This is a genomic window from uncultured Bacteroides sp. (genome assembly GCF_902472605.1).
Taxonomy (GTDB): domain Bacteria; phylum Bacteroidota; class Bacteroidia; order Bacteroidales; family Bacteroidaceae; genus Phocaeicola.
Genome location: NZ_CABROP010000005.1, coordinates 57,672 through 105,249, shown reverse-complemented (window position 1 = coordinate 105,249; position 47,578 = coordinate 57,672). Strand labels below are relative to the sequence as shown.

Genomic DNA, 47,578 nt, shown 5'->3' with positions numbered 1-47,578 from the left:
CAGTATTGACTATCAATAAGATAAGAAGGCGTGTGTCGAGTCCCGTACGCACCGCGAAATATGAAGCTCTGATTCTGAAAGGAATCAGGGCTTTTTTATTTTGAGTATTTTTCTGATGGTCGGAAAGGAGAATGGGTATGTGGAAATATTATGCGCTATTGTCGGCTTTCTTTGCGGCATTGACAGCCATTTTTGCAAAAGTAGGAGTGAAGAATATCAACTCAGACTTGGCTACGGCGATTCGGACCAGTATCATTCTATTGATTACGTGGGGAATTGTCTTTTCTGAACGGCAGGTTGTGAATATAAAGCAGGTAGATACACATACCTGGCTCTTTTTAATCTTGTCGGGAGTGGCCACAGGATTGTCCTGGTTGTTTTATTTTAAAGCTTTACAGACAGGCGATGTGTCAAGAGTGGCTCCTATCGATAAACTGAGTGTGGTGATTACCATTTGTCTGTCTTTCTTATTCTTAAAAGAGCCGGTCAGTTTGAGAGTCATAATAGGAGCGGTGTTGATTACGTGTGGCAGCATCGTCATGCTACTAAAATAAAAAGAACGAAGGATGCCTTGGTGACAGATTTTGTCACGGGGCATCCTTCTTTTCAACTCAAATCATAATTAGTGCTTATTCCTGTACTTCGCCTTTTTCGTTGTAAATCAACGTAGCGGTGTTTTCTTCCAAGTCGGCCAATACCACCTTATAAGTTTTCACACCGTCGGTTTCTTCTACATATGCTGCCTTGATGGTCCATTCTGCATAATCTTTTGTGATGGCATCCTGAACAGCTTGAGGAAGATCTTTTACCTCAATGGGTTTGAATTCGTTGACTACGGTTACAGTGTCTGTACTTGCGTTCAGGTTTTCGGCAAATACTACTGAAGTTCCTAATCCCATTACCAATGCTGCTGCTACAAATAACTTTTTCATATTGCTTTTAATTTAAATAGTTAGTAAGTAAGTTTGTTTACGATAAGTGTAGTTCAACTATGGTGCCAAACTTTATATACTATACTAATTGTTTGATAATCAGTATTAACTTTATTTTCTTATCCATTTAATAGGTGGAATGATGGGTAATTTCTTCTCATTCTTTTGTGGATATTTTGTACAATTCTACAAAGTAGGAGAGAGAAATATGGATAAATGCAGCAGCTTAAATAGGCTTTCTACTTTTCTCTTATACTGAAAGAAAATTGAGAATAAATTATAAAAAATCCAGTGTTTTTGAATTTTTCTTCGATATATATGCATTATTTGTTGTACTTTTGCCGCACCTTGTCAAGCAATGAGATTTTTTGCTTGGAATAGATGATTAAAATCACCGTTCATTTTTAGAGAAGAGAGTACATTGGGAATCTACGTCGGTAGAATCATTTTATTACAAATTTATATAACCCTATGAACATGTTGAAAATTTTGTCCGTAGCTTTATTAGGTATGTGTGTACTTTTTCTTAGCTGTAAAAAAGAGAAACTTTCTGTGAATAACGATCCTTCTGTAGTCGAAATTACGGTTTGCAATCCGAAAGGAGAGCCTTTGGGAAATACGATTGTCGAGATGTACGATGAGACTACTTACGAAGCTTTTAAAGAAAAACAGACTACCAAAGCATTGTGGGAGGTAGTGACTGATAAAAATGGAAAGGCGACTTTTGTGCTGGAGCGTCAGAAATGGTTTGTGAGAACACTGTATAGAGAACTGATGTTTGTGGTACTTGAAACTTTGGATGCCGCTAATTATGAGTGGTGGAGCAAGGGAGGCACAGTGACAGCTGGGAAAAAACAATCTTTTAAGATAGTAGTGAACCGTCAGGAAGCAGCAAAGGAAATAGAAAAGAGAGAAGAGCAGCCTGAAGGAAGTCCGTTTTTAATCGAAAATGGAGTACTCAAAGGAATCAAAGATCCTACATTGTCGCAGGTAATCATTCCGGCAGAAGTGAAAAGCATCGCTCCAGAAGCCTTTTGGGAGTCGAATGTGGAATCTTTGGTACTCAATGAAGGGTTGGAGTCTATCGGAGTACAAGCATTTGCCAGAAGCAAGAAATTGGCTTCTGTGTCTTTTCCGTCTTCCTTGAAGGTAATCGAGAAACATGCGTTTGAAGATTGTGTGTCGTTGACGAAAGTAAATCTTTCTCACACTGCGGTAGAAGAAATCGGTTCAAATGCATTTCGTGAAACCGGAGTGAACAAGGTAGCATTTCCCGTTTCCCTGAAGAAAATAGGCTCGCAAGCTTTTTTGAAGACCCAATTGGAAAATGTGGTACTTCCTGTAAGTGTGGAAGAGATTGGACCGGAAGCCTTTCGGGAAGTAGTATCGTTGAAGTCAATTACTCTGCCGAATAATATACAAAAGATAGGTTGGCAGGCTTTTTACGGTTGTACTAAGTTGGCGAATGTGAATTATGCCGGTTCTATGAAATCGGCAGAGGGAGTAGTGGAAAGTGCGGCTTTTGAAGGCTGTGAGGCATTGACACGAATCATTCTTCCGCAAAGCATAGCTGAGGTTCAAGAAGGTGTATTCATTGAATGTAACAAGTTAACACAAATCATTCTGCCGGAGAATGTGAAAAAAATCGGAGGTTATGGACTGAGAACGAATTATCCTGTGGAAAAGATTGTGTTTAAAAGTAGAAAAGCTCCTGAAGTGGAAGATTCCTCTCTGCCTTTTGTAGACGATCTTACTTCTATCGTGGTACCTAAAGGGAAATTGGAAGAGTATAAAGCTGCTTATGCAGACTATCAGAAAATCATGACCGAAAAGCCCTGAATTTTTGTATAATAGGAAAACAGCGTGTACAAGCTAAAATAAAAGCAGCGTACACGCTGTTTTTTATGGAAAATTTCTGTGTATTCTGTGGCATTTAGGGATACAACTAAAAGATATTTTCGTATTTTTGTGGAGAACCAAGATGTGGGTTGTACGTAAAAACGAGATAGCGATGAAAAACAGAAAATGGAGTTGTGTCGCTGTAATGATGGCGGCATTGTTATTTGTGGGTTGCGGTGGACAATCCAAACAAAAGACAGAAAGCGAGATGAACACAGACAGCACAAACGTAGCATCTAGCCAGATTCAGATGCAGAAAGACAGTATGTTGGCTACTCTTACATTGGATGGAATGAAGGTGACCTGGATTCGTGACAACGCCCAGGCACGTTTGATGCCTCGCACCTTGTTTCCGGATGCCAGCGACGCACTGATAGACAGTCTTTCGTTACAGAATGGGGTACCCGCTTCTATCAGCACATTCTTGGTGGAAAAAGACGGCGTACGCATGCTTTTCGATACCGGAATGGGCACACCCGACAGTCAATTGCTTGAAGGATTGAAGGCTTTGCACATCAGTCCGGAGGATATCAACTACTTGTTCATAACCCATTTTCATGGAGATCACATCGGTGGTATGATGAAAAACGACAGTGTGGTTTTTCCGCGTGCAGAAGTCTATGCTTCCCAGGTGGAATACGATGCATGGATGAAGATGCCGACGGAACAGAAAGCACAAGTAGAGAAAACCATGAAAGCCTACAAGAATCACTTGCATCTCTTTGCATTCGGAGATACACTTCCAGGAAATGTAGTAGCCATGAACGGAGTGGGGCATACCCCTGGACATACCGTGTTTCAGGCAGGAAAGTTGTTGGTGATAGGGGACTTGTTCCATGGAGCGGCCTTACAGGTTATCCATCCTGAAATCTGTGCACAGTATGATATGGACAAGAAAGGAGCCATTAAGAGTCGTAAATATTATTTGCAGTACGCCCGTGAGAACGGATTGACAATTGCAGGTATGCACTTGCCGGTGCCAGCCTTTATGAAATAAGAAAAAGAGGACGTATAGATGAATAAACGGACAGCGTGTACAAATGCTTTTCAAGCAGGCGTACACGCTGTTATTTTTTATAAGATGCACTTTGATTAGTAAGAAGCACTGGCGTCGATGCCCGCTTCTTTTACGAGCCGGACAATACGGTCCAGTTCTTCATGAGTCGCTTTCTGGAGTTTCTGGTCGGGCGTTTCTCGGTCGATGGTATAAACCATTACCTGACGAGGACGAATCTGCTTGACGGCTTCCAGCCAGGGCAATACATATTTATCAGTGGTATTGTCCACATCTTTTCCTTCGTCGGTAGTACCTTTCAGGAAAATCGTCTGGATAATCAGGTTGCCATTAAAAGCTTTCATTCCTTCAATGATGTTTTCCACCTGATAGTTTCCGGTCGGGCGGTCGAGGGTTTGTATATAGTCCGGGTCTACTGTATCCAGTTTCAGAATGTTGTTGTCCACTTTGTTCAGGGCAGCAAAAACCTTTGGGTTGTGGATAAAGGTAGAGTTGCTCAGTACACTGACTTTAGCATTCGGGAAATACTTGTCGCGCAAAGCCAGGGTGTCGTCGATGATTTCCGGAAAATACGGATTGGCGGTCGGTTCTCCATTGCCGGCAAAAGTCAACACATCCGGAGAGGGACCGTTTTCTTTCATGTCGGCCAGGCGTTTTTCGAGTGCTTCGCGTACGGCTTCACGGGTTTGTACTTTCTGTTTCGGACGAAAGTCTTTGTTGTATCCGCATTCGCAATAAATGCAGTCGAACGTACAGAATTTGCCGTCGGCGGGCAGCAGGTTAATGCCGAGCGATATACCCAGACGGCGGCTGTGGATAGGGCCGAAAATAGGGGCCGGATAAATAATGGTTGACATAGGCGTTACGGTTTATCTTCCTTTTACTATTTTTTTGATGTCATTCAGTTTGTTCAGTGCCTCCAGCGGAGTGAGGTTATTCACGTCCAAGTTCAGGATTTCATCGCGAATCTGACACAGTACGGGGTCGTCCAACTGGAAGAAACTCAATTGTATGCCGTCGGAAGAAGCCTGCTTGGTTGGTTGCGGTTTTGCGGAAATTCCTTCCTGCCGGTTTTCTGCTTCCAGCTGATGCAGGATTTCATCGGCACGTTTCACGATGGATTTCGGCATACCCGCCATTTTGGCCACATGGATACCAAAAGAGTGCGCACTGCCGCCGCGTTCCAGCTTGCGGAGGAAAATTACCTTGTTGTCCACTTCCTTGACCGACACGTTGTAGTTTTTGATACGTTTGAACTGACTTTCCATGTCGTTCAGTTCGTGGTAGTGGGTGGCAAACAACGTACGGGCCCGGGCTTTCTTATGCTCATGGATGTGTTCTACGATGGCCCAGGCGATGGAAATACCGTCGTAGGTGGAAGTTCCTCTACCTAATTCGTCGAAAAGTACCAGACTTCGCGGCGAAATGTTGTTCAGGATATTGGCTGCCTCGTTCATCTCGACCATGAAAGTAGATTCGCCCACGGAAATATTGTCGCTGGCTCCCACACGGGTGAAAATCTTGTCCACCAGTCCGATGTGGGCACTCTCGGCCGGCACGAAGCAACCGATTTGGGCCATGAGGGTAATCAAGGCAGTCTGGCGGAGCAAGGCAGACTTACCGGCCATGTTCGGTCCCGTAATGATGATAATCTGTTGCTCTTCTGTATCGAGGTACACATCGTTGGCAATGTATTTTTCTCCTGGAGGAAGCTGTTTTTCAATCACCGGGTGTCGTCCCTGACGAATGTCGAGTACATCGTCATCCACCACATTCGGACGGATGTACTTGTTGGCACGGGCCACGTTGGCAAACGACAGCAGACAGTCCAGTCGGGCTATCTGTGTGGCATTAATCTGGATGGCCGGAATAAATTCCGCCAGTTCAGCGACCAGTTCGTTATATAATCGTGTTTCCAGGATGAGAATCTTGTCTTCCGCTCCCAGAATTTTCTCTTCGTATTCTTTGAGTTCCTGCGTGATGTAACGTTCGGCGTTGACCAGGGTCTGCTTGCGTATCCATTCGGCAGGTACCTTGTCTTTGTGCGTATTGCGTACCTCGATATAGTAGCCGAATACGTTGTTGTAAGCGATTTTCAAGCTTGGAATACCCGTCAGCTCACTTTCCCGTTGCTGGATTTGCAGGAGGTAGTCTTTGCCGGAATACGCAATCTTTCGCAGTTCATCCAGTTCCGCGTTGACACCGTCGGCAATCACTCCGCCTTTGTTGACCAGCAGGGGAGGGTCGTTGTTTATTTCCTTGGCTATCTTGTCGCGGATGGAAGCACAGAGATTCAGTTGCTCACCAATGCGGCGCAGACTGGGATTGTCGGCATTCAGGCACGCATTTTTAATTGGTTCAATGGCCTGAAGGGCTATTTTCAGCTGTACTACCTCACGAGGTGAAATACGTCCTACGGCTGCTTTTGAACTGAGTCGTTCCAGATCGCCTATCTGGTGCAGCTTCTCTTCGATGAAATCCTTGAAATCCGGTTCCTTGAAAAAGAATTCCACCACATCCAACCGTTCGTTGATGGGTTTGATATCTTTTAGAGGGAAGACAATCCAGCGTTTCAGCATTCTGGCTCCCATCGGACTGATGGTATGGTCGATGATGTCCAGTAGGGAAGTTCCCCCTTCGTTCATGCTGTCAATCAGTTCCAGACTGCGTACGGTGAATTTATCCAGTCGCACGTAGCGGTCTTCTTCGATACGGGAGAGCGATGTGATGTGTCCAATCTGGTAATGCTGGGTCATGTCGAGGTACTGAAGAATGGCTCCGGAAGCAATGATGCCATTGTGCAGATTTTCCACTCCGAAACCTTTGAGGTTTTTGGTTTCAAAGTGCTTCAGTAATTTTTCCAGGGCAGAAGTCTCATTGAACACCCAGTCTTCCAGTTCGAACGTGAAGAACTTGTTGCCGAAGTTGCCTTCGAACATGGGCTTCTTGCCTCGTTCAAAAAGCACCTCCTTCGGGGCAAAGTTATTCAACAGCTTGTCGATGTAGTCAGTGGGTCCTTCGGAAGTGAGGAATTCACCGGTGGATATGTCGAGAAAGGCGATACCGCAGGCTGTTTTGCCAAAATGAACAGCAGCCAGGAAGTTGTTTTCTTTGTACGACAACACATTGTCGTTGATGGCTACACCTGGAGTCACCAGTTCCGTAATCCCACGTTTGACGAGTTTTTTGGTGGTTTTCGGATCTTCCAACTGGTCGCAGATGGCCACTCTTCGTCCCGCACGGATCAGTTTGGGCAAGTATGTATCGAGGGCATGGTGAGGAAATCCAGCCATCTCCACCGTCTTGCTTTGTCCGTTGGCACGTTTGGTTAAGGTGATTCCCAGAATCTCGGCTGCTGCCACGGCATCTTCGGAATAAGTTTCATAAAAGTCTCCGCACCGGAAAAGCATGATGGCATCCGGGTGTTTGGCCTTTAAGTCAAAATATTGTTTCATCATCGGGGTTAGTACCACCTCTGTATCTTTTGCCACGGTTCAGTCCTTTCTTTAATTTAGTTCATGATATTTCCTGCAAAGATACTTTAAAAGCCCGAAATGAAAAAAGATATTTTTTAGGATGCTATTTAAATTCAGTTTAAAAAACGAAAACGGGAGCGGGAATTTCTTAGCTTTGTGGAAATTTAAAGCGAACAGATTATGAGAGAAATCAGTGTGTCCGAATTGAAGGACAATATGTTTGATGCCATTGGCAAGGAGTGGATGCTGGTAACTGCCGGCACACCTGAGAAGTTTAACATGATGACAGCCAGCTGGGGAGGTACCGGCATCTTGTGGGGAAAACCGGTGGCATTTATTTTTATCCGCCCCGAACGTTACACCTATGAATTTATAGAAAAAGGCGATAAGCTGACCCTGTCATTCCTGGGAGAAGCACATCGGGATATCCATAAGATTTGCGGAAGCCAATCGGGTAGGGATATTGATAAAGTAGCTGCTTCTGGCCTGAAACCGTATGTGACGGAAAATGGAAACATTGCTTATGAACAGGCTCGCCTAGTACTGGAGTGCAAGAAGCTGTACGCCGATTTCATAGAGGCTGATAACTTTGTGGATAAGTTGTTGATAAACCGTTGGTATGGAGAAGGACATGGAGGATTTCATAAGATGTATATTCTTGAAATAGAACATGTTCTTGTGAAATAACAGCTTATTCACAGGCTGTTCACAAGCTGTGGATAACAAAGCGGCCCTACAGGTGAATTTCCTGCAGGGCCGTTTTTATGATTTGTGGGTGAGATATGTTATTCTTGCACTTCTTCGGATGGAGTTTCTGGCTTCTTCTCCACTGTCGTATCCTTAAAGATTCGGTTTGTTTCTTCCAGATGGCTGGCATACAAACCATCGATGATGCCGTCTGCTAGACCGATGACAGGTACATAGATATATGTAGCATGGATGAGGTCGGCAATGGTTAGGAAAATATCTCCTGCCGGTACGATGACATCCGCCCGGTCGGGTTTCAGCTGGTATTTTTCCATACGTTCTTCGATGGAGAGTTTTTTCAGTTCCTCATGCAACTGGTGCAAGGTTTCCACCGTTATCCGTTGCTTTTTCTTGTCCTTCTTGTCGGCCAGGCGATACAATTTGTTGATGTTTCCACCCGAACCGATGATGTTCGTGCCGGGATAGGAAGCAGCCAGTTCCTGCATGTCGGTCTTCAACCGTTCCCATTCCGTATCTTTCACGGCATTGTTCAGGATACGGACCGTACCGATGTTGTACGAGCGGCTGCACACCAGTGTGCCCTGCGAAAGCAAGTTGATTTCCGTACTGCCACCCCCTACATCCACATACATGTAGTTTCCATTCCGGTCTTCCATACATTCAATGTGGTTGTTGTAAATCATCCGGGCCTCTTCCTGTCCGTCGATGATTTCGATACGAATACCCGTTTTCTTTTCAATCCGTTTGATGATAGACTTTCCGTTCTTGGCATCCCGCATGGCAGAAGTAGCGCAAGCGCGATAGTCTTCCACGTCGTAGATTTTCATCAGATGGCGGAACACCTTCATCAGGCGCAGCATGTTCTTTTCCTTTTTCTCGGCAATCTTGCCCATGGCAAACACATCGAATCCCAGACGAAGGGGGACACGAAGCAGGAGTACTTTCGAGAAGAAAGCCTTGCCCTGCTCGTCTTCCTCTACACACTTGATGAGTAACCTCACCGCATTGGAACCGATATCAATGGCTCCATAATAAGTTTCGCAATTTTTTATGAGATTGTCCATAATAATAGTATTTAAGTTATTCTTCGGAATTTTCGGCCAAGTAGTAATTGTAGAGTGCCTCCTGTGAGCGGAAAGGAGTTTCCTGTCCTTCTTCGCTCCAGAACAAATTATCACCCAATCCGTCTACCACACGTCCCTGCAAGGTATCTTTCAGGCCGTATTCCACAATCCGTTTCATTTCGCCCTTGATGGCCGGGTCATACACGGGGGTGATGACTTCGATACGGTGGTCGAGGTTACGCGGCATCCAGTCGGCAGAACCCAGGAATATCTTTTCGTCTCCTCCGTTGGCGAAGATGAAGATACGTGAATGTTCCAAGTAGCGGTCGATGATACCGTGAATCCGGATGTTGGTGCTCAGGTTCGGAATGTTGGTAATCAAGGAACAGTTGCCACGTACCACCAGGTCGATGTCTACGCCTGCTTCGGAAGCCTCATACAGTTTGTTGACCATAATCGGGTCGGTAATGTGGTTGATTTTTATCTTGATGTAGGCCGGTTTTCCAGCTTTCTTGTTCTTGATTTCGTTGTTGATAAGAGTAATGAACTTGTTCTTCATTTCGTTGGGTGAAACGAGAAGTTCTTTGAACTTGATTGGTGTGTAAGGACGTTCGATGAACTCGAATACCTGATTGACATCCTTTACCAGTTTCGGGTAAGCCGTCATCAACATACAGTCGGTGTACATCCGGGCATTTCCTTCGTGGAAGTTACCCGTGCTGATGCAAGCGATATCCGGCCCTGACTTCATGCCGATGTGCGTAATCTTGGAGTGCACTTTTAAGCCTTCCACCCCGAAAATCACTTTAATACCTGCATCTTGCATCTTCTTCGACCAGTTGATGTTGGAAGCCTCGTCAAAGCGGGCCAGCAGTTCGATAACCACGGTCACCTTCTTGCCGTTGCGGGCTGCTCCGATAAGTGCTTTTACCACCTTCGATTCCTTGGCCAGACGGTAGAGTGTGATTTTGATGCTTGTGACCTGTTTGCTCACAGCTGCTTCCTGCAACACCCGGATAAACGAGTCGAAGCTATGGTAAGGCACGTGGATGAAACGGTCTTTCTGCTGGATTTTTTTCAACAAGCTTTCCGGACCGTCGAGTTCCTTTTTCAGGATAGGCGGCCATTTCGGATATTTCAGGTTGCTGTGTCCACAATCCGGGAATTTCATCAAATCCTTGTGGTTCTGATAGCGTCCGCTTTCAATTACCGTATCCAGACTGTCGAGGTCGAGTTTTTTCAACACCCTTTTCAACAGGTCTTTCGGCATGTTGTTATCATAAATTACACGGAGCGGTTCGCCTCTTTTACGGCTCTTTACGCCTTTGGAGATTTTCTGAAGGGTACCCGTACGCAGGTCGTTGTCGATTTCCATTTCCGCATCGCGGGTAAACTTGAAGGCATAAGCTTCAAACTTGTCGTAACCCAGTCCTTCGAAAACCAACGGGAGGCAGCAGCGGATGACATCGTCCAGATACATCAGGTAACTCTTGTTCTCATGGTCGGGCAGCTGTACGAAACGCCCGCAGATATTGACCGGAAGTTCCAGAAAGGCATAGTCAGGGGAGGGTTTGCTACCACTTTTGCTCACCTTTACAGCCAGGTAAATATTTTCATCGTTTTCACAGTCCAGCAGCTTGATGGCTGAGAACCATACCGGCACAATGAATCCGTTCAGTTTCTCTTTGTAGAAAGACTGGATAAACTGCAGCTGTTCGGGCGTGACTTCTGAATCGGATACGAGGTAGATATTTTCCTTTTTCAGTTCCTGCGTAACCGTGCTTACGGCTTCTTCGTAATCTTTTACATAGCGTGCATTTAGTTTTCCAATCTGCTTTAGTAGCTTTTTAGCTTTCTCCTGTTCCTTGGCAGCCGATTTGTCCATGCACTCGGCAATACGGCTTTGGGAAGCTACTCTTACCCGGAAGAACTCATCCAGGTTGTTGGAATAGATGCCAAGAAAGGCCATCCGTTCCAGCAAGGGCACATGATTACGGGTGGCTTCTTGCAGAATTCTGCGGTTAAAGTACATCCAACTGATGTCTCTTTCCAAATAAGGCTTTTCTTTTTTTCTATTTCTTGTTACCATAAAATCACTTTTTTGCAAAGAAAAGGATTTTATGTTACAAGATGATTTCAAAACGATTATTTAGACTTTTTTACACAAACTCTTCCACCATATACATGCCATGCAGGTTGTTTTGCGGGACAAAGCGCTCTATTTCATTCAGTATGATGTACTCGGCCGACCTTACCCATTGTGTGAACGGTCGGTTCGGTTTATAGGTCTGCGAAAAGCGTAACAAGTTGCTCAGGTTGAAATTCCGGTCAATGATGCCGGCGCCGTTCTGCTGGGCATCGAAGGCATTACATTCCTGCTCGATGTGGGCCGGTACCATCAGGATGGGTTTTCCAAGGTACATGGCTTCGCACACGGATTCAAATCCGGCCGTGCTGGCGTAGGCCTTGCAGCCTGCCATCTGACGCAGGAACTCCACGTCGTCGAGCTGGTAAAAAGAAAGCGTGTCATCGATTTTTTTCACCGGCTCTTCTTCCCAGTGGTCCCAAAAGAAACGCAAGGGTACTTCCGGATGTTTCTGATGCCATTGGAGAATGTTTTCTGAGAATCCGGCATTCAACATGTAGCCGTGGATATAATCGCCCGGTTGACTTTCCTGTTGCAGTACGTCCTGACGCAACAAGGGAGGCACTACACTGATATGTTGGTGTTTGTCTTGTGGCATGGCCCGGAAAGAGAGGGCCAGTTTCTGCGAAGCCCCCAGTGCTGTCAGCCGGGTGAAGAAGTTGAGCATGAACAGGCTTCCTTTGTTTTTCTTGGGTAATTTGAACTGCGGGTGCAGGAACAGATACTGGTGTCCGATACAGATTTGAGGTACCGACGGACGGAAGAAGAGATAAGTCAGTCCGGTAAGCAGTTCATAGAAATTGAGGACCAGATCGGCCTCCGTTTCCTGGATGCGATGGTGAATAAAGCAGATGCTTTCCGCATATTCTGGAAGCTTCATTAGATTGTAGAGTACACTTCTAGTCAGGTTTACCCGCTTATTGGCATGAGTGGGCAGGAAATTCGGGCTGGTGAATTGCCGGACAGGAGCCTGGATGTTTCGTGTGAAAAATCCGGGAAGTCTTCTGGATTCACTTTTTCCTACGAGTACTTCCATTACTTCGTGTCCGTTGCTTCGGAGCAACTTCTCCATGGATATGGCCTGTGTGAGGTGGCCGCGTCCTTCTCCTTGTACGATAAACAGCACTTTCATGAGGCAATCGGTAAAGGTATAACATGATTGTTTTCTTTCTTTCTGTCGGCTTGCTGTGCCAGTTCGGTGTAATACACTACTTTCCACACCCCGTTTTCATCTTCCGTCAAGGCCGACATCGTTTCCACCCAGTCGCCCGAGTTCAGGTAGTGGATGTGATTGATCATGCGGTTTTCCGGATGATGGATATGGCCGCAAATCACTCCTTCACACTGGCGTCTGCGAGCGAAATCCACCAACACGTTTTCAAAGTCGGAAATATAAGACACGGCCGATTTCACTTTCTGTTTGATGGCCTGCGAGAGCGAGAAGTAAGGTTTTCCTTTTTTCACCCGGTAGCGGTTGTACTGGCTGTTGAGCCACAACAGCAGCGTATAGCCCATGTCGCCGAGCTTGGCCAGCCATTTCATTTGGGTGGTTACCTTGTCGAACACATCGCCGTGCGTCACGAAATAATGCTTGCCGTTGCTTTCCAGTATGTAATCTTTCGTGATGGTCAGATTGGCAAACTGCAACGGGGCAAGGTTGTCCAGAAAGTCATCATGGTTTCCGCGGATGTAAATGATTTCCGTGCCATGCTTTTCCATCATCTTCATGATGATTTTGAAGAAATGCGTATGTGCCGGCTTCCATTTGCTGATACCCGATTTCTGCAAGTGCCATCCGTCGATGATGTCACCGTTCAGAATCAGTCGTCCGCAATCGACTCTGCTCAGAAAATCGCTGATTTGATCCACCTTTGAATGGGTGGTCCCCAGGTGGATATCCGAAACCACGATGGTTCGGTAATAAGGTCTATCTTCCATAGATATATGTTTTTCTTAACGCTTCACAAAGGAAGAGAAAGCATATTACAAGCGTGTGACTGTCAGGTGAATAACTTGTTTCATCCACGAGTGGGGAAGGAAAAGAGAAAAGCCATTTCGGCATCCCGCGGAAATGGCTTTGAGAAATGACTAAATATCGGCAATTTATTTTTACAATGTGTTCAAATAGTATCAGGCTATGTCTTCGATATAGAAAATAGAATTGATTTCGCCATAAAATTCTTCTGCAGCGTCTTCCAGGTTTTCCAGCGCCTCTTCTTCCGTCTCGCCGTAGGCAAAGCATTGCTCGTGGTTGGACAGATAAGCATAATAGGCTCCATCGGGAGTACATTCCACTACATATTTACTTCCATTGATTTCCATTTTAACCTCCTTTTTAAAGTCTGCCCAAAGGTCGGTTTTCCATGTTACAGAATGATTGCCAGGAGGTGACGTTTGCATGAAGAAGTTTTTATGCTTATTTTCTGGAAAATGCTTTTTTAGGATGAATGAGGGAAAGGATGTGAATACTTTTACGATTTCTATCCACTTGGCTTTAAAATGTAAATGAAGTTATATAATAAAGAGTAATTTCTTTGTTTTTTTAGTTGAAATAATTAAATTTGTTTCTACAATTTTATTTTTAAAACTATATTACTATGGAAGCAAAACAAAAATTTTTGCAGTTACAATTTTGTATGTTACTGCTTGCGTGTACGCTGTTACCTGATTTGGGATCGTTGGTAGGTTCATTGTTGGGGGTACCCAATTTGGATATTCCGGTTTTGTGTTGTCAGATAATTGGAATTGTAGGGGGGGATTTGGCGCTTTATTCTTTTTATAAGACTTTAGGAAAGTCTTTACCGATGCCATTTTTGATATTGGCGGGTGGGGGACTCTTCTTGGCTTTGTTGACATTGATACCCGGTATGCCGATGTGGCTGGATTATGTCAGTTTGATTGCTTTATTGATTGCTGTTTTCATGGCGAAAGGTAGCCTTGGTATTCAATGGAATCATCGGGGAAGTCAGGGAGCTTATTTGATTTTATTGGCTATTTTGCTGCATGTATACGATAGTATTGGAGATAATTTACTGACAGGTATAGCAGCGCTGTTAGGATTGATTGTCTACTTTATAGGGTTGGGTAAATTGAAAGAAAATCTTGATAGCAACGGAGCGAAGGGAGTTTCCCGTTTGAAAGTGGCAGTGATTCTGGGAATAGTAGCTGTAATATTTGGATGGATTCCTTTATTGGGAGGTATTATTGCAGGTATTTTTTTGATTATTGGCTTCATTTTTGAATTTATGGGATACGGTGCCATGAAACAGTCTGCTACATTGGGTGCAGAGGGTCAAAAAGGTGCCGGATATTTGCGTAATAGTATGATTGTGTTATTGGTCGGAGCTTTTATTGATTTGTTCCCTTTGACAGGTGTGGTAGTAGGATTTATTTCTTTGGTTGCACTTTGGTTTGTATTTAAAGGTTGGAATTTGGTTCTGCTAGGATTGGAAAATCAACAGACAACAACAGACTATTAATACGCTGGCTATGATATGAATTTAATTTGACATAGCTATTTTACCCGCTTTTGATATTTATTTTATCAAGGGCGGGTTTATTTTTAGGTATTTAGTTGAATGGAGTGTGAAGGAAAGACTGTGAAAGCTTCAAGATGTTTTTGAATGAAGAAAAAAGAATAGAAAAAGTCCTTGAAAGAAACTTCTTTCAAGGACTTTTCTCGTTGGACTACCAAGATTCGAACTTGGACAAACAGAACCAAAACCTGTTGTGCTGCCATTACACCATAGTCCAAACTTTATGTTGTTTTCCTCGGAAAACGTTGCAAAGATAAATGTTTTTAGGAATACTTTCCAAATAAATTCTGACTTTTTTTCCGTTTCTGCGGGGAATCCTTACCTTTGTTTTCAAAACCATTTGATTATGATGAAGAAAATATTGTCTGCATTAGTACTGGGAAGCACAGTGACTTGTGCCATGGCGGTTACTCCGTTGTGGATGCGTGACGTGCGTATTTCCCCAGACGGAAAAGAAATTTTGTTTTGTTACAAGGGAGACATCTACAAGGTAGCTTCCAAAGGGGGGGAGGCGGTACAGCTGACTACCCAGGATTCTTATGAATCGTCTCCGGTGTGGTCGCCCGACGGCAAGCAGATTGCCTTTGCCAGCGACCGCTTTGGGAATACGGATGTGTTTGTGATGTCGGCCAACGGCGGCTCGGCTCGCAGATTGACCACTAACTCGGCTTCAGAAATTCCTTCTGCTTTCACACCAGACGGAAAGTACATTGTGTTCTCGGCCAGTATTCAGGACCCGGCCAGCAGTGCACTGTTCCCGACTTCTGCCATGACGGAATTGTATAAGGTACCGGCAGAAGGAGGAAAAACGGAACAGATTCTGGGTACGCCTGCCGAAATGGTTTGCTTCAATGCGACGGGCGACAAGTTCCTGTATCAGGATCGGAAAGGTTTTGAGGATGAATGGCGCAAGCACCACACTTCTTCCATTACCCGGGACATCTGGATGTACGACATGACTTCGGGCAAGCATACCAACCTGACCAAACGGGCAGGAGAAGACCGTAACCCGGTGTGGTCGGCCGATGGAAAGGAAGTATTCTTCCTGAGTGAACGCAACAAAGGTTCATTTAATGTGTATTCGTTCTCGCTGGATCACCCGGACCAGGTGAAGCCGCTGACTTCTTTCTCTACAAATCCGGTGCGTTTCCTTTCTATGGGAAGTGACGGAACGCTGTGCTATACGTATAATGGAGAAATTTATACACAGGCTCAAGGTGGAAAACCGGCAAAAGTTGCCATTTCACTGACACGCGATGACGAGGATATTCCGGTGACGCTGACCTATACGAGAGGGGCATCGGAAGCAGTGGTTTCGCCCGACGGCAAGCAGGTGGCTTTCATTGTGCGTGGAGAGGTGTTCGTGACTTCTGTGGAATATGGTACGACCAAGCAGATTACGCATACACCGGAAGCGGAAGAGGGACTGTCTTTCGGAGCAGATAATCGTACACTGGTATATGCCAGTGAGCGGGAAGGAAACTGGCAGCTTTACAAGGCGGAAATTGAACGGAAAGAGGATTTGAATTTCCCGAATGCCACTTTGATTAAGGAAGAAGTGCTGTTGCCTTCCAAGACCGTGGAACGGATGTATCCGAAGTTCTCACCCGACGGCAAGGAAGTGGCTTTCATCGAAGACCGTATCCGTCTGAAAGTGCTGAATCTGGAAACGAACAAAGTACGTGAAATCACTGATGGAAGTACGTGGTATGAACTGAGCGGAGGATTCCATTATGCGTGGTCACCCGACGGAAAATGGTTTACGCTGGAATTTATCGGTAACAAGCACGATCCGTATACCGACATCGCTTTGGTCAGTGCCGACGGAAAGGGTAAACTCGTGAACCTGACCAACAGTGGTTACACCAGCGGTTCACCGAAATGGACCATGGACGGCAATGCCATCTTGTTCACTACCGAGCGTTACGGAATGCGCAGCCATGCTTCCTGGGGCTCACAGGATGACGTGATGATGGTCTTTGTGAACCAGGACGCCTACGACAAGTACCGCATGAGCAAGGAGGATTATGAGTTGCAGAAGGAACTGGAGAAAGAACAGGAAAAGGCTGCGGAAAAGAAAGACGGAAAAAAGGACGATAAGAAAGAGGATAAAGACAAGAAAGAAGAGGCTGACAAGGTGAAAGACATCGTGGTGGAACTGGAGGGTATTCAGGACCGCATCGTGCGTCTGACTCCGAATTCATCGAACATCGCTTCGGCCATTCTTTCCAAGGACGGAGAAAGCCTGTATTATCTGTCAGCTTTTGAGCGGGGCTTCGACATGTGGAAACTGGATTTGCGCAAACATGAAACGAAACTGTTGCACAAGATGGGTTCCGGATGGGCCGACATGGAAATGGACAAGGAAGGAAAGAATCTATTCGTATTAGGTTCGGGCTCCATGCAGAAGATGGACATGAGCGGAGAGAAGCTGAAACCGATTTCTTATCGGGCGGAAATGAAATTGGACTTGGCGGCTGAACGGGCTTACATGTACGATAACATGTGCCGTGAGGAACAGAAACGTTTTTATGATGTCAATATGCACGGAGTCGACTGGAAGGCCATGACGGCTAATTACCGCCGTTTCTTGCCGCATATTAACAATAAGTATGACTATGCGGAAATGCTGAGCGAACTGCTGGGCGAACTGAACGTATCGCACACAGGAGGGCGTTACCGTCCGGCAGCCAAGGAAGCGACAGCCAGCTTAGGATTGCTGTATGACTGGAATTACACGGGTAAAGGCATAAAGGTGGACGAAGTAGTGGAAAAAGGTCCGTTCGACCGGAAAACGACACAGGTAAAACCAGGTGTGGTGATTGAGAAGATTGACGGACAGTCGGCTGAGGGTGATTTCGCGGCGTTGCTGAACGGAAAGGCTGGCAAGAAGGTCTTGGTTTCCTTCTACGATCCCCAGTCGAAAGCTCGTTGGGATGAAGTGGTGAAACCCATCAGCGGCGGAGCTTTGAGCGCCCTGTTGTACGAACGTTGGGTAAAACAGCGTGCGGCAGATGTGGACAAATGGTCGAATGGTCGCTTGGGATACGTGCATATCGAATCCATGGATGACGGCAGTTTCCGTACCATCTATTCGGATATTTTGGGTAAATACAACAACCGGGAAGGCATCGTCATCGATACGCGTTTCAACGGAGGAGGCCGTCTGCATGAAGACATCGAAGTGTTGTTCAGCGGACACAAATACCTGACACAGGTTATCCGCGGACGGGAAGCCTGCGACATGCCGAGCCGTCGCTGGAACAAGCCTTCCATCATGTTGCAGTGCGAGGCCAATTACTCGAATGCACACGGTACGCCGTGGGTGTACAAGCATCAGGGAATCGGCAAGTTGGTAGGTGCACCGGTTCCGGGTACCATGACCAGCGTAAACTGGGTACGGATGCAAGATCCGGATTTGATTTACGGTATTCCAGTCATCGGTTACCGTCTGCCGGACGGAAGTTACTTGGAAAACAAGGAACTGGAGCCGGATGTGTATGTGCTGAACGCGCCCGAAACCATTGTGAAAGGAGAAGATACGCAGTTGAAGGCGGCAGTAGACGAACTGCTTAAAGAACTGGATGCAAAGAAATAAATGCTGAAGTTTCCGGAAGGGTTGCCTTTCGGAGATACAAAAAAATGCCGGTTGATTCATCAGGAGTCAGCCGGTATTTTTATTCTCTGGGCTATCATTCAAATGCCATTGGATGACGTCTATAGCCATGTGGGCAGGTGGTCGGCATCGTTTGTTTTCATCTCATGCCAGTACTCCCTAAGCAGTACTTTAGTACTTTCAAGGAAGTACTGGAGTACTGCTTAGGGAGTACTGCTGTACTGACCTGAAAGTACTGGCTGCTTGTTTCTTATTATTGGATAGAGAGTTAGGGGCAAAAGAAAGGCTGTCCCAAATGGAATTGAGACAGCCTTCTGGTATCTTTTTTCTAAAAGAATTTATTTGGCGATAACCAGATAATAGTTCTTCTTTCCACGCTGTACGAGCAGGTATTTTTCATCCAACAGGTCGGCTGCGGTGATTTCCTGGTCGAAAGCCGTTAGTTTTTCCTTGTTCAATGAAACGCCACCGCCTTGAACCAGCTTACGCATTTCACCTTTTGACGGGAAGATGGCTGCTTTCTCCGTAAACAAGTCTACGGCCTTGATTCCGGCTTCGATATCCGTCTTGGATACTTCAAACTGAGGAACCCCTTCAAATACAGAAAGCAGGGTGTCTTCGTCCAGTCTCTTCAGAGCGTCTGAAGTGGCTTTTCCAAACAGGATGCCAGAAGCTTCCACTGCCGCATTGTAATCGGCTTCCGAGTGAACCATGATGGTCACTTCCTTGGCCAGACGTTTCTGGAGCACACGTGCTTCAGGAGCTTGGTCGTGTTCGGCAATCAGGCCTTCAATTTCTTCCTTGCTCAGAGAAGTGAAAATCTTGATATAGCGTTTGGCATCTTCATCGCTTACGTTCAGCCAGAACTGATAGAACTTGTAAGGAGAAGTATAACGGGGATCCAGCCAGATGTTTCCTGATTCTGTCTTTCCGAATTTGCCTCCGTCGGCTTTTGTAATCAGCGGGCAAGTCAGGGCAAACACTTCTCCTCCGTTGGTACGGCGAATCAGTTCGGCACCAGTCGTGATGTTTCCCCACTGGTCGGAACCACCTAATTGAAGTTTGCAGTTCTTGGTTTCATACAGATGCAGGAAGTCGTATCCTTGCAACAGCTGATAAGTAAATTCTGTGAAAGACAGACCGTCGCGGGCTTCTCCGTTCAGACGTTTTTGTACGGATTCCTTTGCCATCATGTAGTTCACGGTGATGTGTTTTCCTACGGTGCGGGCAAAATCCAGGAAAGAGAAGTCTTTCATCCAGTCGTAGTTGTTTACCAGTTCTGCACGGTTCGGGGCATCCGATTCAAAATCGAGGAATTTGCCCAACTGCTTCTTGATACACTCCTGATTGTGGCGCAGGGTTTCCTCGTCCAGCAAGTTGCGTTCCTGTGACTTGCCTGAAGGGTCTCCAATCATACCAGTAGCACCGCCTACCAGTGCCAGTGGCTTGTGGCCGCAGCGTTGGAAATGACGCAACATCATCACGCCACACAGGTGACCGATATGCAACGAGTCGGCTGTCGGGTCAATACCCAAGTAAGCCGTCACCATTTCCTTCTTCAGCAGTTCTTCTGTTCCTGGCATCATGGTATGTATCATTCCACGCCATCTTAGTTCATCTACAAAATTCATCGAATGAAATTCTTAGTTTAACATTTTATTTAATACTGGAGCAAAAGTACGACACTTTCTCTGAATAACCAATTTTTAGCGATTAAAAAAGAGATGGTTAGCATTTTCGTGGAGGGCTTTGATGAGGCTTTCCGGGGCCGTTCCGCGCACGGAGGCAACTTCGGAATAGAAGGCCTGGAAATCGATGTTTTCTTCATCGCTTTCCAGCAGCAATCTTTCTACTGGTACGGCAGACAAGGCTTTTTCTTGGTATTTCTTTCCAAAGGAGAGATAAAATCCGTGCCGGAGCAGGTCTTCGGCCAGTTCTTTTTTCCCTCTGAATCCGTGGATAATCCAGGGTTGCGCAGGATGATGTTTCTTTTGGAGCGCCAGAAGCTCTGTGGTGGCCTTGACGGCATGAATAAGGAGCGGGAGATGGTATTGTTCTGATAAGTAGATGGCTGCCTGAAAGGCCTTTTGTTGCAGCGGGAAAGGGGTGTCACACAGTTTGTCGAGCCCTGCTTCTCCTATGGCTACTACCCGTGGGTCGGAAGAAAGGCAATGTTTCATCCAGTTTATTTGTGACGGAAGATTTTCTGCCGACAGGTACCAAGGGTGAAGACTGACAGAGAGAAACTGGGCCTGTTGAAATGCCACAGAAGTGGATTTTGCCATGCTGCAGCTGAGAATAGCAGTGGTCTGTGCATCGTGAGGAAGGTGATGGGTATGTGTGTCGAAAAAAGGAGTCTCAACCATAAAGCAGAAGATTAAGGAACCGGGTCGTATCCGGAGCCTCCCCACGGATGGCAGCGGAGAATGCGCCGTATGGCCAAATATAATCCTTTCAGCGGACCGTGTTTTTTAATGGCTTCAATGGCATATTGTGAACACGTGGGTGTAAAACGGCAGGAAGGGGGTGTGAAAGGAGAAATACAGTTCCGGTAAAAGTAAATGGGAAGCAAAAGAAGAAAAGTCAGGATTTTTCTCATACCAGACGTTCTGCGGTAAGTTGTAACAATTTGACTACCTTAGCTTCAACTTCAGCGGAATCATGGAGTTCGTTGTCCAGCCAGATAAAGGCTAGGGCCACTTTTTTGTTCGAATTCTTCAGCGGGTCAATCAGAATCTGCTTGTGCTTGCGGTAGGCCTCGCGTATCTGACGTTTCACACGGTTACGCTTGACCGCCCGTTTGAATCGTTTCTTGGGCACGCTGATCAGGATGGTGGCTATGGGCAGAGTATCTCCTTCTACCGGCATGTAGACAATGCGCAGAGGAAATGCAGGAAGCGACTTGCTGCCTCCTGTAAAGAGTTTCTCTATCAGTATCCGGCTGTTCAGCCGTTCTACCTTCGGTAAAGTGGGTTTTTGAGACTCGGTCATAGACACATATATAAAAAAGTAACAAAGCGAAGTAATGGCTTTATTGCTTCGCTTTGTTTATATCACTGCTATTTTTTTATTTGTTGTGTTCGCGGATAAACATATCCAGTGCAGCCGGCATGGAAGGAGCGGTGCTGGATGGAGCTTCCAAGTCGAGGCGCAAACCTGCGTCCTTGACAGCCTTGGCTGTCGTCGGTCCGAAACTTCCGATGGCAATGTCTTTCTGCTCAAAGTTCGGGAAGTTTTTCATCAGTGACTGGATACCTGCCGGGCTGAAGAAAATCAGCATGTCGTAGTTGAACTCTTCACCGGGCATAAAGTCGTTGCTTACTGTACGGTACATCACGGCTTCCGTATGCTGGATGTGATTCTTATCGAGCAAATCTTTCACCTCATCGTTGTGTACATCCGACATCGGGATAAGATATTTCTCGGTATTGTGTTTGACAATCAATGGAAGCAAGTCGGCAAATTTTCCTGTAGCACCGAAGAATACTTTCCGTTTGCGGTATTGTACGTACTTCTGGATGTACAATGCAATGGTTTCTGAGGTACAGAAATATTTCATCGTTTCCGGAATTGTTACGCGCAATTCGGCACACAGACTAAAGAAATGATCAATCGCATGACGTGAGGTAAATACTACGGCTGTATGGTCTAATATGGATACCTTTTGCTGTCTGAATTCTTTAGCCGACAAACTTTCAACTTTGATGAACGGGCGAAAATCTATTTTCACTCCGTACTTCTCAGCAATGTCAAAATAGGGAGACTTTTCTGTCGTCGGTTTAGGCTGAGAAACGAGGACTTTCTTAATTTTCAACGTTACTAAAAATTTAAAATCAAAATGTGGTTTATATATGCCAATCCTTTCCAAAGGAAGAGGAGAGGGATAATTTCGAGGCTGCAAAAGTACAGAATTAAATGTAAAACGCCATGAAAATGATTGAAAAAGTTTCTAATGCATTTATAAAATAACAATATTTTGAAACAAATTACTACAATGAGTACGAATGTTTTAGAAAAATTAAAGTCGAGGTTGAAATAAACGATGAGTAAAGCCAGCGGAAACAGGATAAGAGAAGCTCCAGATAAAAGGTCAAAATAGGCCGTGATCCAGGTGCTGTTTTTCTCTTTGTCAAAGAAAATCCAGTTGATAAATTGAGTCAACAGACTTTTGACTCCAATGGTCAGGAGTATGCAGAGTATATATACCGATAGGATTGCATAGTGTGGAATGGTTTGGTACAATACCTCTTCGGTTTTAGAAAAGTAATCATAGATAAACAGACTGACGGATATACAGCTGATGCTCCCTAATGTAAGTGTATAACGAATGTCGAAATTGGAAATCTCGTCAAACAGTCCTGCCCGTTCTTTGTGTCGGAAAAAACCTTTCAGGTGCTGATGCAGATATTTTTTTCCGTTTTTCAGGGCATAGATAATCAAAAAGAAACACAGAAAGACCACACAGGTAATGGGCAAGTCGGTGCGGAGCTGGTAGGGAAGAGGTTCTCCTGGCATACCTGTAAAGCTTCGCGTTTTTTCGCTACGCAACAGGGCATTGTCGATTTCCTTTACGTGCTGTTCGTAAAGTTCTTGAATCTGTGAAAAACCTATGTGGCTGACTTCGTTCATATGGCCGCAAATTTACGAATTTCTTTGCTCCAGTGGGGAATCGTATACAATAAATCCACTGCTTCTTCGGGTGTTTCTGCTACATGCCAGATATTTTTATGTTCCTGCCGCATGAAATGTTGGTCAATGGCCTGCTGCAGCATTTCCAGCAACGGGTCGTAAAAGTGGTTGATGTTCAGTATCACAATGGGTTTCAGGTACAGTCCAAGCTGCTTCCAGGTGATGATTTCAAGCAGCTCTTCCAAGGTGCCGCATCCTCCGGGCAGGGCGATGATACCGTCGGACATATCTGCCATGAGCTCCTTACGCTCGTGCATGTCTTTGGTTTCTATCAGTCGGGTCAGGCCTTTGTGGTGCCAGCCTTGCTCTACCATAAAGTGGGGGATGATACCGGTGACAGTACCTCCGGCAGCCAGTGCGGCATCGCTGATGCGGCACATGAGTCCCAGGCATCCCGCTCCGTTGATGAGGTTGATGTGTTTTTGGGCCAGAATTTGTCCAAGTTTTTCGGCGGCTTCAAAATAGATTGGGTCAATTTTTGTGCTGGAGGCGCTGTACACGCATATATTTTTGATATCGTTCATTGCAAAGGATAATAATTTTTGCAAAGATAGAGATTAAACAATTATATGCAATGCTTGTCATCGTCTGTAGTAGTCAATATTATAGGTAAAAGTTATTCCTCCAAATGTCCGGTACATCGTTTGTATTCTGTTTCATAAATCTTGTATTGCGTCAATGCTTCGATACGGTTGCTTTCAGCCTGTTGCCATTGGGATTGTGCTTCCAGCAAGTCAGTCAGGGTGCTGAGACCGTGGGTGTAGCGGTTACGCATCACCCGCAGGCTCTCTTGGGCTTCCTTGGAACCGAGTGCGGCAGTTTGTACCAGATTATATCCGTTGGTCAGGTTCTGGATGGCCTGTCGCACTTCGATGGTGAGTAGGCGGGAATTTTGTTGTAGGTCCAGTTGGGCATTTTGCAGGTCCAGCTTTGCTTTCTTAACCTTTCTCAGTCCTTCTCCCCAATGGAAGAGGGGAATACTTACCGAAGCCATGACCAGTCCGATTCCGTCATCCATTTTTTGAGTAAAAGGTATGTAGTTTCCTTGCGGGTCGGTGGTCATCCCTTTCAGCTTGATGTTCCCGTAGTAGGCATATCCGGCAGAAAGTCCTATTTGCGGCAAAATATTCCCTCTGGCCATTTTTACTTGCTGTTCTTGGGCAGCAATCTGCTGTTTCAGCAATTTGAACTCAGGGCGGGAGTCAATTCCCTCTTCCAGTTGTTCAGGAGGCGTGACCTGGATAAGGGTGTCCGTGGGAAGAATCTGTGTTTCTAACGGTTCGCCTAATACATGGCACAGGGCCAAGCGGCACAGTTCGTTCCCGTTCTGGGCTTTTTGTAGCTGATAGTTGATTTCGCTTCGTTTGGCGGTGATTCGCAACAGTTCATTGTCTGTGCCCATTCCTGCTTTTACGGCTGTTTCTACCTGTTGATATAGGGTATCCATTTGTGTACGATACGCTTCCAGCATGCGTACCTTTTGCTGGACGACGATGTAGTTCCAGTAGGCCTTGTCCGCTTCCGCAATGACTTCCATGCGTGTTTTTCTTCTGCTTTCGGCGGCACTTTCCCGACCAATCTGGGCCAGTTTGTTTCCTGCCCTGATTTTTCCTCCTGCATATAACGGCTGGGTCACACTGATGCCTGCCAGGTACATGCCATGAATTTGGAGTTCCATCCCGGTCATTTCGACATTCGGAAACATATAGGAACCCGATACCATTCCGTCGAATTTAGGCAGATAGGAACTGAAGGCAATCTTCTGGTCCAGTTCAGCTTGCTGTAAGGCGTTGGTGGCTTTCTGTAGCTCCTCGTTGCGTTGCAGAGCCAGTTCCCGGCAATCGGCTTGTGTGAGTGAAAGTATGTGTTGTGCAGGAAGCTGTGTCAGAAAGCCGAGCCACAATATCCCTATTAAAATGTATCGTTTCATAATTGTATGGATGAAGGGTTAGAAATGGATTTGGGTTTGTGTATATGGAACAGAGCCGTATAGAAGATGGGAAGCAGTACAAGGGTGATGAGGGTACCTACGGTCAGTCCTCCCATAATCGTGATGGCCATGGAACCATACATCGGGTCGTTTACAAGTGGAATCATGCCCACAATGGTAGTCAGGGAGGCCATCAGTACCGGACGCACACGTGAAACGGTGGCTTCCACCACGGCATGATAGGGATGAAGATGTTCCTCTTGTTGCAAGCGGTTGATTTCATCGACCAGTACAATGGCGTTTTTCACCATCATGCCGATAAGTCCCATCATTCCGATGATAGCCATGAAGGTAAAGGGCTGCCGGAACAGTAACAAGGAAGGCGTGATGCCGCAGAAAACAAACGGAAAGCAAAGCAAAATGAGGATTACTTTTTTCCAACTGTTGAAAAGCAACAACAGGATACCTAATATAATGAAGAGGGTCACAGGTAGGTATTTCATCAGGTTGCCGATGGCCTCTCCTTGCAATTCACCTTCGCCCACCCATCGCATCCGGTAACCGTCCGGCAGGGGAATGCGTTCGATTTCCTTCTGAATGGAAGCAACAACTTTTGCCGGAGTAGCTTCGTATAAGTCGGTATTGGGGTCACATTCCGCTTCGATGGCTCGCTGTCCATTAAGACGATAGATGTAGTCATTTTCCCAGTCCAGTCGAATCTGGCGGGCTACATTTCCAAGAGGTACGCTACGGAACAACTGGTCTTGCAGTTCGTCCATTTTGGTGGAACCGGTCAGCAGACCTTTCAGTTCATTGTCGTCCATGCGCAGGTTCAACGTACTCCATACGGGAATATCATTCAGGTTGGTAATCCGGCTTCCATCGGCATTCCGTACCAGCAGATGGATGAGTACGGTCCTGTCCTGGTCATTCAATACGCCTATGGGTAATCCGTCAGTAGCGGCCAGTAAGGCATTTCCTACGTCACTTCGCTCAATACCCGACCTTAATGCGTCTTCGCGTACATAATCGGCTGTCAGGGTTTTGCCTTTAGGTTTCCAGTTGTTACCCACGGAATAAAGGTCTACATACGGGCAGCGGCGCATAATGTCTTCTGCCTGTTGGCTCAGTTTTCGTAAGATGGCAGGATCTGGACCTGAGAATTCGACTTCTACCGTGTGGGAGGAAGCAATGGAGAAATTGTATTTTCGGATACGGATGTATGCGTCAGGGTAACGTTCGCGCAAGAGTTTTCTAATCGCAGGAATTTGTGCAACCACGGTCTCATAATCTTTACAGTCGACCATCAGTTCACCGTAGCAGTCGCCTCCTGAGGTCATCGGGCGTACCAGACAGTAGTGGGCAGGTGCACTTCCCATGCTCGTGGATACTCGTTCAATGGTAGGGTTTTCTTTGAGCAGGGCCGACATTTCCAAAAGGTCTTTTCGTACGCGGTCAGGGTCGGTTTGTGAAGGCAGATAATATTCTACAATGAATTGCTTGTAGTCGAAATCTGGGAAAAATAGATTTTTCACCTTCGTCATGCCGAATATACAGAGAGCCAACAGGATGAAGGCCGTAGCCAATGTCGTCTTTTTGTATTCTACCAGCAGGCTGATGGTACGACGAATAAACCGGTGGGCCGGGGAATGGTATATTTGTGGCTGTTGGATTGTTTTTTCACGGACAGGCAGCCACGATTTGGCACACATAGGCACTTGCGTCAATGCCAGTATCCAACTGGCCAGCAAGCTGACACAGAGCACCAGGAACAGGTCGCCGGCATATTCTCCGGCTGAATCGGGAGAAAGATATACTGCAAGGAAAGTCGATACGGCAATCAGGGTAGCTCCTAATAGGGGCATGGCAGTGTGCTGTCCGATGCGGTACAAATAAGTTTTCGGTCCTACTCCGCGTGCCTTATCAATCAGGATACCGTCCATGATGACGATGGCATTGTCTACCAGCATTCCCATGGCCACGATAAAAGCTCCAAGGGAGATGCGTTGAAGCGTGGTGCCACACATCAACAGAATGGGGAAGGAGACGGCGATGGTCAGAATCAGGCCGAAGCCGATGATGAGGCCACTGCGGAATCCCATGGTGAATATCAGAATCAGGATGACAATCAGGACCGATTCTACCAGGTTGACCATAAAGGAGCCGATGGCTTCATTTACCTTGTCGGGCTGGAAGAATATTTTTTCCATTTCCATTCCCACGGGAATCTGTGGCATGATTTCTGCCAGCCGTTTTTCCACAGCTTTTCCCACATCGGGGACAATGGCATTTTCTTCCATGGTCAGGCAGATAGCCAAAGCCGGTTTCCCGTCCACGAAGAAACCGTTTCTTTGCGGCTCGCTATAGGTACGTTCTATTTGTGCAATATCCCCCAGTCGGATGGTTTTCCCCTGCGGGGTGCGGATGAGCAGGTTACGGATGTCTTTTTCATCGGTGACCGCACTGCTCACATGCAATGGCAACCGGTCGCTTTCATTCTGGTAACTGCCTGCGTTCACCGTTTTCCCGGCATTCTGCAGGCTCATCATGATTTGGGTCGGGATAATGCCATTACGGGCAATCTTCTCTTTCGATAACGTGATTTGAATGACTTCATCCCGGTTACCCGTGATGAGGATACGTTTCACTCCTTTTACTCCCAGCAGTTCCCGGCGTATCAGTTTGGCATACTTGTAGAGTTCTGGATACGAGTAGCCTTCACCTGTGAAAGCATAGAAGATGCCGTACACATCCATCATGTCGTCTATGACAATCGGGTCATAGCAGTCTTGTGGCAGTTTGGAACGGCTGTCGTTCACTTTCCGTCGCAGGAGGTCGAAGTGCTGTTCCAAGTCTTTTTGGAGAACGGTCATCTGGAATTCGACGGTGATTGTAGCCATCCCGTTCTGGCATTCCGATTTGATTTTCTTGACATTGGGAAGGGCGCGGAGTTCGTCTTCCATGGTTTGTGCCACTTTCAGCTCTACTTCATGAGCGGTAGCTCCCGGATAAGGCACGATGACCATGGCTTGTTTGACGGAGACAGCCGGGTCTTCCAGCTTGGGCATCTGCAGGAAAGCCAGCACGCCGGCTATCAGAATGAATGTCATGAGCGACCAGAACAGGGTGGGCCGCTTCATAAAGTATTCGGTAAGTTTTATTTTCATCAGATAAGCCCTCCTACGTTGGTTTTATTATCCGTATGGATGACACGGACTTTTTCGTTCTCCTGCAGGGCATTTACCCCTGCCTTTATGATTTGTTCGTCTCCTTTCAGTCCGGCTGTAATGATAGCGCGACCTTTTTCGTTTATTCCGCTACAGTTCACTTTCCGTTTGTTGACGGTAGAGTCGGCGTTCATCACCCAAACGTAAGTCTCTTCCTGTGATTGAATGAGGGCATGCAGAGGAAGCGTAAAAGAAGTACGGAGGCTGTCAGTACCGGCAATATGGATGCGTACATTGACGTTCATGCCTGCACTGAGCTGTGAGTCGGCTTCCTTCTGGAAAGTGAGTTTCAGTTGGTACAACTGGTTACCATCCGCTTTGGGGGTGATGCTCAATATTTTCATGGGAATATCTTCTCCTTTCGCAGAAGGAAGTTCACAGGTGATACGCTGGAAGCGGGAGCGAAGTTGATAGACTTCGGCTGGCAGTTCGGTTTCTACTTCCATGGAATGCATATCGAGCAGGTTGATGACAGGGGTTCCTGCATCTACCATTTCCGACGGAGCGAAATTGACACTTTGTATGTATCCGTCGGTAGGAGTATATAGGCGTGTATATGCCAGCTTGTTACGGTTGACTTGCAATTGTACTTTCAATTGTTGCAGTCCGGCCTGTGCTTTTTCATAATCGTTGATGGAAATACTTTTGCTGCGATATAAGGCTTCTGTCCGTTTGACTTCATCTTCCAGTTGCTTGCATTGTATTTCCAAAGCCTGTACACCCAGTTGGTAGTCTGTGCGGTCCAGCTGGGCGATTAACTGGCTCTTCTTTACATAATCTCCTTCTTTTACGTATATTTTTTCAATTTGTCCTGCGGTTTTGAACCCCAGTCCGATGTTATGGCTCTCTTGTATTACTCCAGAGAAGTTTTTGATGCTCTCTGCTCCAGACGGGATGGGAGTGGTCAACATCACGCTGCGAGTAAAGGTCTGTGTGGATTTTTCTGTGCATCCATAAGTCAGCCAGAGGAGGAAGGGGAGTAACAATAATCGTTTCATTTGTATGGATTTAGAAGTTCTTTTATACAAAGGTCACATTTTTTGTTTTTTTCTTTACACCCTTATCAGCCTGTAAAATGTTCGAAAAGTTGGATTGGTAGATTAAATAACCTGTTTTTCCCTTATTTTCTGTTCTAAAGGACTATCTTTGTAAGGAAATAAAGGGCAAAATAGATGAAGAAAGAAGATTCTCTTTTTAAAGAACTGCATTTGTTGATGCTTCCTGATGTGGGACGTACATTGATTTATAAAAATGAACTGGTCTTGCTGGATAACATTGGAATGAATGTGGAGGAGGAGCTGGTTTCCGATTTTGTGTCTCCTTCCTATCCATTTAAGGTGACTTTTACTTTGGTAATGTTTTGTTTGCGCGGGGTTATGCGAGTGCGGTTGCAGCTGAAAGAATATGTATTGTCTGAGAATGATGTGTTGGTGGTGCTTCCAGGTACGATTGGGGAATGTCTGGAAGTAAGTGCCGAGGCTGAGGTCGCAGTTATCGGGCTATCCAGCCATCACTTGTTGGCTGGTCAACAATCTTCTTTAAGTATGGCGTTTTTGAAGTTTCTTACGGCCACTCCCCTGATTCATATCTCGTCAGCTCAGATGGAAGAGTGTATGATGCTTTATCATTCGATGCGGAAAAAGCTGGAACAAGCAGACTATCAATTTAAGTTGGAAGCCATTGCGGGCTATTTGCAGGTATTCTTTTACAATGGTTGCCAATGGTTGTTGGAGTATAACCGGCAGCAGGTGCGTAAAGTGGAAAGCAGGCAGGAAAAGCTGTTTGAGGACTTTTTGGAGTTGGTGCAAACACATTATAGAGCACATCGGAATATGTGTTTCTATGCCGAAAAACTTTGTTTGACGCCCAAATATCTTTCGCAGGTGATTTTAGAGGTGAGCGATCGCCATGCTCCGGATTGGATTCGCGATTATGTGATCTTGGAAGCAAAAGCTTTGTTGAAAAGTGGACAATACACCGTCCAGCAGGTAGGCGATCTCCTGAATTTTGCGAACGCTTCTTTCTTTGGCAAATATTTTAAAGCAGCGGTAGGGTGTACTCCCCGGCAATACATGTTGAAATAGCCGGTTAGAAAAACAAAAAAGCAGGAAGAGAACTTTGAGATTCTCTTTCTGCTTTCTGTGGTTATTGTAAATATTCGGATTATTTCAGTCCGAAAGCTTCTTTCACTTTGTCTACGTAGTCCAGTTTCTCCCACGTAAAGAGTTCCACTTCTACGTCTTTGTTGCCTTCGTAAGCCGATTCGAAATGCTTGGTCACGATTTTCGGTTCACGACCCATGTGTCCGTAAGCGGCTGTTTCGCTGTAAATCGGGTTACGCAGTTTCAGACGTTCTTCGATGGCGCGGGGACGCATGTCGAAGATTTCATCTACCTTCTTGGCGATTTCTCCATCGGTCATGTTGACCTTGCTGCGTCCGTAAGTGTTGACGTAGATGTTGATAGGACGTGCCACGCCGATGGCATAAGATACCTGTACCAATACTTCGTCGGCTACTCCGGCAGCCACTAAGTTTTTGGCGATGTGACGGGCGGCGTATGCCGCACTACGGTCTACCTTGCTTGGGTCTTTTCCAGAGAAAGCACCACCTCCGTGTGCACCGGCACCTCCGTAGGTATCTACGATAATCTTACGGCCTGTCAGTCCGGTATCTCCGTGCGGGCCACCGATAACAAACTTACCGGTCGGGTTTACGTGATATTTGATCTGGTCGTTGAACAAGGCCAGTACTTTCGGGTTGTGGATTTCAGCAATGACACGCGGCATCAGAATTTCGATGACATCCTTGCGGATTTGGGCCAGCATTTCTTCATCGGCCTTCAGTTGTGCTTCTTTGGAGTCGTTTTCCGGCTGGATGAACTCGTCATGCTGGGTAGAGACCACGATGGTATCGATACGTACCGGACGACGGTCGTCATCGTATTCAATGGTTACCTGGCTCTTTGAGTCCGGACGAAGGTAAGTCATGACTTTTCCTTCACGGCGGATTTCGGCCAGCACCATCAGCAGTTTGTGTGCCAGGTCGAGTGACAGCGGCATGTAGTTCTCTGTTTCGTTGGTTGCATAACCGAACATCATACCCTGGTCGCCGGCTCCCTGGTTCATCGGGTCTTCACGTTCTACGCCACGGTTGATGTCAGGGCTCTGTTCGTGGATGGCAGAGAATACGCCGCAAGAGTTACCTTCGAACATGTATTCGCTCTTGGTATAGCCTATCTTGTTAATCACTTCGCGTGCTACGCGTTGCAAATCGATATACGCTTTGGTTTTCACTTCTCCTGCCAACACTACCTGTCCGGTAGTTACCAGCGTTTCGCAAGCTACTTTTGAACTGGGGTCGTAAGCCAACAGTTTGTCAAGCACAGCGTCCGAAATTTGATCGGCCACTTTGTCGGGGTGTCCTTCAGACACCGATTCGGATGTGAATAAGTATCCCATTGTTTTGGTAAATTAAATAAGTTGTTAATGGTTTTGTTTATCCGTGTACGGACAGAGTAGAGAAGTAATCTTCAAGGAAATATAACTACGTGTTTTAGCATTTTTTTCCGTGGTTGCAAGCTACTCAAATCTTTCCACTTTTTAATTCGCTTGCAAAGATAGGGAGATAATTGGAATAATTACAATTTCAGTATGTTTTTAACATAGCTTTATACGAAGTTCTTTTCATGCTTCATGCCAGAGGGCCGACAGACTTTCTTGCAGTACTGGATGTATTACATTACCCGCAATCTCTACCAAGGGTTTCATCACGAAGTCTCTTTCTGTCATCAAAGGGTGGGGAATGGTCAGTTCGGGAGTCTGTAGGATGAGGTTGTCGTATAAAAGGATATCAATGTCTATCGGACGGTCGCTATAGACGCCGTTGACCGATTTTTTCATTCTTCCGAGCTCTTTTTCAATTTCCTGGGTGGTGTGTAGTACTTCCAGCGGTGCAAGCGGCGTTTCCAGGCAGATGGCTGCGTTGAGAAAGCTATGGGCCGATTCAAATCCCCAGGGAGCGGTTTCATAAAGAGAGGATAGGGAAACTTGTTTCCCTATCCTCTCTTGCAGTTTATAAATGGCGGTACGTAAATTTGCTTCTTTGTCGCCTAAATTCGTGCCGAGTCCCAGATAAACTTTTGCCATTGTACTTGCTTTTATTTATCTAAAATCAACATGGCATCACCGTAAGTACCAAAGCGGTAATCTTCCTTTAAAGCCACGTTGTAGGCCTCCATAATCAGTTCGTAACCTCCGTAAGCGCATACCAGCATCAGCATGGTAGAAAGCGGCATGTGGAAGTTGCTCACCATGGCATTGGCTACCGAAAACTCGTAGGGCGGGAAGATGAACTTGTTGGTCCATCCTTCGTATTCTTTCAAGCGTCCGTCTGTGCCGACAGCGGTTTCAATGGTACGCATCACAGTCGTTCCGATGGCACATACCTTGTTGCCTTTGTCTTTGGCGGCGTTGACGATGCGGCAGGCATCTGCGTTGACAAACATCTGTTCGGAATCCATTTTATGCTTGGTCAGGTCTTCCACGTCAATGTCGCGGAAGTTGCCCAGTCCGGCGTGCATGGTGATGAAGGCAAAGTCGATACCCTTGATTTCCATACGTTTCATCAGTTCACGGCTGAAGTGCAGTCCGGCAGCCGGTACGGTCACGGCTCCTTCATTCTTGGCGTAGATGGTCTGGAAGCGTTCTTCATCTTCCGGTTCGGCCGGGCGATGGATGAAAGGAGGCAATGGGGGTTCTCCCAAGGCATACAGGGCCTTTTTGAATTCATCGTGAGGACCGTCGTACAAGAAACGAAGGGTACGTCCGCGTGAAGTGGTGTTGTCAATCACTTCGGCTACCATGGAATCGTCGTCACCGAAGTACAGTTTGTTACCGATACGGATTTTGCGGGCCGGATCTACCAACACGTCCCAAAGACGCAGTTCTTCGTTCAGCTCGCGGAGCAGGAATACCTCGATACGGGCTCCCGTCTTTTCCTTGTTTCCATACAAACGGGCGGGAAATACTTTGGTATCATTAAAGATAAACACATCTTTGTCGTCGAAATAGTTCAGTATATCCTTGAAAATGACATGCTCAATTTCTCCGGTAGATTTGTGAACTACCATCAGGCGGGATTCATCTCTGTATTTGGCCGGGTAAAGTGCGATTTTTTCTTCCGGCAATTTGAATTTGAATTGTGACAGTTTCATCTTCTTCCTTTCTTTCCTTAATCGTTTATAACTTCTATTTCTTGCTGGTCAAGCCAAGTTTCAAAATCTTCCACTTTCATGCAGTCTTCCAGTCTCACGTTCCCCACTCGCGTGCGAACCAGTCCCGTGAGATGTGCGCCGCTGTGCAAGGCTTCCCCGATGTCTCTAGCCAGGGCCCGGATATAGGTTCCTTTGCTGCACACCACCCGTATTTTTATTTCCGGCAGGTTGTATTCTAGTAGTTCGATTTCATCGATGACCAGTATCTTGGGCTTCAGTTCCACCTCGTCGCCGTTGCGGGCCATTTCGTAGGCGCGTTTCCCGTCTACCTTGCAGGCCGAAAAGGCAGGGGGAACCTGCTCGATGGTGCCTATGAATTTTTTCAGTACATCCTCCACCATTTCCCGGGTGATGTGTTCGGTGGGATAGGTAGCGTCAATCTCCTTTTCCAGGTCGAACGACGGTGTGGTGGCTCCCAATTGGAGGGTGGCGATATACTCTTTCGTGTGATATTGAAACTCCTCGATGCGCTTGGTGGCTTTTCCGGTACAGATGATCATCACTCCGGTGGCCAGCGGATCGAGCGTTCCGGCATGTCCTACTTTTATTTTCTTTACTCCCAGCTTGCGGCTGATATGGTATCTTATTTTATTGACCACTGCAAAGGATGTCCATTTCAGTGGCTTGTCGAAATATAGTACTTCTCCTTCCTTAAAGTTCATTTTTTCTTTTTCGTTCTTGAATACTGATGTATGAAGAAACTTTTTGTCATCCCCACAGGCTGCATGCGATGGTAATGATTCCGGCGATGGCACAGTAAACACCGAACCAAACCAGTTTTCCTTTCTTGACAATGCTGATCATCCATTTGCAGGCCACGCATCCTGAGATGAAAGCAGCCAGAAAACCGATAATCAGGGCGCCGATACTGACTTGTGCATCTGCTGCAGAAGCGTCCTTCACAATCTTCATTCCCGACAGTAAAGCTTCTCCCAAGATTGGAGGAATGACCATCAGGAAAGAAAACTGAGCCAGTGTCTCTTTCTTGTTTCCAAGGATAAGACCTGTGGCAATGGTGGTACCGGAGCGTGACAGTCCCGGCATGACGGCACAAGCCTGGGCCAAACCGATGATGAAAGCATCACGCAGGCTGATTTTCTCTTTCTGACGTGGTTTGGCATAATAGGAGAAAGTCAGCAAGATAGCAGTCAACAGCAACATGCATCCCACGATAAGTAAGCCGGAACCAAAGACTTCTTCCACATAGTCTTTGAAGAACACTCCTACGATACCGATGGGAATCATGGAGACAATAATATTGATGACGTATTTGGTTTCGTCATTCATCTTCCATTTGAACAAGCCACGGAAAATCCAGTCGATTTCTTTCCAGAGAATGACCAGCGTACTCAGTACGGTGGCGATGTGTACCACGACGGTAAATGTCAGGTTCTCTTCTCCTTCAATGCCGAACAGTGCCGAACCGATAGCAAGATGTCCGCTGCTACTTACAGGAAGGTATTCTGTCAGTCCCTGCAGAATACCTAAAATCAGGGCCTCAAACCAACTCATTGTCTTTATTCTTCTTTGGTGGTTATTTCATTGTCTTTGGGCTTGCGCAAAATACCGTAAATCATGAAAATGAAGCCCACGAAGCAGACTATTGGAGCTACTTTGATACGGCGTACGCTGAAAATGTCCGGCTCGAAAGTGGTTTCCGTAGAACCCGGACCGCTCATCAAGATAAAACCCAGAATGATCACCGCCATCCCTATTGCTAAAAGGATGAAGTTGGTTTTATCGAAGGCAAAACTTTTTTTATCCATAACGATTCGTTATCTATTTTATTAGTTGATATTTAAAGACTGTATAATTCTCCTGCTTTCATCCGCAAGTATTTGTTGATGGATATGTAGGCACACAGCATCGTAATCAGGATGCCGGAGATAAATACGGTGCCCATGACTACCAGCATGACTTGGGGGGTAATCAGTTCGAGCAGTCCCGGTTCGTAATTCACCATCATGTAGGCCATACTGATCAGCAAGGCATTGGCAATGGCCGCAGCAAGGATACCAATTCCTATATTCCGGGCAATGAATGGGCGACGGATGAAGCCCCAGCTGGCTCCTACCAGTTTCATGGTGTGAATCAGGAAACGTTTGGAGTAGATGGTAAGCCGGATGGTATTGTTGATCAGGGCGAATGAAATCAGAGTGAGCAAGGCGGCTAATCCTAAGAGGAACAGGCTGATTTTCCGGATGTTCTGATTGATAGTGTCAATCAAGTCCTGTGGATAATTGATTTCTATCACTTGTTTGTTCTCCAGCAGCTTCTCCTGTATCCATTGGATACTGTCCGTATTGGCATATGCTGCATTCAGTTTGATTTCAATCGAGGCAGTAAATGGGTTGTAGCCTAAGAATTCGGCCGGGTCTGTTCCCATGGCTTCGGTTTGTTCTTTCAGCGCCTGTGCCTTGGAGATATACATCGCTTGTTTCACGAAAGGCTCCGCTTCCAGCTGTTTTTGGAAACGGATGGCGTCGGTTTCTTTCATGTCATCGTTCAGCAGGACCGAAAAGTTGATGTTTTCACGCACGTACACAGACAGGTTGTTGGCGGTCATGACGAAGAAGACCACCATCCCCAAGAGCAGCAATACCAGCATGGTACTGATGCAGGAGGTAATGAATTGCATGTCAAAAAGTGTACCCGACTTGTGACTCATAACGGCTTATTTTTTTCTGAATACATAAATCATCGAACTGCTTCTCTCTTTTTTAGCCAGTGAAACGAACCAAGCCTCCGTTCCCGACCATAATCCTTTCAGGAAAGGAATGGAAGACTTCCGGTATTTTTCGCTCAGCATGGACACGTAGAACGCATCAAAAGGCATCGGATGCCGTTCGCTCAGAATGAAATTATGTTTGGCTCCGAACTGTTGCATGGCCGAGGGTGTGAAGTGCCACAAATGGCGGGGCACATCGTAGGCCGCCCACATATCCTTGTATTTTTTCGCGTCGAAAGAAGTAGGGTTGGGGACGGCAATGACCAGAATACCACGGTCCTTGAGAATACGGCTGAGGGTTTCCCACGTGTCGTTCAGGTGTTCCAGGTGTTCCATGACATGCCACAGTGTAATAACGTCGAACGATTTTTCCGGATAGTCTGTCAGGGCCTCCGGCTGGTTGACATCGAGTGCAAAATGAGTCTTGGCAAACTGACGGGCCTGCGGGCTTTTTTCGATGGCCGACACACGCCATCCTCTCTCTTGCATGAAATGAGGAAAATAGCCTGTTCCGGTACCGATGTCCAGTAACGTACCCCGGCTGAGACCTGAATTATGTTTGATCAGGCGGGCTTTGCGGGCAAGCATGAAACGTCGCACCCAATGATAGACACGGTTCATCAGTCCTTTGTGCGTATCACTGTGTGAAATATAGTCCGGGCTTTCATAATAGCGTCCTATTTCTGCCTCTACGGGAGCAGATTGTGTGAACTGAAAACCGCAATGAGTGCAACGGCAGATGGTAAAAGGCTCACCGGAAGCATAGTGGTCCGTACATGTCATTACCTCCTCAAAATGGCTTTCTCCACAGAGTGGACATTTATCTATTTTTAGTGTATTCACTTCATTCCCTAATTTGCTGCAAAATAACAAATAAAAAGCCTATAGCACGACTTTCTTTAAAAGTTTTTAAGAGTATTAGACTGCTTTCTGTTTGTTTTTTGTATCTTAGCTGCCATTAATAGACACTTTGCAAAATAAATATGAACAAGAAACGATTGACACGGTCGAATAACCGCATGATAGGAGGGGTTTGTGCCGGTATAGCAGATTATTTTAACTGGGATATTACACTGGTACGCATTGTGTATGTGCTGGCTACTTTCTTTACTGCCTTTTCGGGAGGAATTGTCTACCTGATTCTGTGGCTGATTATGCCGGAAGCCGGAAGGGATACTGACTAAATTAGGAAACGCACTTCTATAAAAGGGAAAACGTGCGCGTGTGTTTTATGTTTCCCGGTGTGAAAACGTAGGTTTCCCGTCCGAGAAACATACGTTTCCGCGTGGAGAAACGTACGTTTTCCGAACGGGAAACGTAAAAAATGTCGGGAAATTCTCACTTTATTTCTTTGTGATTTCCCGGAATATTATTCGGTCACTTCTATTCCTTTGAGGGTAGCCGAACTGGATTCGGTTATCTTGACGTTCACAAAATCACCGATTCGGTGGTTGCCACGGTCGAATACCACCACTTTATTCTGCTCTGTACGACCGAAGAGTTGTTCTTTGGAGCGTTTGGATACGCCTTCCACCAATACTTCAAAGGTCTTTCCTACATCTTTGGCATTGCTTTCAGCCGAAAGTTGGTTCTGCAACTCAATCAGCTCGTTCAAACGGCGGATTTTGATTTCTTCCGGTACGTCGTCGGGGAGATGCTTGGAGGCGTAGGTGCCCGGACGTTCAGAATACTTGAACATAAAGGCCGAATCGTAGGCACATTCTCGCATCAGCGAGAGGGACATTTGATGGTCTTCTTCCGTTTCGGAATGGAAGCCGGAGAAAATGTCGGTGCTGAGTCCGCAGTCGGGGATGATTCTCCGGATGGCAGCCACTCTTTCCAGGTACCATTCGCGGGTATATTTACGGTTCATCAGTTTCAGAATGCGTGAACTTCCGCTCTGCACGGGCAAGTGGATGTGCTTGCATACGTTGGGCACTTCTGCAATGACATGCAGGGTCTCGTCGCTCATGTCTTTCGGATGGGAAGTCGTGAAGCGTACGCGCATGTCGGGTACAGCCTCAGCTACTATACGGAGCAGCATGGGGAAGATCACCGTTTCGCCGTCTTTTTCAAAACGGTAGGAGTTGACGTTCTGGCCCAGAAGGGTGACTTCTTTGTAGCCTTTCCGTTGCAGGTCGCGCACTTCGTTCAGGATACTTTCCACGTCGCGGCTGCGTTCGCGTCCGCGGGTGTAAGGCACGATGCAGTAGTGGCAGAAATTGTTGCATCCGCGCATGATGGACACAAAGCCTGAAATGTGGTTGCCGCAGATACGCGAAGGAATGACATCGCGGTAAGTCTCGGTGGTAGACAGTTCCACGTTAATGGCTTTTTCTCCCGCTTCGACTGCACCGATCAGGTCGGGCAATGTCAGATAGGAATCCGGTCCGGCCACCAGGTCGACGTGATGCTTTTCAATCAGGTCATTTTTTACTCGTTCGGCCATGCATCCCAATACACCCACAATCAGGTGCTTGCGCTTCTTGCGCAGGGAGTGGAAATATTCCAGGCGGTTCAGAATCTTCTGTTCCGCATTGTCGCGGATGGAACAGGTGTTCATGAATACGGCATCCGCTTCTTCCAGGTTGTCACACGGCGTGTAGCCGGCCATTTGCATGATAGAGGCCACTACCTCACTGTCAGCCACATTCATCTGGCATCCGTACGTTTCGATAAACAGTTTTTTGCTTTCGTTTTCAGTTGCAGATTTAAAGTCTGCTCCTGTGTTTTCCTTTGTCATAGAGTTCTTTTATTTAAAAATTTGCCTGCAAAGATACCTGTTTCTTGGTTAACTTCCATGAAAAGGGTAGGATATATAGATTTTATTCGTATCTTTGAAGAAAACCTTAACACTTAATATTTATGGACGTTTTTCAAATTCTTATCTTTCTGGGAATAATCTGTCTGGGGCTTTATCAGACCAGAAAACAGGCACAGCAAAAGACCGCTCAGAAAAAAGTGGTGAGAAAAACGGTTTCCGCAGATGCTTTCCCGAAGGCAGAAGAAGCGCTGGAAGAAGTGCGGATGACTCCGCCGCCAACAGGCCGGAAAAAGCGGGCAGAACATTTCGCGAAGCAGGTAAAACAGCCTCCAAAAGAAAGAAAACGAACTCCTGTTCAGGCAGAAAAACCGGAAGAAAAACCTTCGGACTATGCTTTCCGCACTCCTTCGGATGCCCGGAGGGCATTTATTTACTCCGAGATATTCCGTCGGAAATACGATTGAGAAACTAACTTTTATACTTAATTCTATCACATAAAAAACACTTGATACTATGAGCTTTAACTTTATTACGGCAGCCGAGGCTGCCAGCTACATCAAGGATGGGGATATGGTCGGATTGAGTGGCTTTACCCCTGCAGGAAGTCCGAAAGCGGTAACCGCAGAGTTGGCAAAAATAGCAGAGGAAAAACATGCAAGGGGTGAAGCCTTTCAGATTGGTGTGATTACCGGAGCTTCTACAGGAGATTCCTGCGACGGTGCGTTGAGCCGGGCACATGCCATTAAATTCCGTGCTCCCTATACTACAAATGCAGATTTCCGCAAAGCGGTGAACAACGGTGAAATCAATTATACGGATATCCATCTGTCACAAGTCGCACAGCGTTTGCGCTCCGGTTTCCTGGGGCATGTCAATGTAGCCATCATCGAAGCCTGCGAGATTACGGAAGACGGGCGTATTTACCTGACGGCCGGGGTGGGTATTTCACCGACCATTGCCCGACTGGCTGACAAAGTGATTGTGGAATTGAATGCAGCTCATAGCAAGCGTTTGATTGGTATGCACGATTTGTATGAGATGGAACGTCCGCCTTACCGTCGGCCGATTCCGATTGTGCGTCCGAGCGACCGTATCGGTCTTTCTTACATTCAGGTAGACCCTTCCAAAATAGTGGGAATTGTAGAAACGAATATGCCGGATGAGGCCCGTGGTTTCCATGCTTCCGATCCGGTGACGGATAAAATCGGACAGAATGTGGCGGAATTTCTGGCGGCCGACATGCGCAAGGGGATTATTCCTTCCACCTTCCTTCCGTTACAGTCGGGAGTAGGAAACATCGCTAATGCGGTGTTGAGTGCGTTGGGAAAGGACTCCAGTATTCCTCCGTTTGAAATGTATACGGAGGTAATCCAGAATTCAGTCATCACCTTGATTAAAGAAGGGCGTATCAAGTTTGGCAGCACCTGTTCGTTGAGCGTGACCAACGACTGCTTGCAGGATATCTATGACAACATGGACTTTTTCCGCCACAAGCTGGTGTTGCGTCCGTCGGAAATTTCCAACTGTCCGGAAGTGGTCCGTCGTATCGGGGTCATTTCCATGAATACAGCCATTGAAGCGGATATTTATGGCAATGTGAACTCTACCCATATCTGCGGTACCAAGATGATGAACGGTATCGGTGGTTCCGGTGACTTTACCCGCAGTGCCTATATCTCTATCTTCTCTTGTCCGTCGACGGCGAAAGGCGGATGCATCAGTTCCATTGTACCGATGGTATCGCATCTGGACCACAGCGAACACTCTGTGAACGTCATTATCACTGAACAGGGTATTGCCGACTTGCGGGGTAAGAGCCCGATGGAGCGTGCGGAAGCGGTTATTGAACACTGTGCACATCCGGATTATAAACAATTGCTTTGGGATTATTTGAAGATTTCTACGAAAGGTCAGACTTGTCATAGTCTGTCGGCTGCCTTGGGCATGCACCAGGTCTTTTTGGACAAGGGTGACATGCGCTTGACTAACTGGGCCGATTTCCAGAAATAAAAAAGATAATTTATTGCTTGATAAAAAGCCCCGTGTCTGCTTCGGCGGATACGGGGCTTTGGTGTATTGGTAAAACTCTTTCTGCGTTATTTCACTTCAATCTGTATCTTTCCGGTTTTGATTCCTTTGGCAGAAACTTGCAGTTCAAGCAGACCTTTTTCTTCTCCAGCCTGTACGATGGCAGTCAGCATTCCGTTAAAAGCATGCATCTGAGGCAGGTGGAACAAATCCAGACAGGTAGGGTCGCCGTTGGCTGAGGCTTTGTAGCTTCCGGCACCTTTTACACTGAATTTCACCAGACGCATGTCGGTAGGGCAGAGGTTGCCGTCTTTGTCTACAATGCGTACGGTTACGTAAGCCAAGTCTTTTCCGTCGGCTTTCAGCGATTGCTGTGCAGGAATCAGTTCAATGTGATGCGGCTTTCCGGCTGTACGGATTGTCTTTTCCGCTTTGGCAGCACCCGTTTCATCGTATGCCACAACTTTCACCTCCCCTGGTTCGTAAATGGCGTGCGGCCACATCAGGCGGTAGCGGTTTTCCACTGTTTGGTTGTTTTTGGTCTGTTTTCCGTAGCTTTTTCCATTGATGAAAAGTTCAGCCGTCGGATAGTTGGTATATACAAATACGGGCACTTCCTTGCCTTCCCGTCCTTCCCAGTTCCAGTGTGGGAGAATGTGCAGGGTTTCTGCCTGCTTGTTCCATACACTGCGATACAAATAAAAACGGTCTTTCGGAAGAGAGGCCAGGTCGATGATGCCGAACATGGAACTGTGGTTAGGCCATGCATTGGTGTCGTATGGGCTGGGTTCACCTAGGTAATCGAAGCCGGTCCATACAAACTGCCCCAGTGTCCAGTTATGGTCATCTGCCTGGGAAAAGTCGATGTCGGGAATGTTGGACCACGAACAGTATTCCAGGTCGTAGGAAGACGACTGATGGTCATCATATTTGGCATCTGCTTTTCGTTCGGCTGGGAATTTATATACACCGCGGGAACTGACGGTAGAAGAAGTTTCTGAACCCAATATCAGGTTTTGAGGTAATTGCTGATAAGCTTCTTCATAACGATGTGCCCGGTAGTTGAATCCTGGAATGTCGAGCATGGCCGCAAATCCATTGTTCAACACACAACTTACTTGGTCCATGCCGCAGGTAACCGGACGGGTAGGGTCTTCGCGATGGCAGATGTCTTGTAGGAATTTGGCTACCTTATAGCCTTCGGCACTGCACTGGGTGGGTACTTCGTTCCCGATGCTCCACATTACCACACAAGGGTGGTTGCGATACTGATGCAGCATGTTTACCATGTCTTTTTCGGCCCATTCGTTGAAATAACGGTGGTATCCGTTGTCGCATTTGGCGATGTCCCATTCGTCGAACGGTTCAATCATCATCATGAAGCCCATCTCGTTACAGAGGCTGACCAGTTCGGGGGCCGGCATGTTGTGTGCCGTGCGGATGGCGTCGCATCCCATGTCTTTCAACAGGGTAAGTTGGTGGCGTAAGGCCGAAACGTTGATGGCTGCTCCCAGCGGACCTAAATCGTGGTGGTTGCATACGCCTTGGAATTTACGGTGTTTCCCGTTCAGGAAGAACCCCTTGTCGGCCACGAACTCGATGGAACGGATGCCGAAGCGGGTGGTATAGGTATCAGTAAGTTGCCCGTCGACATAGATTTTGGAGACAGCCTGATAGAGTACAGGGGTTTCCGGAGACCATAGCTGTGGTTTTTCCACGATGAAGTTTTGTGTAAAAGGTTGGCCATGGTTGATGTGTCCTTCGTTCTTTTTGCTGGCCACTTTCTGTCCGTCGGGAGAAAGAATATCTGTTTCTACGGTAATTGTTTCTTTTCCCACATTATTCAGTGTGGTGCGAAGGCAGACCGATGCATAGTCAGTAGCCACATGAGGAGTGGTGATTTGAGTACCCCATACCGGAACGTGTACCTTTTCGGTAGTTACCAGATGGACATTCCGGTAGAGTCCGGCACCCGGATACCAGCGGGAAGACTGGGGACGGTTTTCCAGACGTACTGCCAGTACGTTGTCTTTTCCGTCTTTGTGCAGGAACTCAGTCACGTCACAATGGAAAGAGTTGTAGCCGTATGGCCAGAAACAGGCTTCTTGCCCATTGATATACACATGTGCCTCACTCATGGCTCCATCGAAAATCAAGGTTGTTTTTTTCTCGGGGTCTGCGTCGAAATGCGTACGATACCAGCCTACACCGACGTAAGGCAATCCGCCGGTACGTCCGGTCTTTATCGAGGCCTGTGTTTCCAGGTTTTGTGTAATGGCTACATTTTGCAAGTCGTTGTTTCGGTCAAACGGTCCGTAAATGGCCCAGTCGTGAGGAATACGGACTGACTCCCATTTTGTATCATCGAAGGCGATGGAGGCGGCTCCGGAAGCTTCTCCTTTATGGAACTTCCAGCCGGTTTCTAAAAGCTGTTCGTGGCGTTGTGCACTAAGGCTGCAAACGCTGCATAACAATACAGCGAGCAGAAAGAGTTTACGGATGTGCATAAATTTTTAGTATTAGGTTTTCATTTATCAAGCAAAGATAAACTTTTCGTTCAGAACTATCCTTATTTATTGCTGAACTCTTACTATATTTGCGGAAAATTTGGAGAAATACGTAAAAATCAATTATATAATATTTCAATATGGAATATAATTTCAGAGAAATTGAGAAAAAATGGCAGCAAAGATGGGTAGACCGGAAGACCTACAAGGTTGTCGAAGATGAATCCAAGAAGAAATTCTATGTGTTGAACATGTTCCCTTATCCTTCGGGAGCAGGCCTTCATGTGGGTCATCCGCTGGGATACATTGCCAGCGATATTTATGCACGTTACAAGCGCCTGCAGGGATTCAATGTGTTGAATCCGATGGGATACGATGCATACGGTTTGCCTGCTGAACAATATGCCATTCAGACAGGACAGCATCCGGCTATTACTACCGCAGCTAATATCGCCCGTTATCGGGAGCAGCTGGATAAGATCGGCTTCTCGTTCGACTGGGACCGCGAAGTGCGTACTTGCGAGCCGGGATATTATCACTGGACCCAGTGGGCTTTCCAGAAGATGTTCAACAGCTTCTACTGCAATTCTTGCCACAAGGCACAGCCTATCAGTAAGCTGGTGGCACATTTTGAAAAGGAAGGTACGGAAGGCCTGGATGTGGCTTGCAGTGAGGAACTGCATTTCACAGCCGATGAGTGGAAAGCAAAGACCGAAAAGGAACAACAGGAAATCCTGATGAACTACCGTATTGCATACTTGGGAGAAACTATGGTGAACTGGTGTCCGGCATTGGGTACCGTACTGGCCAACGATGAGGTGGTTGACGGAGTATCTGAGCGTGGAGGTTATCCAGTAGTACAGAAGAAGATGCGTCAGTGGTGTTTGCGTGTGTCTGCTTATGCACAGCGTTTACTCGACGGACTGGAAACAGTGGACTGGACCGATTCTCTGAAAGAAACCCAGCGTAACTGGATTGGTCGTTCAGAAGGTACGGAAGTCCGTTTCAAGGTGAAAGACAGCGACCTGGAATTTACCATCTTTACGACTCGTGCCGATACCATGTTTGGAGTGACTTTCATGGTACTTGCGCCTGAAAGTGAACTGGTTCCGCAGTTGACTACTGAAGCACAGCGTGCGGAAGTGGAAGCTTATCTGGAACGTACAAAGAAACGTACCGAGCGCGAACGTATTTCTGACCGTCGGGTAACAGGTGTATTCAGCGGTTCGTATGCAATCAATCCGTTTACGGGTGAATCGGTTCCGGTATGGATCAGTGATTATGTATTGGCTGGATACGGTACTGGAGCCATCATGGCCGTACCTGCACACGACAGCCGTGACTATGCGTTTGCTAAGCATTTCAATCTGCCGATTATTCCGTTGGTAGAAGGATGCGATGTCAGTGAAGAAAGTTTTGATGCCAAGGAAGGTATCGTATGCAACTCTCCGAAAGCCGGTGTGACTCCTTATTGCGACCTGACTTTGAACGGCCTGACCATCAAGGAAGCCATTGCTGCTACCAAGAAATATGTAAAAGAACATAATTTAGGTCGTGTGAAGGTCAACTTCCGTTTGCGTGACGCCATCTTCTCTCGTCAGCGTTATTGGGGTGAACCGTTCCCGGTTTACTATAAAGACGGTATGCCGTACATGATTGACGAGCACAAGTTGCCGCTGGAATTGCCGGAAGTAGACAAATTCTTGCCGACTGAAAGCGGAGAACCCCCGTTGGGACACGCTACCCGCTGGGCATGGGATGTGGAAAAAGGCGAAGTCGTAGAAAACTCCAAGATTGACAATGTACACGTGTTCCCGCTGGAACTGAATACCATGCCGGGATTTGCCGGTTCAAGTGCTTATTATTTGCGTTACATGGATCCGCACAACGATAAGGAACTGGTTTCTGAAAAAGCCGACCGCTACTGGCAGAACGTTGACCTCTATGTGGGAGGTACCGAACATGCAACCGGTCACTTGATTTATTCTCGTTTCTGGAACAAGTTCCTGTTCGACCTGGGTGTCAGCATCAAGGAAGAACCGTTCCAAAAGCTGGTGAACCAGGGAATGATTCAGGGTCGAAGCAACTTTGTATATCGTATCAAGGATACCAATACCTTTGTATCTTTGGGACTGAAAGACCAGTATGACGTGACTCCGCTGCATGTGGATGTGAACATCGTATCCAACGATGTGCTGGATGTGGAAGCCTTCAAGAACTGGCGTCCGGAATACCACAATGCTGAGTTCATTCTCGAAGACGGCAAGTACATCTGTGGTTGGGCGGTAGAAAAGATGAGTAAGTCCATGTACAACGTGGTCAATCCGGACATGATTGTAGAACGTTATGGAGCCGATACTTTGCGTATGTACGAAATGTTCCTCGGTCCGGTAGAACAGTCCAAACCGTGGGATACCAACGGTATCGATGGGGTACACCGTTTCCTGAAGAAACTCTGGAACTTGTTCTATGACCGTCAGGGCACTTTCTTGCCTGCCGAAGGAGAGGCAACCAAGGAAGAGCTGAAGTCTATTCATAAGCTGATTAAGAAGGTGACAGGTGATATTGAAACCTTCTCTTATAATACTTCTATCAGTGCGTTCATGATTTGTGTGAATGAACTGACTTCTTTGAAATGTCATAACAAGGAGGTGATGAGTAACCTCGTTATCCTTCTGGCTCCGTTTGCTCCTCACTTGGCTGAAGAATTGTGGGAGGCACTGGGTCACACCACTTCTGTGTGCGATGCACAGTGGCCGGCATTCAATGAAGACTACCTGAAGGAAGACAGTGTGAAGTACACCATCTCGTTCAACGGCAAGGCACGTTTCACGATGGAATTCCCTGCTGACGCTGATAACAATACGATTCAGGCTGCGGTAATGGCTGAAGAACAATCACAGAAATGGATTGACGGCAAGACACCGAAGAAGGTGATTATCGTACCGAAAAAGATTGTGAATATTGTACTTTAACTTTTTATTTCTCATCCGGAACAAGGGGGAGGCTTACCCTTCTTGTTCCGGATGATTTTTATTTTTCTATGGAGACATTATTGAAAAAGAAATTAGGGAGAGAGTCAAGGGATTATTTGGCTATTACCTTTGGATTGATTTGCTATTCTATCGGTTGGGCGGCCTTTATGCTTCCTTACCAGATTACTACCGGAGGAGTCACAGGTATTGCTGCTATTATTTATTATGCAACGGGCATTGAAATACAGGTTTCCTATTTTATTATCAATGCGGTCTTTTTAGGCTTTGCACTGAAGATTTTAGGTCCGAAATTCAGTATCAAGACCATCTTTGCTATTTTCATGCTGACTTTCCTGCTCTGGTTTTTCCAGATGATTCTAAAAGATGAGAATGGAAACCTGCCCCAATTGCTGGGGCCTGGACAGGACTTCATGGCCTGTGTGATAGGAGCTGGTCTGTTGGGATTCGGTATCGGTATCGTCTTTTGTAACAACGGAAGTACGGGAGGTACGGATATCATTGCATGGATTATCAACAAGTACAAGGATGTAACCTTGGGGCGGATGATGATGTATTGCGATATTGTCATCATTTCTTCCTGTTATTTTATTTTCCATGACTGGCGTCGGGTGTTGTTCGGTTTCTGCGTGCTGTTTATCATGAGCATTGTGATTGACTATGTCATCAACAGTACCCGTCAGTCTGTGCAGTTCTTGATTTTCTCTCGCAAATACAATGAAATAGCCGAGGGGATTGCTACACAGATTGACCGTGGAGTGACGCTGCTTGACGGACAGGGCTGGTATAGCAAGCAGGACATCAAAGTGGTGGTTGTTTTGGCCAAGAAGAGAGAATCACTCGACATTTTCCGCTTGGTAAAAGACATTGATCCCAACGCATTTATTTCGCAAAGTAATGTAGTGGGAGTGTACGGGGAAGGCTTTGATAAACTTAAAGTAAAATAAACATTTCCCTAAGATATTTAAAATGAAAGAAGGTTTTCTCGTTTAATTTGCTTAATCGGGAAAACTTTTTTTAATTTGTAAATAAATATTGTGATACTTA

Annotated in this window: 40 protein-coding genes and 1 tRNA gene; 12 read left to right on the top strand and 29 right to left on the bottom strand. The window is 46.4% G+C overall.

Translation table 11 applies throughout. From position 1 onward, the window contains the following. Positions 1-137 precede the first annotated feature (137 nt). Positions 138-554, top strand: a complete 417-nt coding sequence (locus RDP42_RS02395; RefSeq protein ID WP_308762370.1) for an EamA family transporter — start codon at positions 138-140, stop codon at positions 552-554. A 75-nt stretch (positions 555-629) separates the two neighbouring features. Here the strand turns inward: RDP42_RS02395 and RDP42_RS02390 are convergent, their stop codons facing one another. Further along, complete coding sequence (locus RDP42_RS02390; protein WP_204477230.1) at positions 630-932, bottom strand: hypothetical protein; 303 nt, start codon at positions 930-932, stop codon at positions 630-632. A 552-nt stretch (positions 933-1,484) separates the two neighbouring features. On the opposite strand from RDP42_RS02390, the gene RDP42_RS02385 reads away from it, so the two are divergent. Next, complete coding sequence (locus RDP42_RS02385; protein WP_308762369.1) at positions 1,485-2,771, top strand: leucine-rich repeat domain-containing protein; 1,287 nt, start codon at positions 1,485-1,487, stop codon at positions 2,769-2,771. Between the two features lie 172 nt (positions 2,772-2,943). Beyond that, on the top strand, positions 2,944-3,828 hold the full coding sequence (locus RDP42_RS02380; protein WP_308762368.1) for an MBL fold metallo-hydrolase: 885 nt from the start codon (positions 2,944-2,946) through the stop codon (positions 3,826-3,828). A 95-nt stretch (positions 3,829-3,923) separates the two neighbouring features. Here RDP42_RS02380 and RDP42_RS02375 read toward each other — a convergent pair whose 3' ends face one another. Both RDP42_RS02375 and mutS read right to left on the bottom strand, forming a co-directional pair. Further along, complete coding sequence (locus RDP42_RS02375; protein ID WP_308762367.1) at positions 3,924-4,703, bottom strand: radical SAM protein; 780 nt, start codon at positions 4,701-4,703, stop codon at positions 3,924-3,926. A gap of 12 nt (positions 4,704-4,715) precedes the next feature. Beyond that, positions 4,716-7,304 (bottom strand): DNA mismatch repair protein MutS, encoded by a 2,589-nt coding sequence (mutS, locus tag RDP42_RS02370; protein ID WP_308762374.1) that lies wholly within the window; start codon positions 7,302-7,304, stop codon positions 4,716-4,718. A 198-nt stretch (positions 7,305-7,502) separates the two neighbouring features. Here mutS and RDP42_RS02365 point away from each other — a divergent pair, with 198 nt between their 5' ends. After that, positions 7,503-8,009 carry a flavin reductase family protein gene (locus RDP42_RS02365; RefSeq protein ID WP_308762366.1) on the top strand — a complete coding sequence of 169 codons (507 nt, stop codon included), beginning with the start codon at positions 7,503-7,505 and terminating at the stop codon, positions 8,007-8,009. A gap of 98 nt (positions 8,010-8,107) precedes the next feature. On the opposite strand, the gene RDP42_RS02360 is transcribed toward RDP42_RS02365, so the two are convergent. The 5 genes from RDP42_RS02360 to RDP42_RS02340 all read right to left on the bottom strand — a co-directional run bounded on the left by RDP42_RS02360 (position 8,108) and on the right by RDP42_RS02340 (position 13,562). Further along, positions 8,108-9,094 carry a Ppx/GppA family phosphatase gene (locus tag RDP42_RS02360; RefSeq protein WP_308762365.1) on the bottom strand — a complete coding sequence of 329 codons (987 nt, stop codon included), beginning with the start codon at positions 9,092-9,094 and terminating at the stop codon, positions 8,108-8,110. Positions 9,095-9,110: 16 nt separating this feature from the next. After that, a complete protein-coding gene (locus RDP42_RS02355; RefSeq protein WP_308762364.1) occupies positions 9,111-11,183 on the bottom strand; it encodes an RNA degradosome polyphosphate kinase in 2,073 nt (690 codons plus the stop codon). 70 nt (positions 11,184-11,253) lie between these two features. Then, a complete protein-coding gene (locus RDP42_RS02350; protein ID WP_308762363.1) occupies positions 11,254-12,372 on the bottom strand; it encodes a glycosyltransferase family protein in 1,119 nt (372 codons plus the stop codon). Then, positions 12,369-13,178 (bottom strand): UDP-2,3-diacylglucosamine diphosphatase, encoded by an 810-nt coding sequence (locus RDP42_RS02345; protein ID WP_308762362.1) that lies wholly within the window; start codon positions 13,176-13,178, stop codon positions 12,369-12,371. The genes RDP42_RS02350 and RDP42_RS02345 overlap by 4 nt, the downstream gene beginning before the upstream one ends. Before the next feature lie 192 nt (positions 13,179-13,370). Further along, complete coding sequence (locus RDP42_RS02340; protein WP_308762361.1) at positions 13,371-13,562, bottom strand: type II toxin-antitoxin system HicB family antitoxin; 192 nt, start codon at positions 13,560-13,562, stop codon at positions 13,371-13,373. 275 nt (positions 13,563-13,837) lie between these two features. Here RDP42_RS02340 and RDP42_RS02335 point away from each other — a divergent pair, with 275 nt between their 5' ends. Further along, entirely contained in the window at positions 13,838-14,719 is an 882-nt protein-coding gene (locus tag RDP42_RS02335) for a hypothetical protein (RefSeq protein WP_308762360.1), read from the top strand. Between the two features lie 203 nt (positions 14,720-14,922). Here the strand turns inward: RDP42_RS02335 and RDP42_RS02330 are convergent. Beyond that, a tRNA-Gln gene (locus RDP42_RS02330) sits at positions 14,923-14,993 on the bottom strand. 132 nt (positions 14,994-15,125) lie between these two features. On the opposite strand from RDP42_RS02330, the gene RDP42_RS02325 reads away from it, so the two are divergent. Next, complete coding sequence (locus tag RDP42_RS02325; RefSeq protein WP_308762373.1) at positions 15,126-18,374, top strand: S41 family peptidase; 3,249 nt, start codon at positions 15,126-15,128, stop codon at positions 18,372-18,374. 356 nt (positions 18,375-18,730) lie between these two features. Here the strand turns inward: RDP42_RS02325 and tyrS are convergent, their stop codons facing one another. The 10 genes from tyrS to RDP42_RS02275 form a co-directional block, all read right to left on the bottom strand. Continuing rightward, positions 18,731-20,023 (bottom strand): tyrosine--tRNA ligase, encoded by a 1,293-nt coding sequence (gene tyrS, locus RDP42_RS02320; protein ID WP_177867199.1) that lies wholly within the window; start codon positions 20,021-20,023, stop codon positions 18,731-18,733. Between the two features lie 75 nt (positions 20,024-20,098). Then, positions 20,099-20,758 (bottom strand): TatD family hydrolase, encoded by a 660-nt coding sequence (locus RDP42_RS02315; protein WP_308762359.1) that lies wholly within the window; start codon positions 20,756-20,758, stop codon positions 20,099-20,101. A gap of 11 nt (positions 20,759-20,769) precedes the next feature. After that, entirely contained in the window at positions 20,770-20,991 is a 222-nt protein-coding gene (gene yidD / locus RDP42_RS02310; protein WP_022353779.1) for a membrane protein insertion efficiency factor YidD, read from the bottom strand. After that, complete coding sequence (locus tag RDP42_RS02305; RefSeq protein WP_308762358.1) at positions 20,988-21,383, bottom strand: ribonuclease P protein component; 396 nt, start codon at positions 21,381-21,383, stop codon at positions 20,988-20,990. Before RDP42_RS02305 ends, yidD begins: the two co-directional genes overlap by 4 nt. Positions 21,384-21,459: 76 nt before the next feature. Continuing rightward, positions 21,460-22,206 carry a uroporphyrinogen-III synthase gene (locus RDP42_RS02300; RefSeq protein ID WP_303914781.1) on the bottom strand — a complete coding sequence of 249 codons (747 nt, stop codon included), beginning with the start codon at positions 22,204-22,206 and terminating at the stop codon, positions 21,460-21,462. A gap of 5 nt (positions 22,207-22,211) precedes the next feature. After that, positions 22,212-23,021 carry a DUF4271 domain-containing protein gene (locus RDP42_RS02295; RefSeq protein ID WP_308762357.1) on the bottom strand — a complete coding sequence of 270 codons (810 nt, stop codon included), beginning with the start codon at positions 23,019-23,021 and terminating at the stop codon, positions 22,212-22,214. Continuing rightward, complete coding sequence (locus RDP42_RS02290; RefSeq protein WP_308762355.1) at positions 23,018-23,605, bottom strand: TIGR00730 family Rossman fold protein; 588 nt, start codon at positions 23,603-23,605, stop codon at positions 23,018-23,020. Before RDP42_RS02290 ends, RDP42_RS02295 begins: the two co-directional genes overlap by 4 nt. A 92-nt stretch (positions 23,606-23,697) precedes the next feature. Continuing rightward, positions 23,698-25,011: a TolC family protein gene (locus RDP42_RS02285; RefSeq protein WP_308762354.1), complete on the bottom strand. Its 1,314-nt coding sequence runs from the start codon at positions 25,009-25,011 to the stop codon at positions 23,698-23,700. Then, positions 25,008-28,151 (bottom strand): efflux RND transporter permease subunit, encoded by a 3,144-nt coding sequence (locus RDP42_RS02280; protein WP_308762353.1) that lies wholly within the window; start codon positions 28,149-28,151, stop codon positions 25,008-25,010. The genes RDP42_RS02285 and RDP42_RS02280 overlap by 4 nt, the downstream gene beginning before the upstream one ends. Positions 28,152-28,177: 26 nt before the next feature. Beyond that, a complete protein-coding gene (locus RDP42_RS02275) occupies positions 28,178-29,236 on the bottom strand; it encodes an efflux RND transporter periplasmic adaptor subunit (protein ID WP_308762352.1) in 1,059 nt (352 codons plus the stop codon). A gap of 174 nt (positions 29,237-29,410) precedes the next feature. On the opposite strand from RDP42_RS02275, the gene RDP42_RS02270 reads away from it, so the two are divergent. Next, positions 29,411-30,322, top strand: coding sequence for a helix-turn-helix domain-containing protein (locus RDP42_RS02270; RefSeq protein ID WP_308762351.1), 912 nt, complete (start codon positions 29,411-29,413; stop codon positions 30,320-30,322). A gap of 79 nt (positions 30,323-30,401) precedes the next feature. Here RDP42_RS02270 and metK read toward each other — a convergent pair whose 3' ends face one another. From metK to RDP42_RS02230, 8 genes are all read right to left on the bottom strand, one after another. Beyond that, positions 30,402-31,697: a methionine adenosyltransferase gene (metK, locus tag RDP42_RS02265; RefSeq protein WP_204475543.1), complete on the bottom strand. Its 1,296-nt coding sequence runs from the start codon at positions 31,695-31,697 to the stop codon at positions 30,402-30,404. A 225-nt stretch (positions 31,698-31,922) separates the two neighbouring features. After that, positions 31,923-32,384: a 2-amino-4-hydroxy-6-hydroxymethyldihydropteridine diphosphokinase gene (gene folK / locus RDP42_RS02260; protein WP_308762350.1), complete on the bottom strand. Its 462-nt coding sequence runs from the start codon at positions 32,382-32,384 to the stop codon at positions 31,923-31,925. An 11-nt stretch (positions 32,385-32,395) separates the two neighbouring features. Beyond that, a complete protein-coding gene (gene queA / locus RDP42_RS02255) occupies positions 32,396-33,451 on the bottom strand; it encodes a tRNA preQ1(34) S-adenosylmethionine ribosyltransferase-isomerase QueA (protein WP_308762349.1) in 1,056 nt (351 codons plus the stop codon). Between the two features lie 17 nt (positions 33,452-33,468). Then, positions 33,469-34,173, bottom strand: coding sequence for a tRNA pseudouridine(55) synthase TruB (gene truB / locus RDP42_RS02250; protein ID WP_072543674.1), 705 nt, complete (start codon positions 34,171-34,173; stop codon positions 33,469-33,471). A gap of 46 nt (positions 34,174-34,219) precedes the next feature. Beyond that, positions 34,220-35,023, bottom strand: a complete 804-nt coding sequence (locus RDP42_RS02245; protein WP_308762348.1) for an undecaprenyl-diphosphate phosphatase — start codon at positions 35,021-35,023, stop codon at positions 34,220-34,222. 5 nt (positions 35,024-35,028) lie between these two features. After that, positions 35,029-35,277: a DUF3098 domain-containing protein gene (locus tag RDP42_RS02240; RefSeq protein WP_308762346.1), complete on the bottom strand. Its 249-nt coding sequence runs from the start codon at positions 35,275-35,277 to the stop codon at positions 35,029-35,031. A 32-nt stretch (positions 35,278-35,309) separates the two neighbouring features. Further along, positions 35,310-36,179, bottom strand: coding sequence for a permease-like cell division protein FtsX (locus tag RDP42_RS02235; protein WP_308762345.1), 870 nt, complete (start codon positions 36,177-36,179; stop codon positions 35,310-35,312). 6 nt (positions 36,180-36,185) lie between these two features. Continuing rightward, the gene (locus RDP42_RS02230) at positions 36,186-37,082 is read right to left on the bottom strand and encodes a bifunctional 2-polyprenyl-6-hydroxyphenol methylase/3-demethylubiquinol 3-O-methyltransferase UbiG (RefSeq protein ID WP_204475537.1); all 897 of its coding nucleotides are present in this window, start codon (positions 37,080-37,082) and stop codon (positions 36,186-36,188) included. A 140-nt stretch (positions 37,083-37,222) separates the two neighbouring features. On the opposite strand from RDP42_RS02230, the gene RDP42_RS02225 reads away from it, so the two are divergent. Then, positions 37,223-37,423: a PspC domain-containing protein gene (locus RDP42_RS02225; RefSeq protein ID WP_072543679.1), complete on the top strand. Its 201-nt coding sequence runs from the start codon at positions 37,223-37,225 to the stop codon at positions 37,421-37,423. 185 nt (positions 37,424-37,608) lie between these two features. Here the strand turns inward: RDP42_RS02225 and miaB are convergent, their stop codons facing one another. Continuing rightward, positions 37,609-38,982 (bottom strand): tRNA (N6-isopentenyl adenosine(37)-C2)-methylthiotransferase MiaB, encoded by a 1,374-nt coding sequence (gene miaB, locus RDP42_RS02220; RefSeq protein WP_308762344.1) that lies wholly within the window; start codon positions 38,980-38,982, stop codon positions 37,609-37,611. 122 nt (positions 38,983-39,104) lie between these two features. Here miaB and RDP42_RS02215 point away from each other — a divergent pair, with 122 nt between their 5' ends. Both RDP42_RS02215 and RDP42_RS02210 read left to right on the top strand, forming a co-directional pair. After that, positions 39,105-39,467, top strand: coding sequence for a hypothetical protein (locus RDP42_RS02215; protein ID WP_303914654.1), 363 nt, complete (start codon positions 39,105-39,107; stop codon positions 39,465-39,467). 49 nt (positions 39,468-39,516) lie between these two features. Next, positions 39,517-41,013, top strand: a complete 1,497-nt coding sequence (locus RDP42_RS02210; protein ID WP_308762343.1) for an acetyl-CoA hydrolase/transferase family protein — start codon at positions 39,517-39,519, stop codon at positions 41,011-41,013. Between the two features lie 86 nt (positions 41,014-41,099). Here the strand turns inward: RDP42_RS02210 and RDP42_RS02205 are convergent, their stop codons facing one another. Then, positions 41,100-43,538, bottom strand: coding sequence for a glycoside hydrolase family 2 TIM barrel-domain containing protein (locus RDP42_RS02205; protein ID WP_308762342.1), 2,439 nt, complete (start codon positions 43,536-43,538; stop codon positions 41,100-41,102). A 140-nt stretch (positions 43,539-43,678) separates the two neighbouring features. Here RDP42_RS02205 and leuS point away from each other — a divergent pair, with 140 nt between their 5' ends. Together leuS and RDP42_RS02195 are read left to right on the top strand one after the other, a co-directional pair. Further along, on the top strand, positions 43,679-46,513 hold the full coding sequence (gene leuS, locus RDP42_RS02200; protein ID WP_308762341.1) for a leucine--tRNA ligase: 2,835 nt from the start codon (positions 43,679-43,681) through the stop codon (positions 46,511-46,513). Positions 46,514-46,581: 68 nt separating this feature from the next. Then, positions 46,582-47,478, top strand: coding sequence for a YitT family protein (locus RDP42_RS02195; protein WP_308762340.1), 897 nt, complete (start codon positions 46,582-46,584; stop codon positions 47,476-47,478). Positions 47,479-47,578 lie beyond the last annotated feature (100 nt).

Excerpts from the sequence above, each read along its gene's own strand:
- RDP42_RS02395 (WP_308762370.1), top strand. The coding sequence starts at position 138 with ATGTGGAAATATTATGCGCTATTGTCGGCTTTCTTTGCGGCATTGACA.
- RDP42_RS02390 (WP_204477230.1), bottom strand. The coding sequence starts at position 932 with ATGAAAAAGTTATTTGTAGCAGCAGCATTGGTAATGGGATTAGGAACT.
- RDP42_RS02380 (WP_308762368.1), top strand. The coding sequence starts at position 2,944 with ATGAAAAACAGAAAATGGAGTTGTGTCGCTGTAATGATGGCGGCATTG.
- RDP42_RS02375 (WP_308762367.1), bottom strand. The coding sequence starts at position 4,703 with ATGTCAACCATTATTTATCCGGCCCCTATTTTCGGCCCTATCCACAGC.
- mutS (WP_308762374.1), bottom strand. The coding sequence starts at position 7,304 with ATGATGAAACAATATTTTGACTTAAAGGCCAAACACCCGGATGCCATC.
- RDP42_RS02365 (WP_308762366.1), top strand. The coding sequence starts at position 7,503 with ATGAGAGAAATCAGTGTGTCCGAATTGAAGGACAATATGTTTGATGCC.
- RDP42_RS02360 (WP_308762365.1), bottom strand. The coding sequence starts at position 9,094 with ATGGACAATCTCATAAAAAATTGCGAAACTTATTATGGAGCCATTGAT.
- RDP42_RS02355 (WP_308762364.1), bottom strand. The coding sequence starts at position 11,183 with ATGGTAACAAGAAATAGAAAAAAAGAAAAGCCTTATTTGGAAAGAGAC.
- RDP42_RS02350 (WP_308762363.1), bottom strand. The coding sequence starts at position 12,372 with ATGAAAGTGCTGTTTATCGTACAAGGAGAAGGACGCGGCCACCTCACA.
- RDP42_RS02345 (WP_308762362.1), bottom strand. The coding sequence starts at position 13,178 with ATGGAAGATAGACCTTATTACCGAACCATCGTGGTTTCGGATATCCAC.
- RDP42_RS02340 (WP_308762361.1), bottom strand. The coding sequence starts at position 13,562 with ATGGAAATCAATGGAAGTAAATATGTAGTGGAATGTACTCCCGATGGA.
- RDP42_RS02335 (WP_308762360.1), top strand. The coding sequence starts at position 13,838 with ATGGAAGCAAAACAAAAATTTTTGCAGTTACAATTTTGTATGTTACTG.
- RDP42_RS02325 (WP_308762373.1), top strand. The coding sequence starts at position 15,126 with ATGAAGAAAATATTGTCTGCATTAGTACTGGGAAGCACAGTGACTTGT.
- tyrS (WP_177867199.1), bottom strand. The coding sequence starts at position 20,023 with ATGAATTTTGTAGATGAACTAAGATGGCGTGGAATGATACATACCATG.
- RDP42_RS02315 (WP_308762359.1), bottom strand. The coding sequence starts at position 20,758 with ATGGTTGAGACTCCTTTTTTCGACACACATACCCATCACCTTCCTCAC.
- yidD (WP_022353779.1), bottom strand. The coding sequence starts at position 20,991 with ATGAGAAAAATCCTGACTTTTCTTCTTTTGCTTCCCATTTACTTTTAC.
- RDP42_RS02305 (WP_308762358.1), bottom strand. The coding sequence starts at position 21,383 with ATGACCGAGTCTCAAAAACCCACTTTACCGAAGGTAGAACGGCTGAAC.
- RDP42_RS02295 (WP_308762357.1), bottom strand. The coding sequence starts at position 23,021 with ATGAACGAAGTCAGCCACATAGGTTTTTCACAGATTCAAGAACTTTAC.
- RDP42_RS02290 (WP_308762355.1), bottom strand. The coding sequence starts at position 23,605 with ATGAACGATATCAAAAATATATGCGTGTACAGCGCCTCCAGCACAAAA.
- RDP42_RS02285 (WP_308762354.1), bottom strand. The coding sequence starts at position 25,011 with ATGAAACGATACATTTTAATAGGGATATTGTGGCTCGGCTTTCTGACA.
- RDP42_RS02280 (WP_308762353.1), bottom strand. The coding sequence starts at position 28,151 with ATGAAGCGGCCCACCCTGTTCTGGTCGCTCATGACATTCATTCTGATA.
- RDP42_RS02275 (WP_308762352.1), bottom strand. The coding sequence starts at position 29,236 with ATGAAACGATTATTGTTACTCCCCTTCCTCCTCTGGCTGACTTATGGA.
- RDP42_RS02270 (WP_308762351.1), top strand. The coding sequence starts at position 29,411 with ATGAAGAAAGAAGATTCTCTTTTTAAAGAACTGCATTTGTTGATGCTT.
- metK (WP_204475543.1), bottom strand. The coding sequence starts at position 31,697 with ATGGGATACTTATTCACATCCGAATCGGTGTCTGAAGGACACCCCGAC.
- folK (WP_308762350.1), bottom strand. The coding sequence starts at position 32,384 with ATGGCAAAAGTTTATCTGGGACTCGGCACGAATTTAGGCGACAAAGAA.
- queA (WP_308762349.1), bottom strand. The coding sequence starts at position 33,451 with ATGAAACTGTCACAATTCAAATTCAAATTGCCGGAAGAAAAAATCGCA.
- truB (WP_072543674.1), bottom strand. The coding sequence starts at position 34,173 with ATGAACTTTAAGGAAGGAGAAGTACTATATTTCGACAAGCCACTGAAA.
- RDP42_RS02245 (WP_308762348.1), bottom strand. The coding sequence starts at position 35,023 with ATGAGTTGGTTTGAGGCCCTGATTTTAGGTATTCTGCAGGGACTGACA.
- RDP42_RS02240 (WP_308762346.1), bottom strand. The coding sequence starts at position 35,277 with ATGGATAAAAAAAGTTTTGCCTTCGATAAAACCAACTTCATCCTTTTA.
- RDP42_RS02235 (WP_308762345.1), bottom strand. The coding sequence starts at position 36,179 with ATGAGTCACAAGTCGGGTACACTTTTTGACATGCAATTCATTACCTCC.
- RDP42_RS02225 (WP_072543679.1), top strand. The coding sequence starts at position 37,223 with ATGAACAAGAAACGATTGACACGGTCGAATAACCGCATGATAGGAGGG.
- miaB (WP_308762344.1), bottom strand. The coding sequence starts at position 38,982 with ATGACAAAGGAAAACACAGGAGCAGACTTTAAATCTGCAACTGAAAAC.
- RDP42_RS02215 (WP_303914654.1), top strand. The coding sequence starts at position 39,105 with ATGGACGTTTTTCAAATTCTTATCTTTCTGGGAATAATCTGTCTGGGG.
- RDP42_RS02210 (WP_308762343.1), top strand. The coding sequence starts at position 39,517 with ATGAGCTTTAACTTTATTACGGCAGCCGAGGCTGCCAGCTACATCAAG.
- RDP42_RS02205 (WP_308762342.1), bottom strand. The coding sequence starts at position 43,538 with ATGCACATCCGTAAACTCTTTCTGCTCGCTGTATTGTTATGCAGCGTT.
- leuS (WP_308762341.1), top strand. The coding sequence starts at position 43,679 with ATGGAATATAATTTCAGAGAAATTGAGAAAAAATGGCAGCAAAGATGG.
- RDP42_RS02195 (WP_308762340.1), top strand. The coding sequence starts at position 46,582 with ATGGAGACATTATTGAAAAAGAAATTAGGGAGAGAGTCAAGGGATTAT.